Origin of the sequence: Streptomyces sp. NPDC091377, assembly GCF_044757045.1 — a bacterium.
In the GTDB taxonomy this organism is placed as follows: Bacteria; Actinomycetota; Actinomycetes; order Streptomycetales; family Streptomycetaceae; genus Streptomyces.
In genome coordinates, this window is record NZ_JBIVUE010000012.1 from 1 (window position 1) to 55,849 (window position 55,849).

The 55,849-nt window shown below is 72.7% G+C and carries 51 protein-coding genes and 2 pseudogenes (1 of these 53 cut by a window edge); 20 read left to right on the forward strand and 33 right to left on the reverse strand.

Annotated elements, in window-relative coordinates; all coding sequences use genetic code 11:
* Nucleotides 1-438 (forward strand): annotated as a pseudogene (locus ACIQNG_RS24560) (hypothetical protein); the annotation flags it as partial.
* Between the two features lie 19 nt (nt 439-457).
* Here the strand turns inward: ACIQNG_RS24560 and ACIQNG_RS24565 are convergent.
* On the reverse strand, nt 458-1,408 hold the full coding sequence (locus ACIQNG_RS24565; protein ID WP_401488213.1) for a bile acid:sodium symporter: 951 nt from the start codon (nt 1,406-1,408) through the stop codon (nt 458-460).
* Between the two features lie 214 nt (nt 1,409-1,622).
* Between ACIQNG_RS24565 and ACIQNG_RS24570 the strand changes: the two genes are divergently transcribed.
* The 3 genes from ACIQNG_RS24570 to ACIQNG_RS24580 all read left to right on the forward strand — a co-directional run bounded on the left by ACIQNG_RS24570 (nt 1,623) and on the right by ACIQNG_RS24580 (nt 4,942).
* The gene (locus ACIQNG_RS24570; RefSeq protein ID WP_401487801.1) at nt 1,623-2,720 is read left to right on the forward strand and encodes a YbhN family protein; all 1,098 of its coding nucleotides are present in this window, start codon (nt 1,623-1,625) and stop codon (nt 2,718-2,720) included.
* Nucleotides 2,721-2,939: 219 nt separating this feature from the next.
* Nucleotides 2,940-3,824 carry a universal stress protein gene (locus ACIQNG_RS24575; protein WP_401487803.1) on the forward strand — a complete coding sequence of 295 codons (885 nt, stop codon included), beginning with the start codon at nt 2,940-2,942 and terminating at the stop codon, nt 3,822-3,824.
* Nucleotides 3,825-3,871: 47 nt separating this feature from the next.
* Nucleotides 3,872-4,942, forward strand: a complete 1,071-nt coding sequence (locus tag ACIQNG_RS24580; RefSeq protein ID WP_401487805.1) for a zinc-dependent alcohol dehydrogenase family protein — start codon at nt 3,872-3,874, stop codon at nt 4,940-4,942.
* A gap of 19 nt (nt 4,943-4,961) precedes the next feature.
* Here ACIQNG_RS24580 and ACIQNG_RS24585 read toward each other — a convergent pair whose 3' ends face one another.
* The 5 genes from ACIQNG_RS24585 to ACIQNG_RS24605 all read right to left on the reverse strand — a co-directional run bounded on the left by ACIQNG_RS24585 (nt 4,962) and on the right by ACIQNG_RS24605 (nt 6,757).
* A complete protein-coding gene (locus tag ACIQNG_RS24585) occupies nt 4,962-5,168 on the reverse strand; it encodes a DUF397 domain-containing protein (protein WP_401487807.1) in 207 nt (68 codons plus the stop codon).
* Complete coding sequence (locus ACIQNG_RS24590; protein WP_401487809.1) at nt 5,165-5,371, reverse strand: DUF397 domain-containing protein; 207 nt, start codon at nt 5,369-5,371, stop codon at nt 5,165-5,167. Before ACIQNG_RS24590 ends, ACIQNG_RS24585 begins: the two co-directional genes overlap by 4 nt.
* A gap of 31 nt (nt 5,372-5,402) precedes the next feature.
* Entirely contained in the window at nt 5,403-5,639 is a 237-nt protein-coding gene (locus ACIQNG_RS24595; protein ID WP_401487811.1) for a DUF397 domain-containing protein, read from the reverse strand.
* Between the two features lie 75 nt (nt 5,640-5,714).
* Entirely contained in the window at nt 5,715-5,927 is a 213-nt protein-coding gene (locus ACIQNG_RS24600) for a DUF397 domain-containing protein (RefSeq protein ID WP_401487814.1), read from the reverse strand.
* The gene (locus tag ACIQNG_RS24605) at nt 5,927-6,757 is read right to left on the reverse strand and encodes a helix-turn-helix domain-containing protein (protein ID WP_401487816.1); all 831 of its coding nucleotides are present in this window, start codon (nt 6,755-6,757) and stop codon (nt 5,927-5,929) included. The genes ACIQNG_RS24600 and ACIQNG_RS24605 overlap by 1 nt, the downstream gene beginning before the upstream one ends.
* Before the next feature lie 105 nt (nt 6,758-6,862).
* Here ACIQNG_RS24605 and ACIQNG_RS24610 point away from each other — a divergent pair, with 105 nt between their 5' ends.
* From ACIQNG_RS24610 to ACIQNG_RS24620, 3 genes are all read left to right on the forward strand, one after another.
* A complete protein-coding gene (locus tag ACIQNG_RS24610) occupies nt 6,863-7,126 on the forward strand; it encodes a hypothetical protein (protein ID WP_401487819.1) in 264 nt (87 codons plus the stop codon).
* A 483-nt stretch (nt 7,127-7,609) separates the two neighbouring features.
* Nucleotides 7,610-7,939: a hypothetical protein gene (locus tag ACIQNG_RS24615; protein WP_401436421.1), complete on the forward strand. Its 330-nt coding sequence runs from the start codon at nt 7,610-7,612 to the stop codon at nt 7,937-7,939.
* 221 nt (nt 7,940-8,160) lie between these two features.
* Nucleotides 8,161-8,454 (forward strand): hypothetical protein, encoded by a 294-nt coding sequence (locus ACIQNG_RS24620; protein ID WP_401487822.1) that lies wholly within the window; start codon nt 8,161-8,163, stop codon nt 8,452-8,454.
* Between the two features lie 37 nt (nt 8,455-8,491).
* Here ACIQNG_RS24620 and ACIQNG_RS24625 read toward each other — a convergent pair whose 3' ends face one another.
* Complete coding sequence (locus ACIQNG_RS24625; protein WP_401487824.1) at nt 8,492-8,875, reverse strand: ArsR/SmtB family transcription factor; 384 nt, start codon at nt 8,873-8,875, stop codon at nt 8,492-8,494.
* A 110-nt stretch (nt 8,876-8,985) separates the two neighbouring features.
* On the opposite strand from ACIQNG_RS24625, the gene ACIQNG_RS24630 reads away from it, so the two are divergent.
* Nucleotides 8,986-11,139: an HAD-IC family P-type ATPase gene (locus ACIQNG_RS24630; protein WP_401487826.1), complete on the forward strand. Its 2,154-nt coding sequence runs from the start codon at nt 8,986-8,988 to the stop codon at nt 11,137-11,139.
* Nucleotides 11,140-11,160: 21 nt separating this feature from the next.
* On the opposite strand, the gene ACIQNG_RS24635 is transcribed toward ACIQNG_RS24630, so the two are convergent.
* Nucleotides 11,161-11,532, reverse strand: coding sequence for an ArsR/SmtB family transcription factor (locus ACIQNG_RS24635; RefSeq protein ID WP_401436413.1), 372 nt, complete (start codon nt 11,530-11,532; stop codon nt 11,161-11,163).
* 231 nt (nt 11,533-11,763) lie between these two features.
* On the opposite strand from ACIQNG_RS24635, the gene ACIQNG_RS24640 reads away from it, so the two are divergent.
* Nucleotides 11,764-13,059 (forward strand): MFS transporter, encoded by a 1,296-nt coding sequence (locus tag ACIQNG_RS24640; protein WP_401487827.1) that lies wholly within the window; start codon nt 11,764-11,766, stop codon nt 13,057-13,059.
* A gap of 60 nt (nt 13,060-13,119) precedes the next feature.
* Here ACIQNG_RS24640 and ACIQNG_RS24645 read toward each other — a convergent pair whose 3' ends face one another.
* The 7 genes from ACIQNG_RS24645 to ACIQNG_RS24675 all read right to left on the reverse strand — a co-directional run bounded on the left by ACIQNG_RS24645 (nt 13,120) and on the right by ACIQNG_RS24675 (nt 20,283).
* On the reverse strand, nt 13,120-14,430 hold the full coding sequence (locus tag ACIQNG_RS24645) for a cytochrome P450 (RefSeq protein WP_401487828.1): 1,311 nt from the start codon (nt 14,428-14,430) through the stop codon (nt 13,120-13,122).
* 66 nt (nt 14,431-14,496) lie between these two features.
* On the reverse strand, nt 14,497-15,858 hold the full coding sequence (locus ACIQNG_RS24650) for an NAD(P)/FAD-dependent oxidoreductase (RefSeq protein WP_401488215.1): 1,362 nt from the start codon (nt 15,856-15,858) through the stop codon (nt 14,497-14,499).
* Between the two features lie 136 nt (nt 15,859-15,994).
* Nucleotides 15,995-16,201 (reverse strand): ferredoxin, encoded by a 207-nt coding sequence (locus ACIQNG_RS24655; protein WP_401487830.1) that lies wholly within the window; start codon nt 16,199-16,201, stop codon nt 15,995-15,997.
* 31 nt (nt 16,202-16,232) lie between these two features.
* A complete protein-coding gene (locus ACIQNG_RS24660) occupies nt 16,233-16,814 on the reverse strand; it encodes a hypothetical protein (RefSeq protein WP_401487832.1) in 582 nt (193 codons plus the stop codon).
* Between the two features lie 110 nt (nt 16,815-16,924).
* A complete protein-coding gene (locus ACIQNG_RS24665; RefSeq protein WP_401487833.1) occupies nt 16,925-17,914 on the reverse strand; it encodes a YihY/virulence factor BrkB family protein in 990 nt (329 codons plus the stop codon).
* 381 nt (nt 17,915-18,295) lie between these two features.
* The gene (locus ACIQNG_RS24670; protein WP_401487835.1) at nt 18,296-19,987 is read right to left on the reverse strand and encodes a DEAD/DEAH box helicase; all 1,692 of its coding nucleotides are present in this window, start codon (nt 19,985-19,987) and stop codon (nt 18,296-18,298) included.
* A gap of 92 nt (nt 19,988-20,079) precedes the next feature.
* Nucleotides 20,080-20,283 carry a cold-shock protein gene (locus ACIQNG_RS24675; protein ID WP_030069301.1) on the reverse strand — a complete coding sequence of 68 codons (204 nt, stop codon included), beginning with the start codon at nt 20,281-20,283 and terminating at the stop codon, nt 20,080-20,082.
* A gap of 498 nt (nt 20,284-20,781) precedes the next feature.
* Between ACIQNG_RS24675 and ACIQNG_RS24680 the strand changes: the two genes are divergently transcribed.
* On the forward strand, nt 20,782-21,798 hold the full coding sequence (locus ACIQNG_RS24680) for a Ppx/GppA family phosphatase (protein WP_401487837.1): 1,017 nt from the start codon (nt 20,782-20,784) through the stop codon (nt 21,796-21,798).
* Between the two features lie 234 nt (nt 21,799-22,032).
* The gene (locus ACIQNG_RS24685) at nt 22,033-23,703 is read left to right on the forward strand and encodes an alpha/beta hydrolase (RefSeq protein WP_401487839.1); all 1,671 of its coding nucleotides are present in this window, start codon (nt 22,033-22,035) and stop codon (nt 23,701-23,703) included.
* Nucleotides 23,704-24,283: 580 nt separating this feature from the next.
* Here the strand turns inward: ACIQNG_RS24685 and ACIQNG_RS24690 are convergent.
* The 6 genes from ACIQNG_RS24690 to ACIQNG_RS24715 form a co-directional block, all read right to left on the reverse strand.
* Nucleotides 24,284-24,571: an SCO5918 family protein gene (locus tag ACIQNG_RS24690; protein ID WP_401436388.1), complete on the reverse strand. Its 288-nt coding sequence runs from the start codon at nt 24,569-24,571 to the stop codon at nt 24,284-24,286.
* Nucleotides 24,572-24,697: 126 nt separating this feature from the next.
* Entirely contained in the window at nt 24,698-25,096 is a 399-nt protein-coding gene (locus ACIQNG_RS24695) for a CBS domain-containing protein (RefSeq protein ID WP_401436386.1), read from the reverse strand.
* 568 nt (nt 25,097-25,664) lie between these two features.
* Complete coding sequence (locus ACIQNG_RS24700; RefSeq protein ID WP_401487842.1) at nt 25,665-27,203, reverse strand: DEAD/DEAH box helicase; 1,539 nt, start codon at nt 27,201-27,203, stop codon at nt 25,665-25,667.
* Nucleotides 27,204-27,478: 275 nt separating this feature from the next.
* On the reverse strand, nt 27,479-27,682 hold the full coding sequence (locus ACIQNG_RS24705; RefSeq protein ID WP_401436380.1) for a cold-shock protein: 204 nt from the start codon (nt 27,680-27,682) through the stop codon (nt 27,479-27,481).
* A gap of 242 nt (nt 27,683-27,924) precedes the next feature.
* Nucleotides 27,925-28,263 carry a MerR family transcriptional regulator gene (locus tag ACIQNG_RS24710; RefSeq protein WP_401436378.1) on the reverse strand — a complete coding sequence of 113 codons (339 nt, stop codon included), beginning with the start codon at nt 28,261-28,263 and terminating at the stop codon, nt 27,925-27,927.
* Nucleotides 28,264-28,453: 190 nt separating this feature from the next.
* Nucleotides 28,454-29,335: a LysR family transcriptional regulator gene (locus tag ACIQNG_RS24715; protein WP_401436376.1), complete on the reverse strand. Its 882-nt coding sequence runs from the start codon at nt 29,333-29,335 to the stop codon at nt 28,454-28,456.
* A gap of 277 nt (nt 29,336-29,612) precedes the next feature.
* Between ACIQNG_RS24715 and ACIQNG_RS24720 the strand changes: the two genes are divergently transcribed.
* Entirely contained in the window at nt 29,613-30,734 is a 1,122-nt protein-coding gene (locus tag ACIQNG_RS24720) for a M20 family metallopeptidase (RefSeq protein ID WP_401488217.1), read from the forward strand.
* 53 nt (nt 30,735-30,787) lie between these two features.
* Here ACIQNG_RS24720 and ACIQNG_RS24725 read toward each other — a convergent pair whose 3' ends face one another.
* The 4 genes from ACIQNG_RS24725 to ACIQNG_RS24740 all read right to left on the reverse strand — a co-directional run bounded on the left by ACIQNG_RS24725 (nt 30,788) and on the right by ACIQNG_RS24740 (nt 34,911).
* Nucleotides 30,788-31,009, reverse strand: coding sequence for a heavy-metal-associated domain-containing protein (locus ACIQNG_RS24725; RefSeq protein WP_401436373.1), 222 nt, complete (start codon nt 31,007-31,009; stop codon nt 30,788-30,790).
* A 142-nt stretch (nt 31,010-31,151) separates the two neighbouring features.
* Nucleotides 31,152-32,231, reverse strand: a complete 1,080-nt coding sequence (locus ACIQNG_RS24730) for a PP2C family protein-serine/threonine phosphatase (protein ID WP_401487845.1) — start codon at nt 32,229-32,231, stop codon at nt 31,152-31,154.
* A gap of 258 nt (nt 32,232-32,489) precedes the next feature.
* Nucleotides 32,490-33,188: a fasciclin domain-containing protein gene (locus ACIQNG_RS24735; RefSeq protein ID WP_401487847.1), complete on the reverse strand. Its 699-nt coding sequence runs from the start codon at nt 33,186-33,188 to the stop codon at nt 32,490-32,492.
* Between the two features lie 112 nt (nt 33,189-33,300).
* Nucleotides 33,301-34,911: a sulfite oxidase gene (locus ACIQNG_RS24740; RefSeq protein ID WP_401487849.1), complete on the reverse strand. Its 1,611-nt coding sequence runs from the start codon at nt 34,909-34,911 to the stop codon at nt 33,301-33,303.
* A 31-nt stretch (nt 34,912-34,942) separates the two neighbouring features.
* Here ACIQNG_RS24740 and ACIQNG_RS24745 point away from each other — a divergent pair, with 31 nt between their 5' ends.
* Entirely contained in the window at nt 34,943-35,143 is a 201-nt protein-coding gene (locus tag ACIQNG_RS24745; RefSeq protein ID WP_401487851.1) for a hypothetical protein, read from the forward strand.
* Here the strand turns inward: ACIQNG_RS24745 and ACIQNG_RS24750 are convergent.
* Nucleotides 35,140-35,916 carry an anti-sigma factor domain-containing protein gene (locus ACIQNG_RS24750; protein WP_401488219.1) on the reverse strand — a complete coding sequence of 259 codons (777 nt, stop codon included), beginning with the start codon at nt 35,914-35,916 and terminating at the stop codon, nt 35,140-35,142. The two genes, ACIQNG_RS24745 and ACIQNG_RS24750, sit on opposite strands and share 4 nt — an antisense overlap.
* 26 nt (nt 35,917-35,942) lie before the next feature.
* A complete protein-coding gene (locus ACIQNG_RS24755) occupies nt 35,943-36,527 on the reverse strand; it encodes a sigma-70 family RNA polymerase sigma factor (protein ID WP_401436487.1) in 585 nt (194 codons plus the stop codon).
* Nucleotides 36,528-36,725: 198 nt separating this feature from the next.
* Between ACIQNG_RS24755 and ACIQNG_RS24760 the strand changes: the two genes are divergently transcribed.
* Complete coding sequence (locus ACIQNG_RS24760; protein ID WP_401487854.1) at nt 36,726-38,201, forward strand: PT domain-containing protein; 1,476 nt, start codon at nt 36,726-36,728, stop codon at nt 38,199-38,201.
* A 106-nt stretch (nt 38,202-38,307) separates the two neighbouring features.
* On the opposite strand, the gene ACIQNG_RS24765 is transcribed toward ACIQNG_RS24760, so the two are convergent.
* A complete protein-coding gene (locus ACIQNG_RS24765; protein WP_401487855.1) occupies nt 38,308-39,513 on the reverse strand; it encodes a S8 family serine peptidase in 1,206 nt (401 codons plus the stop codon).
* A 119-nt stretch (nt 39,514-39,632) separates the two neighbouring features.
* Entirely contained in the window at nt 39,633-40,757 is a 1,125-nt protein-coding gene (locus ACIQNG_RS24770; protein ID WP_401487857.1) for a helix-turn-helix transcriptional regulator, read from the reverse strand.
* A gap of 93 nt (nt 40,758-40,850) precedes the next feature.
* Between ACIQNG_RS24770 and ACIQNG_RS24775 the strand changes: the two genes are divergently transcribed.
* The 4 genes and pseudogenes from ACIQNG_RS24775 to ACIQNG_RS24790 form a co-directional block, all read left to right on the forward strand.
* Nucleotides 40,851-41,273, forward strand: a complete 423-nt coding sequence (locus ACIQNG_RS24775; RefSeq protein ID WP_401487859.1) for a VOC family protein — start codon at nt 40,851-40,853, stop codon at nt 41,271-41,273.
* Between the two features lie 203 nt (nt 41,274-41,476).
* Nucleotides 41,477-42,376 carry a lytic polysaccharide monooxygenase gene (locus tag ACIQNG_RS24780; RefSeq protein WP_401487861.1) on the forward strand — a complete coding sequence of 300 codons (900 nt, stop codon included), beginning with the start codon at nt 41,477-41,479 and terminating at the stop codon, nt 42,374-42,376.
* Between the two features lie 146 nt (nt 42,377-42,522).
* Complete coding sequence (locus ACIQNG_RS24785) at nt 42,523-43,413, forward strand: phytanoyl-CoA dioxygenase family protein (protein WP_401487863.1); 891 nt, start codon at nt 42,523-42,525, stop codon at nt 43,411-43,413.
* Nucleotides 43,414-43,445: 32 nt separating this feature from the next.
* Nucleotides 43,446-43,907, forward strand: a pseudogene (locus tag ACIQNG_RS24790) (DUF6309 family protein); the annotation flags it as partial.
* Nucleotides 43,908-43,958: 51 nt separating this feature from the next.
* Here ACIQNG_RS24790 and ACIQNG_RS24795 read toward each other — a convergent pair.
* On the reverse strand, nt 43,959-44,708 hold the full coding sequence (locus tag ACIQNG_RS24795; RefSeq protein ID WP_401487865.1) for an SDR family oxidoreductase: 750 nt from the start codon (nt 44,706-44,708) through the stop codon (nt 43,959-43,961).
* A gap of 90 nt (nt 44,709-44,798) precedes the next feature.
* Between ACIQNG_RS24795 and ACIQNG_RS24800 the strand changes: the two genes are divergently transcribed.
* Nucleotides 44,799-46,133 (forward strand): aspartate aminotransferase family protein, encoded by a 1,335-nt coding sequence (locus ACIQNG_RS24800; RefSeq protein WP_401487867.1) that lies wholly within the window; start codon nt 44,799-44,801, stop codon nt 46,131-46,133.
* A 31-nt stretch (nt 46,134-46,164) separates the two neighbouring features.
* Here the strand turns inward: ACIQNG_RS24800 and ACIQNG_RS24805 are convergent, their stop codons facing one another.
* Together ACIQNG_RS24805 and ACIQNG_RS24810 are read right to left on the reverse strand one after the other, a co-directional pair.
* Complete coding sequence (locus ACIQNG_RS24805) at nt 46,165-53,616, reverse strand: LamG-like jellyroll fold domain-containing protein (RefSeq protein ID WP_401487869.1); 7,452 nt, start codon at nt 53,614-53,616, stop codon at nt 46,165-46,167.
* A 561-nt stretch (nt 53,617-54,177) separates the two neighbouring features.
* Nucleotides 54,178-54,657: a carboxymuconolactone decarboxylase family protein gene (locus ACIQNG_RS24810; RefSeq protein ID WP_401487871.1), complete on the reverse strand. Its 480-nt coding sequence runs from the start codon at nt 54,655-54,657 to the stop codon at nt 54,178-54,180.
* A 194-nt stretch (nt 54,658-54,851) separates the two neighbouring features.
* Here ACIQNG_RS24810 and ACIQNG_RS24815 point away from each other — a divergent pair, with 194 nt between their 5' ends.
* A complete protein-coding gene (locus ACIQNG_RS24815) occupies nt 54,852-55,784 on the forward strand; it encodes an RNA polymerase sigma-70 factor (RefSeq protein ID WP_401487873.1) in 933 nt (310 codons plus the stop codon).
* 58 nt (nt 55,785-55,842) lie between these two features.
* Here the strand turns inward: ACIQNG_RS24815 and ACIQNG_RS24820 are convergent, their stop codons facing one another.
* On the reverse strand, nt 55,843-55,849 hold the final stretch of the coding sequence (locus ACIQNG_RS24820; protein WP_401487876.1) for an aminoglycoside phosphotransferase family protein. The gene runs 884 nt beyond the window's last position; 7 of the gene's 891 nt are visible here — the last part of the coding sequence; its start codon lies off the right edge, out of view; it ends in the stop codon at nt 55,843-55,845.

The window sequence follows — 55,849 nt, forward strand, 5'->3', positions numbered from 1 at the left end:
GCCCTGTACCTCGCGGTCCCGCTGGGTCTGCTGTTCTACGCCCGTCACCGTATCGGCGCGAACACCTGGCGGCGGCTGCACCGGTTCGTCATCGTCGTGTATGTGCTGAGTGTGTGGCACACGCTGCTGTACGGGACGAACGTCTGGTACGGGGAGTGGCCGCGCACGGTGTTGTGGGTGCTTCAGCTGCCGGTGGCGGTGCTGTTGCTGGTGCGGTTGCTGAGTCCGGCCCGGCGTTCGGAGCGGCTCGCCTCACCGGGCGGGAGTGGGCGGGGGAGGAGCGCGTGGCCTGCGTGGGGGTTGCGGGCCGTGGGGCGGGTGGCTGCCGCGGCGGTGGTCGTGGGGCTGATCGTCGTCGTCGCCTCCGGGAACGACGGCGGACGCGAACGCCCCACCGAGCCGGCCACGACCGGCCCGCACGACCACGCCACCGAGTGAGGACGGCCGGCGCCCCCGGTCAGACGCCCCGGGCAGCGGGCACGAGACGCGGGACGAGACGGACGTAGACGACCATGCCCAGGACCTCCACGAGGGTCTGCGTCACCACGACCGCGGCGGCCACGGCGAGAGGGTCGGGCAGGGCGAGGGCCAGGGGCAGGACCACGAGGGAGTTGCGGGTCGCGCCGGTGAAGACGACGGCCCGGGCCGCCGGGACGCCGAGGCGGAACAGGCGGGCGACGCCCTTCCCGGCGAACGCCATGACCACCAGGAAAGCGACGTAGAAGGGGACGACGGCGGCGACGTCGGCGATGCTGTCGCCCACCTCGGGCACCTGGGAGGCGACCACCGTCAGGAGAGTGGCGGCCATCAGCGGCACCATCGTGGTCGTCGCCGCGGCGGAGACCCGCCCGCCCGCCCCGCCGCGCGCCGCCCACGCCTGGAGCGCCCACGCCAGGGCGAGCGGGACGACGATCAGGAAGAGAAAAGCCTCCAGGAAGGGCCCGGCCTCCACGACGTCCGCCAGCCCGGACCCCAGGAACACATACAGGAAGGCCGGGAGCAGCAGCATCTGCGCCACGAGGAGCAGGGGCGTCGCCGCGAGCAGCCGGTGACGGGAGCCTCCGGCGAGACCGCAGAAGACGATGACGTAGTCGACGCACGGGCACAGCAGCACCAGCAGCACCCCGACGCGTACCGCCTGGTCGGCGGGGAGGAAGACGAACATCGCGGCCACGACCAGGGGCACGACGACGAAGTTCACCACCAGCGCGGCGCCCAGGAAGCGCCCGTCGCGCAGGGAGCGGACCAGTTCGGCGGCCGGGACCTGGAGGAAGGTCACGAAGAGCAGCGCGCCGAGAACCGGGTTGATCGCGTGCTCCAGGCCGGGCCCGGCCCCGGGGGCCAGAACGCCCAGCAGCCCGCCGACCGCCATCGCCGCCAGATAGATCGCGACCTGGTGCCGCTCCATCCGCTCCATCCGCTCGACCGGGCCCCGAGGCCCCTGTTCCCGCACGTCGACCTGCTTTCCGTCCCCCATACCGCCCGGCCCTCGCGGGCTCCATCCTCACAGGGGCGTTCCGTCCAGGACAGCGTGGGTGTCAGGGGTGATGATGAAGGAAGGCGCATGTGAACCATGCGTTTCCTACGGCTGGAGGCGTTCGACATGACGGAACGCACGAACGGTGAAGACTCTTAAAAACTTCAAGAGTCTCAAGGGTTTCAAAGATCTGAAAGGCCCCAAGGGCCTCCGGGAGGAGGCCGACACCGGGCACGGTGGGCGGCCGGGCCGGATCTGGTGGCTGCTGGCCGGGCTCGTCGTGGTGGTCGCGGGCTTCGTCGCGTTCTCCCGGCGCCAGGAGATCGCCGCCGCGTTCGAGCTGATCAGCCGCGTACGGCTGCCCCAGCTGACCGTGGCCGTGGGGTTCGAGGCGCTGTCCGTGCTGTGCTTCGCGGCCGTGCCCCGGGTGCTGCTGCGGTACGGCGGGGTCCGCTGGAGCATGGGCCGTACGACGAGCGCGACGGTCGCCGCCAACGCGGTGGCGGGGACGCTGCCGGGCGGCGCCGCCTTCTCGGCGGCGTGGCTGTGGCGGTACATGTCCCGCCGGGACGCGGGCCGGGCCCTGGCCCTCGCCGTCCTCACCGCCGCCGGACTGGTGTCCGCCACGACCCTGTTCGTGCTGCTCACCGCGGGGGTGCTCACGGTGGGGCCGACGGGTCCCGGCGCGTTCGTCCAGCCGGTGATCGGGGTGCTGCTGGCCGTGGTCGCGGGCGGGCTGCTGGTCCTCGCCCTGTCCCGGTTCGCACGGATCCGCCGGCTGCTGGGCGGGCTCTGGGCCCGTACGGGACGCAGGTCCGGGCGGATCCGACGCCTTGAGGAGGATCTGCGCCGGGTCGTCGGGCAGGCCCGCAGTGTGCGCCCCGGTGTGCTGCCGTGGCTGTGGCCGTTTCTCTTCTCCCTGTTCAACTGGCTGTTCGACGTGGCGTGTCTGGCCGCCTCGATGTGGGCGCTGGGCATCGCCGTGCCCTGGCGGGCGCTGCTCTTCTGCTACGCGCTCATCCAGCTCGCCGGGGCGCTGCGGCTGACGCCGGGCAACATCGGTATCGCCGAGGCCACCCTGTCCGCGCTGCTCGTCGTCTACGGGCTGCCCGCCGAGCAGGCGATCGCCGCGACCCTCCTCTACCGCGTGATCAGCTTCTGGGCGCTCCAGCCCATCGGCTGGACCTGCTGGATCGCCCTCAGCATCGGGGACGCCCGCGCGGAGCGCCGGGACGCGGCCTGAGCCGTCGCCGCCTGAGCCGTCGGGGCCTGAGCCGTCGGGGGTCGAGTGGCAGCGGCAGGTTCCCCGGCAGATGTGCCCGACCTGCCCGAGGCAGATGTGCCCGACCTGCCCGCCCCGGCGAGGCCGATCGGCCCATGCCGTCGGGCCGGGGCGGGGCCACCATGGACGGAACGGGAGAAACGGTACGGAAGAAGCGCGGCACGGTCAGAGGGAGATGTCATGGGTGGACTCGTGGTGGTGGGCGTGGACGGTTCCGCGTCGAGCCTCGAAGCGGTCGAGGCCGCCGCGCGGGCGGCACGGCTGCGCGGGGCGGCGCTGCGGGTGGTGCACGCTTTCGTCTGGCCCGCGATGCATGTGTCCCTCGGGCCCTCGCCGATGGGGCCGCCCGACGGCGGGCTGCGCAACATGGCCGAGCGGCTGGTGACCGAGGCGGTGGAGCGGGCGCGGGCCGTGGCGCCGGACGTCGAGGTCGTCCCGGCCGTGATCACCGGGGAGCCGCTGACCGTGCTGGAGGCGCAGTCGCGCTCCGCCGAGCTGGTGGTGGTCGGCTCCCGGGGCATGGGCGGATTCATCGGGCTCCTGGTGGGGTCGACGGCGGTGCATCTGGCGGCGCACGGCCGCTGTCCCGTGCTGGTGGTGCGTGAGCGGGCCCGTGACGAGGGGCCGGTCGTGCTGGGCGTCGACGGCTCGGCCGCCGCGGAGGAGGCCGTGGACTTCGCCTTCGCCGAGGCCGCCCGGCGTGACGCCCCGCTGGTGGCGCTGCACGCCTGGACCACCTGGAACGCGCCGGTGCCCGCCCCGCAGGACCCGTCGGTGCCGTACGCGAGCCCGTCGGGCGCGCTGGGGGCGAAGGAGGAGCGCCTGCTGGCCGAGGCCCTCGCCGGGCGCGCGGAACGTTATCCGGGGGTGAAGGTCGAGCACCGGGCGGTGCGCGGCGGCACCCGGGAGTCGCTGATCGAGGCGAGCCGGTCCGCGCAACTCCTGGTGGTCGGCGCGCGGGGGCGCGGCGGTTTCACCGGAATGCTTCTGGGCTCGGTGAGCCAGGCCATGCTGCATCACGCCCGCTGCCCGGTGGCGGTGGTACGCACGGCGGACGACACGTAGATCTGCCGAGTTCTCCCGGGATCTGCCGACGGAGGAAGGGAAACGTCATGAAGGGATACGTGTTCCACGGAGTGGGAGAGGCGGCCTGGGAGGACGTACCGGACCCGGCCGTCGAGGAGCCCACCGACGCGATCGTGCGGATCGACGCGGTGACGATCTGCGGCACCGATCTGCACATCCTCAAGGGCGATGTGCCCGAGGTGCGTCCCGGTACCGTGCTGGGGCACGAGGCGGTCGGCGAGATCGTCGAGACCGGTGGCGACGTACGGACCGTACGGCCGGGGGACCGGGTGCTGGTCTCCTGCATCACCGCGTGCGGGCGGTGCGCGTACTGCCGTCAGGCGGCGTACGGGCAGTGCCTCGGCGGCGGGGGCTGGATCCTCGGCCATCTCATCGACGGCACGCAGGCCGAGTACGTCCGGGTGCCCCACGCGGACCTGTCCGTGCACCCGTTGCCGGGCGGCATGGACAGCGCGGACGCCGTGCTGCTGGCGGACATCTTCCCGACCGCCTACGAGGTGGGGGTGCTCAACGGCCGGGTCGCGCCCGGGGACACGGTCGCCGTGGTCGGGGCCGGCCCGGTCGGGCTCGCGGCGATCGCCACCGCCCGGCTGTTCTCGCCGGAGCGGATCATCGCCGTGGATCTGGCGCCCGCCCGGCTGGAGACGGCCCGGCGGCTCGGCGCGGATGCGGTGGCCGACGCCGGCGAGGACCCGGAGCAACTGATCGCCGACCTCACCGGCGGCCTCGGCGCGGACGTGGCGATCGAGGCGGTGGGCGTGCCGGATACCTTCGAGCTGTGCACGCGGGCGGTCCGCCCCGGCGGCCGTGTCGCCAACGTGGGTGTGCACGGCACCCCGGCCACGCTCCACCTGGAGACCCTCTGGATCAGGAACGTCACCCTCACCACCGGCCTGGTCGACTCCTACTCCACCCCGACCCTGCTGCGCATGGCCACCGCCGGCCGCCTCCCGACGTCCGCGCTGGTCACCCACACGTTCCCGCTCGACGCCATGCCGGAGGCGTACGACGTCTTCGCCCAAGCCGCCGACACCGGCGCGCTGAAGGTCGTCCTCGGCGCGGAACGACACGACACCGTGGCGATCCCGACGGCCTGATCCCTGACGGGGTTCGGTCTTACGGCTCGACACTCCGGGCGAGTGCGACGAGCCCGGCGAACGCCTGGACGGAGGCCGTGAGTACGGGTCCGTGGGGGTCCTTGCTGTCCCGGATGGGGACCGTGCCGGTGGTGGTCGCGTTTGCGGGGGCCCATTCGAGGCAGTTCCCGCCGTTGTCACTGTGTGAGGACTTGAGCCAGTGCAGGGGTTCGGATGCGGTCGTCACGGGGTGCCCTTTCCTGCTCGGGCGAGGGTGACGAGTCCGGTGAACGCCTGGACGGAGACCGTGAGTACGGGTCCGTGGGGGTCCTTGCTGTCCCGGATGGGGACTATGCCGGTGGTGGTCGCGTTTGCGGGGGCCCATTCGACGCAGGTTCCGCCGTTGCCGCTGTACGAAGACTTGATCCAGTGGAGAGGTTCGGTCGTCACGGGGCGTCCTTTCGTACCGCTGATGGCCCCGTCACTCCAGGGGATTGGAGTCGGCGGGGCTCGGGGTGGATGGTTCGACGGTCCGGGCGAGTGCGACGAGTCCGGCGAACGCCTGGATGGAGACCGTGAGTACGGGTCCGTCGGCGCGCTTGCTGTCCCGGACGGGGACTATGCCGGTGGTGGTCGCGTTTGCGGGGGCCCATTCGACGCAGGTTCCGCCGCTGCCGCTGTACGAAGACTTGATCCAGTGGAGAGGTTCGGTCGTCACGGGGCGTCCTTTCGTACCGCAGCCGGCCCCGCCGCTCCAGAGGATCGGAGTCGACGGGGCACGGGGTGGATGGTTCTACGGCTCGACAGACCGAGCGAGAGCGACCAGTCCGGCGAACGCCTGGATGGAGACCGTGAGTACGGGTCCGTCGGCGCGCTTGCTGTCCCGGACGGGGACTATGCCGGTGGTGGTTACGTTGGCGGGGGCCCATTCGACGCAAGACCCGCCGTTGTCGGTGCTGTACGAGGACTTGACCCACCTCAGCGGGGAGGAGTCGGTCTTGGTCATCACAGACTGCCCTTTCGTAGGTGTCGGATCATGGCGACGGATTCCGCCTGAGAGGCCGCCCCGATCTGTAGCTGATGGTAGGCCCTCACCAGTGGCAGTACGGAAGACAGTTCACGGTCTAGATGCCCCTGTGTCTGCGACTCCACATATGACATCAGGGACCGATCAGGCAGCGTCAGAAGGTGAACGAGTCGGTTGAACGGTCTCCGCTCCCCCATGGAGTACCGAGCGATCTGAAGGCCGGTGTTAGGCAGCCCAGCGAACTCGATCAGTCGCGCCAACTGCGCATCCATCACCCCAGCTCCGCCGATGGGTCGCTGGATGCAACTCTCGTCCAGCACCGCAAAGATGAGTGGCGGAGGCTTACGGGCGAGCATTGATTGCCGCTCCATCAAGTAATCAACTCGTTCAGCCGCCTGTTCGGGCGTGATGTCTCCTCGCTCGGCGGCACCGTCGGCCAACGCGCGCGCGTACTCGCGCGTCTGGAGTGGTCCGGGGATCAGTCCCGACTCGAACAGCCGGATCTCTGCCGCTCGACCCTCATGCGCCAGGTACTCAGGGAGCCCCTCAAGAAGTGCTGTCTGACGCACAGCCAGACTCTGACGCTCGAACTGATCTCCCGTGTCCAATGCCCTGTCAGCGCTTGCCGCAAACCGTTGAGTTGGCGGGCGACGACCAGTTTCTACGGCGGAGATGTGCGACCCGGTGCACCCGATGCGTTCCGCCAGCTCGTCTTGAGTCCAGCCGCGAGCATCGCGCATCCTGCGTAAACGCTCCCCGAATGCTGCGGTGGGCGACGAATCCGGTTTGAGTTCCTTGCGGTTCACCATCCGCATCACTACCAATCAATCGATCTGCGCAAGTTGAATGGTTCTCTGACTGTAGGCCACTCTGACTCCCCTTGGTAGCGGAAGCGTTACGGAGAGGAGTCACCCGTGTCCGGCAAGAACGTAGCGGCCGAGCGGCAGACACCCCAACTCAGCGTCGGTGACCTCGTGTTCGACACCGCCCGGAGAGTCCTCGGCGTACTCATGGACACCGGTGAGGACATGGGGGAGGGTCTCTGCTTCCTCCGGCCTCCCCGGGGCGGTATCGAATGGACCGTGTCGCCCGCCGACATCCGGCCGGCCACCGTCGCGGACCAACTCCGCCCGGCCCTGGCCGAGATGAACGAGCGCAGCAGCGGCGGGGCGCCGTGACCGGGCCGCACGCCTACCGGGCCGACATCACCGCCGAAGGACCCGTCTACGGGCGGAACCGGAACGCGCACGTGACCCTGGGCCGGTTCAGGTCCCCGTTCATCAAACCCGCCCTGCGCTGGACCGCGCGGCCCGCGCCCTCCGTATCGCCGATCGGCTGGACCCCGCCCCCGGCGTGCCCTGGTGCCCCCCGACGGCACTGCGCCCCGCGCCGGTCACCGCCGAGGGCGACGTACCGGACCGCCTGCGTCAGTGGGCCCGCTCGGACACCGGCCACGCGGACGCGTACCGGCAACTGCGCCGCGGAGCACCCTGGGCCCTGATCGTCGCCGATCACAGCGGGATCTACGCGTTCACCGTCTGGCCGGTCAGCGCCCGCGCGGCCCCGCCGCACCCGCTCCCGGCCGGACACGGACGGCACCGAAAACGCGCCGACCCCCCTCTCGGAGCCGTCGGCTGCACTCCCTGGCCGAGGCGGGCGACATGCAGGCGGTGAACCGCCCCGGGGATCACCGGGCGCACGAGAGGAGCGCCAACCGGGAACGGGTCGTACGGGCCCGGGACGAGGTGATCTCCGCCTACCGCGACGACCTGAGGTCGGTCCGCGCGCTCGCCGAGGCGTACGGCGTCGGCCCCGACTGGCTCCAGGGCTGCCTCATCGAGTGGCGGGTCCCGCTCCGCGACCGCGCGGGGACCGCTCGCGCCACGCAGGAGCGCACGCGCGCCGAGAGGCGGCGTCAGACCGACGAGCAGCGCGGGAACCCGAGGTCAGGGCTGGACGGGAAGGGCCCATCCACTTCTCGCGGATCCTGATTGCGCGGTGCGCGGCTGTCGGCCGCTTCTCCTCGCCTTTTCGAGGTCCTTCCCGCCCTTACCAGCACAGCACGGCCAGGTTCGGCCCGCCAGTGCCGACCGGCCCGGACCTCGCCCCCGAAGCGCTCATAGGCCCCGAGCCCCTTTTCCGTGCCACGGGACCACACTGGAACAGGAACACACTGGAACGGGGAGCGGCGACGAGGAAGGAGGCCGGGATCATGGCATGGGCATCCTGGACCACCCCCGGGATCTTCAGCGGCCGGGGTGGCGTGCACACCGACGAGACGGGGATCCTCACCGGCGATCTGACCGTCCACACCACCTGGGACGGCACCGAGGTCGACATCACCGTCCAGTACACCGGCACCTCCGACTGGTACACCGTCACCGGCAGCCCGGTCCCCTGCCGCTCCGAACGGCACAGCCGCGCCCTGCACCAGGCGGTGGTCGCGGCTGTCCGCGCGGGCGGCGGAGTCACCCTGAGCCGGGTCGCCGTCAGCGAAATGGCGTGAACCGGGACGGCGGTCGGCGGCGGCCGGCGCTCCCGCCTCAGTCGTCCCCGGCGCCCCGCGCCGTCAGCACCGCGGGAGCGTCCCGGACACCGAGCCGTAGATGCTCCACGTGGTAAAGGGCCTGGTCGAGCAGTTCGGCAACGTGGTTGTCGTAGAGGGCGTAGACGATCGAGCGGCCCCGGCGCTCACCGGTGACCAGGCCGAGATTGCGCAGCAGCCGGAGTTGGTGGGAGCAGGCGGAGGGCTCCATGCCGACGGCGTCGGCGAGTTCGCCGACCGGGCAGGGGCCTTCCTGGAGCCGGGCCAGGATGTGCAGCCGGGACGGGGTGGCGAGGGCCTGGAGGGTGGCGGCGACCTCGGCGGCGCCGACCGTGTCGAGGCGCTCGCGGGTCGTGCGGGTGGCGTCGGTTCCATGGCCCATGGGACCATCGTAACGATGATGTCTGAATAGCTCTTCAGATGTTCCGGTATGGTCGGGGTGTCCCCCCGGGCTGTCGTCCCCGGTCCACCCCCGTGAAGGGTTGCCTCGCCATGCCCTCAGCGCCCCCACCCGCCCTCCTTGAACTGTCGGAGGACCCGGACGTCCCCGTCGGCGGTCGCCCGGTCTCCCCGCCCCGCCGCCGCACCCGGCTGCTCGCGCTGCCCGAGGCCCGCTGGGCGCTCGCGGCCCTGGTGCTGTTCCTGCTCGCCCTGCCGCCCTATCTGCTGGACCTGCCCGGCTGGCTGTGGGGCCCGCTGTTCGCGGCCACCTACGTCACCGGCGGCTGGGAACCGGGCTGGGAGGGGCTCAAGGCGCTCAGGGCGAAGACTCTCGACGTGGACCTGCTGATGGTGGTGGCCGCGCTCGGCGCCGCCTCGATCGGGCAGGTGCTCGACGGGGCGCTGCTGATCGTGATCTTCGCGACCTCGGGCGCGCTGGAGGCGATCGCCACCGCCCGCACCGCGGACTCCGTACGGGGGCTGCTCGATCTGGCACCGGAGACGGCGACCCGGCTGCGGGCGGACGGCGGTGAGGAGAGCGTTCCGGCCGAGCGGCTGGTGGTCGGCGACACGGTCCTCGTCCGGCCGGGGGAGCGGATCGGGGCGGACGGCCGGGTACTGGACGGTACGAGCGACGTCGACCAGGCCACCATCACCGGCGAACCGCTGCCGGTGGCCAAGCGGGCGGGCGACGAGGTGTTCGCGGGCACCCTCAACGGCACCGGGGCGCTGCGGGTGCGGGTGGAGCGGGATCCGTCGGAGTCGGTGATCGCCCGGATCGTGGCGATGGTGGAGGAGGCGTCCGCCACGAAGGCGCCCACCCAGCTCTTCATCGAGAAGGTCGAGCAGCGCTACAGCCTCGGGATGGTCGCCGCCACGGTCCTCGTCTTCGCGGTGCCTCTGCTGCTCGGCTCCGATCTCGACTCCGCGCTGCTGCGTGCCATGACGTTCATGATCGTCGCGTCGCCGTGCGCGGTGGTCCTCGCCACGATGCCGCCGCTGCTCTCCGCGATGGCCAACGCCGGCCGCCACGGGGTCCTCGTCAAGTCCGCGGTCGTCATGGAACGCCTCGGCCATGTCGACACCGTCGCCCTGGACAAGACCGGCACCCTGACCGAGGGCACACCACGGCTCACCGACATCCACCCACTCCCCGGCGAGGATCTCGCCTTGATGAACTTGATCGACCCGGCCGACCTGGCCGCTCAGGCCGACCTGGCCGACCATGCCGCTCCGGACCGCGAACCGGCCCGTCCCGAGGCAGTCGTCCCCGCCCCCTCCGGCCGGGTCTCCGCCGACGCGGGCGCCTCCGACCCCCGGCGGGTCCGCCGGGCCGGCGAGGACGCCCTCCTGCGGACGGCCGCGGCGGTCGAGCGCGGGAGCGAGCATCCGCTGGGCCGCGCGGTGCTGGACGCGGCACGGGAGCGTGGCCTCGGGGTGCCGGTCGCGCGGGACTTCACCTCCACGCCGGGTGTCGGCGTCACGGCGACCGTGCGTGGTCGCGCCGTGGCGGTCGGCAGCCCCGGCCGGCTGGTCGCCGACCCGGCCCATCCCGCCGTACGCCTCGCGGCGGAGCTGGAGGAGGGCGGACGTACCGCCGTCGTCGTGACGCTCGACGGGCGGCCCGTCGGGGTGCTGGGCCTGGCCGACCGGCTGCGACCCGGGGCCGGCGACGCGATCCGCGCCCTGCGCCGGCTGACCGGACGGGCGCCGGTCCTGCTCACCGGGGACAACGCGCGGGCCGCGACCCGGCTCGCGGGGGAGGTCGGCATCACCGACGTCCGGGCCGGGCTGCTGCCCCAGGACAAGGCCGGGGCCGTCAAGGAACTCCAGTCCGCGGGGGCGAAGGTCCTCGTCGTCGGCGACGGCGTGAACGACGCCCCCGCCCTGGCCACCGCGCACACCGGTATCGCCATGGGCCGCGCCGGCTCCGACCTCGCCCTGGAGACCGCCGACGCCGTCGTCGTACGCGACGAACTCGCCACCATCCCGACCGTCGTCAACCTCTCCCGGCGGGCCCGCCGGCTGGTGATCCAGAACCTGGTCATCGCCGGTACGTTCATCGCGGTCCTCGTCGCCTGGGACCTGTTCGGCACCCTGCCCCTGCCCCTGGGCGTCGCCGGACACGAGGGCTCCACCGTGCTGGTCGGCCTCAACGGCCTGCGGCTCCTCGCCGACGGCGCCTGGCAGAGGGCCCGTCGCTGAGAACGGCGCCGGGGCGGCCGTTCAGTCGTGCGGTGCCTCCCCGCTGACCCGGTGGTCCGCGTGGCTCAGCGCCTCCACGATCAGGCGCCGGAGGTGCCCGTCGCGCAGGCGGTAGTAGATGTGCCGGCCCTCCCGACGGGTGTCCACGAGCCCGGCCAGGCGCAGCTTGCCCAGGTGCTGGCTGACGGCCGTACGGGAGGCGTCGGTGCGCTCGATGAGGGTGCCGACGTCCGCCTCGCCCTGCGCGAGCAGCCACAGCAGATGCAGCCGGGTGGCGTCGGAGAGCATCGCGAACACCCCCGTCGCCTCGACCAGCCGAGCGCTGTCCGGGGCGTTCGGATGCTCATGGACCGGAGGCGGGGCGGAGCGGCTCTCGGACGTGGGACCAGACATGGCACCAGCCTAGAGCCGCCGGGAACCGACCAGGAGCAGACGGCGGGAGCCGACAGGGACGGACGGCGGGAGGCGACAGGGAGGGGGACGGCGGGAGGCGACAGGGACGGACGGGCGGAGGCCACGGCTCTTGGGGTGTGCGGTGGATCACATTCTCATCATGTGCGCACCTGCGCACATGATGGTTATACTGGCGACGCCCGATCGGATCCGCGCCCGGGGAGGGACCCCATGTTCGCCATCCTCCGCAACCGCACCTACCGCCACCTCTTCGCCGCCCAGGTCATCGCCCTGGTCGGTACGGGACTGGCCACGGTCGCCCTCGGACTGCTGGCGTACGACATCGCCGGCGGCGCCGCCGGATCGGTGCTCGGCACCGCGCTGGCGATCAAGATGGTGGCCTACGTCGGGATCGCCCCGCTCGTCGGCGCGTTCGCCGACCGACTGCCACGCCGGGCGCTGATGGTCACCGCCGACCTGGTCAGGGGCGGTGTGGCGCTGTTCCTGCCGTTCGTGGACCAGGTGTGGCAGGTGTACGTCCTGGTGTTCCTGCTCCAGTCCGCCTCGGCCGTCTTCACCCCGACCTTCCAGGGCGTCATCCCCGAGGTGCTCCCCGAGGAGCGCGACTACACGAAGGCCCTGTCCCTGTCGCGTCTCGCCTACGACCTGGAGACCCTGTTCTCCCCCGTGCTGGCGGCGGCCCTGCTGTCGGTCATCACCTACAACTGGCTGTTCAGCGGCACCGTGGTGGGCTTCGTCGCCTCCGCGTTCCTCGTCCTCTCGGTGACCCTGCCGAGGACGGCCACGGCATCGGGCCCGCGCGGGAGCGGCGCCGCCGCCAAGGCGACCGCGGGCATCCGCCTCTTCTTCACCGTCCCGCGCCTGCGGGCCCTGCTCGCCCTGAACGTGACCGTCGCCGCCGCCAGCGCGATGGTGGTGGTCAACTCCGTCGTCTACGTCGCCGAGTTCCTGGCCCTGTCCACCAGTTCGCTCCCCCTCGCGCTGGGCGCGTACGGCGCGGGCTCGATGGTCGTCGCCCTGGTCCTCCCCCGCGTCCTGGACCGGACGTCGGACCGCACGGTGATGCTGAGCGGCGCCGTGCTCCTCGCGGTGGTCTTCGTCGGGCTCGGTACGGTCACCGCCGCCCCGTCCGGCGACTGGCGCTGGCCCGCGCTGCTGGCCGTGTGGGGCGCGTTCGGCGCCGCCGGGTCGATGGTCCTCACCCCGATGGGCCGGCTGATCCGCCGCTCGGCCCCCGCCGACCAGCGCACGGCGGCCTTCGCGGCCCAGTTCTCCCTCTCCCACCTGGGCTGGCTGCTCACCTACCCGCTGGCCGGCTGGCTCGGCGCCGAAGCGGGCCTCCAGTCCGCCGTGATCACCCTCGGCGCGATCGCCCTCGGCACCGCGCTGCTGGCCGTACGGCTGTGGCGGGAGCCGGCGCCGACGGCACCGCCGACCCCGTCGCCGGTGGTGATCAGGCACCTGCCCGCCACCCACCGGAGCGGTCAGCCCGCGCACCGCTCCTGAACCGGACCGCCGCGGCCCCCACCGGCCGAGAGGCCCTGGAAGCGCTCCTGCTGGTCGGCCCTAGAGGTCGACGAGCAGATGCCGCGGCCCACGCAGCACCGGGCTGCGGCGGTAGGGGGGCGGGTCGGTCACCAGGGTGAGGGTGGGGGTGTCCAGGGCGCGCAGGAGTTCGGTCAGCGCGATCTGGGTCTCCAGCCGGGCGAGGGGAGCGCCGTAGCAGTTGTGGGGACCGCCGCCGAAGCCGAGATGACGGTTGTCGGGGCGGTCCGGGACGAAGCGGTCGGGGTCGGGGAAGCGCCGGGGGTCACGGTTGGCGGAGGCCACCGCCAGGATCAGGGGGGCGCCGCGGGGGACGGTGACCCCGGCCACCTCGATGTCGGCCAGCGGAGTGCGCTGGGGCAGCAACTGCACGGGAGGCTCGTAGCGGAGCAGTTCCTCCACGGCGGACGGCATCAGCCCCGGCTCCTCGCGCAGCCGGGTCAGGGCGTCGGGGCGGCGGAGCAGGGTGAGCATGCCGTTGGTGATGAGGTTGACGGTGGTCTCGTGCCCGGCGATGAGCAGCAGCACGGCGGTGGCCCTCAGCTCGGGCGGGGTGAGCCGGCCGTCCGGTCCCTCGTCGTTGACGAAGGCGGAGAGCATGTCGTCACCCGGGTGCCCCCGGCGGGACTCCGCGAGGGCGCCCAGGTAGTCGCCCATCTCCCGAGCGGCCGCAAGACGCCTGGCTTCGGCCTTCTCAGCGTTCTCGGTCTTCTCGGCTTTCTCGGTGTCGTCGGTGTTGTCGGCGTCGGGACTCCCCGCGCCGCCCCCGCTCCTGGTGCGGTCGAGCGCGGTGATGATGGTGTCGGTCCAGGCGTGGATCCGGGGGACGTCCTCGTGGGGCACCCCGAGCAGGGTGGAGATCACGGTGACGGGCAGCGGGTAGGCGAAGTCGTCCACGAGGTCGACGCGGTCCCGACCGGCGAAGGCGGCGGTCAGTTCGCGGGCGATACGGGTGATGTCGCCGTGCAGGGCGTCGACCCGGCCCGGTGAGTGCGGCGGGCCGAAGGGGCGCATGGCCAGCGCGCGGAGCCGGTCGTGCTCGGGGTCGTCGCGGGCGATGAACGAGAACCGCCGCCCGGACTCGTCCCCGGGCGGCGGGGCGTAGTCGTCGCGGCTGCGGGGGTCGGAGCTGATCCGGGGGTCGTGCAGCAGGGCGGCGACCTCGTCGTAGGTGCCGACGAGATAGCTGCCGTCCTCCTGGCGGACGACTCCCGCCTCGCGGAGTTCGGCGTAGAGGGGGTAGGGGTCGGCGCGGTTGGCGTCGTCGGAGATCCGCCGCAACAAGGTGTGCGGGCCGGCGGAGGCGGGGGAGGGGGCGGAGGCGGGGGACATGGCGGCGGGGTTCCTCCGTCGGTTGCTGGCTGCGTCCACGGGCTGGGCCTTGTTCCATGCGAGGCCCTAGGTCGGATCGAGGTCGGCGGCGGGGCCGCCGGGGCCTGTGGTGCCGTACCGGTCCAGGACGTGTCCGGTGACGGCGACGGTCGGACCGTGGGAGAGCCTCCGCGGGTCGGGCATGTCGGAGGGGACGGCCACGGTGGCGAACGGGGCGTCGGCGGCGCCCGGACCGGGCGGGAAGGGGGCGCGGTTCTCGATCAGGTCCTGGTAGTACTCCAGGGCCTTGGCCCGGTTGACGGCGACGGCCGCGGTGATCCGTCCCCGGTAGCCGTAGACGGCGACGAGCCGACGGGCCGCGAGTGATCCCTGGGCGAGGACGACCTGGTCGGAGAAGGTCGGCACCCCCACCGACTTGATGTTGACGCCGAACTGGCTGGACCAGAAGGCCGGCAGGGTGAGGTGGGGCAGCCGGCGCGGACCACGGGTGACCATGTTGTGTGCCGCCGTCTCCGCCTGCGCGACGGCGTTGCCCCAGTGCTCAAGCGACAGCAACTGGAACGCGTAGAGCGGATGCGGGAAACGGGCCACGTCCCCGGCGACGAAGATGTCGTCGGTGACGACACCGTGCCGGTCGAAGGCCCGGCAGCCCGCGTCGCAGGCCAGCCCCCGGGGCCCGGCGGCCAGTCCGGAACCCTGGAGCCATTCCGTGTTGCGTACGGCGCCGAGGGCGACGACGGCGACATCGGCCGCGATCCGGTCCCCGTCGGAGAGTTCGGCACCGGTCAGCCGGCCCCCGTCGCCGAGCAGCCGGGTCACGGTGGTGCCGCAGCGCAGATCGACGCCGTGGGCACGCTGGAGCGCCGCGGCGAACGAGCCGCACACCCCGCCGAGCGCTCCGATCAGGGGAGCGGGTCCGCGTTCGACGACGGTCACCGGGAGGCCCCGTTCCCGGCAGGCGGAGGCGATCTCGGAGCCGGTGAACCCGGCGCCGATGACCAGCACCCGCCCGGGCCCGGCGGCCAGCAGCCGGGTGAGCACGGCGGCGTCGTCGGCGGTGCGCAGCGCCAGGACGCCGTCCAGGGCGGCCTCGTCGGGGTGCGGCCAGTCCCGGGCGCGGGTGCCGGTGGCGATGAGGAGCCGGTCGTAGGGGAGTTGCCCGCCGTCGCTGAGCCGCAGCCGCGCCCGGTCCGGGTCGAGTGCCTCGGCGCGGACGCCCAGCAGCCAGCGGGCGTCCACGGCCCGGCGCGCGGGCAGCCCGGTGTCCCCGGGGTCGATCCGGCCGAGCAGCACGCCTTTGGAGAGCGGGGGCCGGTCGTAGGGGGGCCGGTTCTCCTCGCCGACCAGCGTCAACTCCCCGTCGAACCCCTCCGCCCGAAGAGCCTCGGCAGCCCGCACCCCGGCCAGCGACGCCCCTACGACAACGATCCGCCGCGGCGCCCTGCCGGCGCCCGACCATGTGCCGCCCGACCGCTTGACGCCCGGCTTCTCGGAGCCCGGCCTCTCGACGCCTGACCCGGCGACGCCCGGCCCTGCGGCGCCCCGGCCCCCGGCGCCCGCCCCCTCAGTGCCCGGCACCCGTGGGCCCGCCTGCTGTGATGGCCTGTACCGGGCAGGCGGCGACGGCGCGGCGGACTCGGTCTTGCTGGTCGGCGGGGACTTCGGGGAGGTACATCAGCGCTTCCTCGCCGTGCAGTTCGAACACCCGCGGGGCCAGGAAGACGCACTGCGCGTACCCCTGGCAGCGGTTGAGATCGACCACGATCCGCACAGTGCCGCCTCCTCCCTCCGGGCGGGGCCCGTCAGTACCGGACGGCCGTGCCGACCGACGTCCGTACGGTGCCGGAGAGGGTGCGGGTGCTGACGGCGTCGGCGGTGGCGGTCTTGCCGGCGGCGACATCGGAGACGGTCACGACGACCACGTCCAGCAGGTTCTTCGAGGCGTCCTGGAAGTCGACCTGCACGGCGAAGGATTTCGTGGCGTCCGCGGTGTTGTGCGCGGTCACGGTGACGGTGCTGTGGCCCTTGCCGTCGTTCCCGGTGGTGCCCAGCTTCACCTCGTCCTTCGCGTCGACGCCGTCCTTGATCGAGTCGATCTCGCGGGTCGCCTCCGCGCTGGCCGAGGCGAGGGCGGAGGCGGCGGCGGAGGTGGCCTGGGCCCCCACGGACGAAGCCGCGGACGCCGCCTGCGAGGCGGCCGACTCGGCGGCGGACGCGGCCTGCGAACCGACGGACTGGGCGGCGGACACGGCCTTGCTCGCGGCGCTCGACGGGCTGTTCCCGCCGCTGTTGTCCGAGCATCCGGACCCGACCGCCACGACCGCGACCACCAGCGCGATCAGGGCGGCGGCCCGCACACCGCGCGTTCTCTTCTCTCCGGACACGCTGTGGCCTCCCGCTCGTCCCGTTCGCCGGTCACCCCCGAGTGAAATCCCGCCGCCCGGCCCCACGGCCCCGGACCCGCGCTCACCGCCCGGAAACCACGCCAACGGCCCTACGGGACCGAGGACCCGGCCGACGACGCCGACGACGCCGACGTCCCCGGGGAACTGGCGGACCCCGTGCACGGTTGCGCCGATCCGTTTCTGCTCAGCTCGGCCGTGAACTGCGCTCCGGCCAGCAGCGCCAGATTGGACAGCCACAGCCAGATGAGGAAGACGACGACGCCCGCGAGGGAGCCGTAGAGCCGGGTGTACGTACCGAGGGTGGAGGCGTACAGCGCGAAGGCCGTCGAGACGGTCAGCCACAGGACGGCGGCCAGCGCGCCACCGGGCAGACTGTGGGCGCGGCGGCGCGCGGCGGCGGGCCCGGTGTGGAAGACCACGACGACCAGCAGCGCCACCAGACCCAGCAGCAACGGCCACCGCAGCACCCGCCAGCCCAGCGCCGCCGTGGCGCCCAGACCGAGCGCCCGGCCCGCGGCCTCGGCGAGCGGCCCGGTCAGCAGCAGGGCGAGGGAGCCCGCCAGCAGCAGGGCGACCAGCGCGAGGGCGGTGAGCACGATGCGGTGCGCCTTGCGCCAGGTGGAACGCCGGTCCTCCACCCGGTGCATGCGGTGCAGGGCGCGGCGGAAGACGGCGAGGTAGCTGGAGGCCGACCACAGCGCGCTCGCGGTACCGGCCACGATCAGCGGCCAGGTGTTCGCGTCCGCGCCCAGCGCCCGGGACAGGGCGGAGCGCAGGTCCCCGGCGGACTCGGCGGGCGCGTAGGCGATGACGTGCGTGACGAACGCGTCGGCCGTGCCGGGACTCACCAGGTCGAACGCCAGGACCGTGACCAGCATCCCGGGCAGTACGGCGAGGATCGCGTAGTAGGTCAGGGCCGCCGCGTAGTCCGAGATGTCGTCGTTCCACAGCGACACGGGCGTGCGCCGCAGCGCGGGCCACCAGTCGGCGGGCACCCGGGGGCGGGTGAGGAACGACCGGGTACGCGCGGCGGGCGTCCCGGGACCGCCACCGCCGCCGGTGTACGGGTCAGCCGACATGGCGGGCTGTACGGCGGTCGCTGCGCGCGGGGCGGGCGGGGCGGGGACGGGGCCCCGGCGGTGCCCGTGGCGGTCTGCGCGGTGTGACCTGCGTGACCTGCGTGGTCATGGTGACGCTCCTCGTCTTCCGGCTCCGGCTCCTGTTCCTGCTCCGGCTCCGGCTCTGGCTCCGGCTCCTGCTCCGGTTACTGTTTCCGTTCCGCCGTCGTATGGACGCGGATGCCCGGAAAACGCCCCGGAACGCCGAGAGGTCGTAGGACGGGCAGGAGCAGCTGATGCTGGTGCAGACGGCGTGGGCCGCCCTGGACCACACGGACCCGGGCCCCGGGAGACGGCACCCGGGAGCCGGGAGACGTTCGGTTCCCGGCCACGGAGGTGGTCCTACGTGGCGGAGGTGCGTCGGCCGCCTCGTCGGGCCGTGCCCCGGCTGCCGGTTCCGGCGGCGCCGCCGGTCCCTCCGCCGTTACCGGCACCGGAGCCGCCGGGGGCCCCGGTCGCGGTCCGTCGACCTGACCCGCGTACGCCCTGACCCGCGCCCGCGCCCTTCGCCGTGGCAGCGCCCGAGCCGGTGGCGCCGGCGGGTCGGCCGGAGCCTCGACCGCCGGTTCCCCGCGCGGCACCGCCCGCGGCGCCGGCGGTGGAGCCGGTCGCGGAACGGGTCGACGCCCCGCCCGCCGTCTGGCCGCCCTCGCCGCCGCGGCGCCGGCGGCCACCGGAGCGCCTGCTGGGCCGGGCGCCGGGCTCGGCACCGGTCCTCGGGGACCGGCGGGGCTCCGGGGCGGGCTGGGGGACCTCGATGGTGACGGCCACACCGGACGGCTCACGCGCGCCGGTGATGGCGGCGAGCTGCGGGTCGGCCGAGGTGACCCGGGCCGTACGGGGGCGGATGCCCGCGTCCGACATGAGCCGGGCGACATCCCGCTTCTGCTCGGGCAGGACCAGCGTGACCACACTGCCGGAGCCACCGGCACGGGCCGTACGGCCGCCCCGGTGCAGATAGTCCTTGTGATCGGCCGGGGGGTCGACGTTGACGACGAGATCGAGGTCGTCCACGTGGATGCCCCGGGCCATGACGTTCGTCGCCACGAGGGCGGTGACCCGGCCGCTGCGGAAGTGCTCCAGCGTGCGGGTCCGCTGCGGCTGGGAACGGCCGCCGTGCAGTGCCGCCGCGCGGACGCCGACGCCCAGCAGGCGCTTCGCGAGCCGGTCGGCGGACCTCTTGGTGTCGAGGAAGAGGATCACTCCGCCGTCACGGGCCGCGATCCGGGCGATGACCGCCTTCTTGTCGGTCTCGTCCTGGAGGTGCAGGACGTGGTGCTCCATCGTGGTCACCGCTCCGGCGGAGGGGTCCACGGAATGCACCACGGGATCGCTCAGGAACTGCTGCACCAGGCGGTCGATGTTGCGGTCCAGGGTCGCGGAGAAGAGCATGCGCTGCCCGTCGGGCCGTACCTGGCGGATCAGCCTGGTGATCTGCGGCAGGAAGCCCATGTCGGTCATCTGGTCGGCCTCGTCCAGCACCGTGATGCGGACGTCGTCGAGGACGCAGTCCCCGCGCTCCACGAGATCGTTGAGCCGGCCCGGGCTGGCCACGACGACCTCGGCGCCACGCCGCAGCGTCGCCGCCTGCTTGGTGATCGACAGCCCGCCGACCACGGTGGCCATCCGCAGGTTCACCGCCGTCGCGTACGGGGTGAGGGCGTCCGTCACCTGCTGGGCGAGTTCCCGGGTGGGCACCAGCACGAGGGCGAGCGGTGCCTTGGGCGCGGCGCGCAGTCCGGCCGTACGGGCCAGGAGCGCCAGCCCGAAGGCGAGGGTCTTGCCGGAGCCGGTGCGGCCCCGTCCCAGCAGATCGCGGCCGGCGAGCGAGTTGGGCAGGGTCGCTGCCTGGATGGGGAAGGGGGTGGCTATGCCCTGCGCGGTCAGGGTGCTCAGCAGCGCCGCGGGCATGTCCAGATCGGCGAATTCCGCTACGGCGGGAAGAGCGGGGGTCTTACTTTCCGGCAGCCGGAAATCCGTCGCCGACGGCGCCGACGACATCTGTCGATTCGGCTTCTGGGGTCTGCGGGGCATGCAGGGACCTGTCCTTCCTGGGAACAGCACAAACCGGGGTCCGCACCATGGCGGTGCGGACCCCGGTGAGCGGAATACGCGTCCGGGCGCGATCAGGCGGGGACGATGTTCTCCGCCTGCGGGCCCTTCTGGCCCTGCGTGACGTCGAAGGAGACCCGCTGGCCCTCCTGCAGCTCACGGAAGCCCTGGGTCGCGATGTTCGAGTAGTGGGCGAAGACGTCGGGGCCGCCGCCGTCCTGCTCGATGAAACCGAAACCCTTTTCGGCGTTGAACCACTTCACGGTTCCCTGTGCCATGTTCTTTCTCCTTCTGTGGGCGCGCAGAGGCCCCATCCGGAGACTCCGGAAACAAACAAAGCGCCTGAAGGAGAAACATTCCCGTCAGGCGCTCATAAGTTCATGGGTACCACAACTGCAACCCCACAAGACTACCACGCTCTCGCGGTCACCTCGCAAACCCCGCCGGCGGCGCCCCCCGTACGGCTGACTGTATGGCCGAGAAGAGCCCCTTCGGGGGCGGCGGGACGGGGTCGGGAAGGGGTCGGGACGGGGTCGGAAAGGGGTGAGGTCCGGGTTGTCGCGGGGGTCGTGGCGGAGGGTGACGGGATCATCCCTGGAGGAGGGGATGGATCTCAGCCAGTTTCGCTGCGCCGAGTACCTTCCGGCTGACCGGTTGGTCAGGGGCGCCTCCCTGGAGGAGTTGTGTGCGCGAGGCCCGGGCCGGGCGGTGCTTCGATCCGGCCGTGCCCGGGCCGGGCGGTGCTTCGAACAGCCCGGCCCGGGTACTCCAGGCGGATGAGACTGAGCGTGATCGACGCGGGCTCCCACACCGTGCGACTCGTGGTGGCGGACGCCGGGGACGGTGTGCCGCTGCCGGTGCACACCGCCAAGTGGAAGCTGCGCCTGTCCGAACAGACCGGGGCCGACGGCCGGATCGGCGAGGCCGCCACCCGGCAACTGGTGAAGGCGATCCGCAAGGCGGCCCGGACGGCCGAGCGTTGGGGCGCGCCCGAACCCCTGGCGTTCGCCACCGCCGTCGTCCGCCACGCCCCCGACCGGACCCACGTCCTGCGGGCGGTGCGGGCGGAGTCCGGGGTGCGGCTGTGCGTGCTGTCGGGGGAGACGGAGGCGGAGCTGACGTTTCTGGCCGTCCGCCGCTGGATGGGCTGGAAGGCCGGACCGATCGCCCTCTTCGACATCGGGGGCGGTTCCCTGGAGGTGGCGTTCGGCCGGGGCCGGACACCGGACTTCGCCGTGTCCCTGCCGCTCGGCGCGGTCCGGCTCACCCGCCGCTTCTTCGGCCACGACGACCCGCCCTCGCCCGACGAGATCCTCGCCCTGCGGCGCGAGGTGCGCCACCAGCTCCGGGACGCCGGCGCCCGGATCCGCTGGGAGAACCCCCGTACCGCGGTCGCCTCCTCCCGTACGTTCCAGCAGTTGGCGCGGTTGTGCGGGGCCGCGCCCGGACGGCACGGGCCCTTCGCCGCGCGGGAGGTGCGGGGCAAGGATCTGCGCCGGGCGATCGACCGGCTGGCGGCCCTGCCCGCCGCGCGCCGCTCCGAACTGCCCGGCATCTCCGCCCCGCGCGCCCACCAGAGCCTGGCCGGGGCGGTCATCGGCCACACCGCGATGAAAGTCAGCGGCCTGGACACCCTGGCCGTCTCCCCCTGGGCCCTGCGCGAGGGCATCCTGCTGCGGCATCTGGAGGACGGCCCCGGCTGGTGGCCGGACGCCGTCGCCCGGCCCGACACCCGCGACGCCCCCGAGCCCCCTACGGCCCCCAGACCCTCCGCCGTCGTCCCGCTCCGGTGAGCAGCCGACGACACCGTCCCGCGCGCCCATCGCCTTTCCTCGCGCCCCCCGAGCACCCTTTGTGACCCGCACGCCCCGCACGCCCCGCACGACCCGTACAACTCGGGTACGAGGCACGGTCGTTGCGTCATTCCCGAGGGGGAGGTGAGGTGAGTCCCGGCGAGGGTTCCGCAGCGGTGGGCTGTTCCCGCATGATCTTTCCTGTCCGAACATGCGACCGGAAGGATCGATATCGTGCGCAGACGACGTCTCGCGCCGCTGTTGGCCGTGAGTGTCACGGCAACACTGGCTCCCGCACTCGCCACTTCGACGGCCGCCGCCGCCCCGGCCGCCGGGGCGAGCGCCTCCGCCAGTGCCACCGCCGCCTCATCGGCCGGCGCCAAGGTCGCGCTGGAGCGGTATGTGCAGCAGAAGCCCCGGTGGAAGCGGTGCGGAGCCGATGCTCCGGCCCCACTCAAGTGCGCCACGATCAAGGTCCCGCTGGACTACCGCAATCCCCGGGGCGAACAGATCGACCTCGCGATATCCCGGATCAAGAGCACCGCGCCCGACCGGCGGCGCGGTGTTCTGCTGTCCAACCCCGGTGGCCCCGGAGGGCCGGGGATCTACATGCCGCTGAGCATGCAGGAGTCGCTGCCCACCGCCGCACGGCAGAAGTACGACCTCATCGGCTTCGACCCGCGCGGCGTGGGCCGGAGCACCCCGGTCACCTGCGGTCTGACCTCGAAGGAGGAGAACTGGCTGCGGCCGTACAAGGAGGAGACGTTCGACGCGGACGTCGCCTGGGCCGAGCGGGTCGCGGACAAGTGCCTGGCGAAGTCGGGCGACCTCCTGCCGCACATCACCACCCGCAACACCGCGCGGGACATGGATCTGCTCCGGGCGGTCCTCGGGGAGCGGAAGCTCTCCTACGTGGGCTACTCGTACGGCACCTACCTCGGCGCCGTCTACACCCAGCTCTTCCCGGGCCGGGCCGACCGGTTCGTGCTGGACAGCGCGGTCGATCCGGCGCGTGCCTGGCGGGGCATGATCCAGTGGTGGGCGGAGGGCGCCGAGCCCGCCTTCGACCGGTGGACCGAGTGGGCCGCCGAGCGTTCGGCGACGTACCGCCTCGGCGACACCCCCAAGAAGGTCGACCGGACCTTCTGGGACCTGGTCCAGCGGGCCGACGAGAAGCCCATCGAGATGGACGGGCAGCCGGTCACCGGTGATGACCTCCGCAGCGGGATGCGCGGGGCGGTCTTCAGCCCGGAGTACGCCTCCGAGGTGCTGGTGGAGGTGAAGAAGGCCGCGCAGGGGCAGCCCGTCTCCGCCGAGAAGGCCGAGGTGTTCACCGAGCCGCAGCGGGGCGGAATGGCCGGTGCAGCCGCCGGTGCCGCGCCCGCCGAGACCCCGGCCGACAACATGACGGCCAGCTTCTGGGCCGTGGTGTGCGGGGACAACTCGGCCGTGTGGTCCGAGGATCCGGAGAGCTACCGGCGCGACGCCATCGAGGACAAGGGCCGCTACCCGCTCTTCGGCGACTTCGCGTCCAGCATCAAGCCCTGCGCGTTCTGGGACAAGTCCGCGGAACCGGTCACCCAGGTGGAGAACGGCGTACGCTCGCTGGTCGTCCAGAACGAGTGGGACTCGCAGACCCCGCTGCCCAGCGCTCAGGCCCTGCACACCGCCCTGAAGGGCTCGAAGATGGTCACCGTCCGCGGCGGCGAGGGCCACGGTGTCTACCCGAGCGGCAACACCTGCACCGACGGTGCGGTCAACCGCTACCTGCTCAAGGGCAAGCTCCCCGCGAAGGACATGACCTGCAAGGCGACGCCCCGGTCGAACGCCGAGGCCCGCGAGAACCAGCAGCGGGACGCCCTTCCCGGCTCCCCGTCTCCGCAGCGCGCCCCGGACCGCTTCTGACGCCGGTGCGATGAGCCCGGTGCGGTGAGCCCGGATCTGTGAGCCCGGTTCTGTGAGCCGGGTCGAGGACGGGGCGGGACTCCCTCGCGGAGACCCGCCCCGTCCGTCGTCGCGGCGACGGCCGTCAGGCGCGGGTCGGTCCGGGCGGCGTGGGGGACACGGCCGCTGAAGGAGCGCACCGACGTCACGAGCCGAAGGGAACGGCGTCCTCGGCGGCGGTGTGCCAGCTGGTGACGACCGGCGCGTCGACGATCATCGGGTCGACCGGCAGGGAGACCGTGGTGGGGTCGCCCTCCCCGGCGCTGACGATGATGAAGTCGAGCTGGGGTGATCGGCGGCCGGCGGCCGGGGCCGAATCGGTCTCGGCCGGCTGCCCGGTGCTTGTTCGATCACTATGAGGGGGTCGTGAGCTGCGAGGATACGGGCGCCTTCGATCCCGGACAACGCTGTCGCAGGGCGGTGACATGATCACGGATCGTTCGCGGGAGTCCACGTCACCCGCTGTCCGGGGGCGGCCCCGGGACCTGTCCGCCGGTCCCGTCGAGCCGTCCCCGGCGGATTCGCACCCGGGGCCGGTCCGTCACCAGCCGAGCGGGCCGCCCTCGGGCTGCTCGTGCCGGACCGGTGCGACGGGACGGGCGTCGTGGCAGGTGAAGCCGAGCCGGATCAGCGCCCGGCGCATCTCGCCCGTGGTGATGTCCCGGCGGTTCAGGCCGGTGACCACTTCGCCGACCTGGATCACGGGGTAGACCCGCCGGACGATGGTCACGGACAGGCCGGTGACGGTCTCGGGGGTGACGCCACTCATCGACTGCTCGACCTCACTCTTGGTCAGGTCGAAGGGGAATCGGGCGATGACACAACGCATGGATGCCTCCACAGGATGGGGAAGAACGCCGGAGAGGATGACCGCGGGACGGCGGCCGGTCAGGGGCGAGGGGCGGTCGGGGTAGGTCGGGGGCGGGGACGGGGACGGACGCTCGGGGCCGTGCGGTCAGGGGGTGAGGGCGAGGACGCCCAGGGCGTAGCCGTGTTCGTCGATCACGGGTGACACGGTCAGGGTCCGGACCCGCATGGCGGCTTCCGCCGCACCCAGCGCGGCCACGGACGAGGTGAACGGTCCACGGTCGAGCGCGAGGTCGCGCAGCTGTGTCCGGTCGCTGTACCACGAGCCGCCGTGGTGCTCGGCGAGTTGGGCCCGGGTGACCAGTCCCGCGCACCGTCCGTCCTCGTCCCTGAGGAGCAGGTGCGCGACCCGCGCACCGATGAGCACGGACAGGGCCACATCGACCGCCGTGTGGTCGTCGACCTGCGGCCCGGGGGCGCGCATGGCGTCGCCGGCGGTCGGTCCGGTGTCGTCGGCCGACCGTGTGGGGGACGAGAACGGTGTCAAGCGCTGCTCCTCTTCATGGGACGGATCCGCGGGACCCCGGCCCGGGGGTCCCCCCGGGGGGTTGCGGGTCTGCTGGCTTGCGGGTCCGCGGTGGTGCGGGGGCCGGGGGTGGCTCCCCGGTGGTTGCGGGTCCGGGGGTCTACGGGCTTACAGGTCCGCAGGTCCGCGGGTTTACGGCGATGAGGCTCCCCGAGGCTTGCAGCTCCCCGGGTTCCAAGCCCCGTAGGTTCGCGGCCCCCGGGCTTGCAGCCCCGGAGTTGAGAGCCCCTCCCCCGGGCTTGCAGCCCCGTAGGTTCGCGGGCCCCCGGGGCCGGACGGTGAGGCGGTCGGACGGGTGACGCGGTCGGACAGGTGAGGCGAGTGAACCGGGTCGGACGGGTGAGGCGGGTGAAGCGGGTGAGGCCGGTCGGGCGGTGGTCGCGGCCGGGCGGCGACGGCCGTGGTGGCCGGGGTCGGTCCCGGCCGTGGAGGGCGCCCGCCGTGGAGGGCGCCTGCCGTGGTGGGCGCCCACCGTGGAGGGCGCCTGCCATGGGCCGTGCCCCACCGCGTGACGTTCGCCCGGCGTGGTCTACGGGCTGGTCTCCGGGGCGGGGCGACGGGAGCGGGCGGCGGTCCGGCCGCCTTCCCCGCCGCCGGGGCGGCCACGGAAGGAGCCCCGGCGTCCGCGCGAACGGCCGCCGCCGGATCCCTTGCCCTTGCCCTCGTTCCGTTCGCCGGCCGGTGCGGCCAGGGTGACGGGGGTGCCGGAGGGGGTCCGGGCGCCGGTGATGCGCTGGAGTTCCGCCTCGCCCGGACGGACCCGGACGCCGCGGGGGGCGATGCCGGCGTCGGCCATCAGCCGGTCCACGGCCCGCCGCTGGTGGGGCAGGACCAGGGTGACGACGGTGCCGGACTCACCGGCCCGCGCGGTACGGCCGCCGCGATGCAGATAGTCCTTGTGGTCGCCGGGCGGATCGACGTTCACGACGAGGTCGAGTCCGGCGACGTGGATTCCGCGGGCGGCGACGTTGGTGGCCACCAGGACGGTGACGTGGCCGTCCTTGAACTGTGCGAGCGTCCGGTTGCGCTGCGACTGGGACTTGCCGCCGTGCAGCGCCGAGGCGCGCACCCCGACCGAGAGCAGTTGCTTGGCCAGCCGGTCCACCGCGTGCTTGGTGTCCAGGAACATGAGGACGCGGCCGTCACGGGCGGCGATCTCGATGGCCGCGGTGTCCTTGTCGGTGTCGCGGACATGGAGCAGATGGTGCTCCATGGTGGTGACCGCCCCCGCGGACGGGTCGACCGAGTGCACGACCGGGTCGTGGAGGTAGCGGCGTACCAGGAGGTCGATGTTGCGGTCCAGGGTGGCCGAGAACAGCAACCGCTGGCCGCGCGCCGGGACTTGGTCGAGCAGCGCGGTGACCTGCGGCATGAAGCCCATGTCGGCCATCTGGTCGGCCTCGTCCAGGACGGTCACGGCGACCTCGTCCAGTCGGCAGTCCCGCCGCTCGATGAGGTCCTTGAGGCGGCCGGGCGTGGCGACGACGACCTCGGCGCCGCCGCGCAGGGCGCTCGCCTGACGGCCGATCGACATACCGCCCACCACCGTGGCGATCCGCAGCCGCAGGGCGCGGGCGTAGGGGGTGAGGGCGTCGGTGACCTGCTGGGCGAGTTCCCGGGTGGGGACGAGGACGAGGGCGAGCGGGCTGCGGGGCTGGGCGCGCTGCCCGTCGAGGCGGGCCAGCAGCGGCAGGCCGAAGGCGAGCGTCTTGCCCGAGCCGGTACGGCCCCGGCCCAGGACGTCCCGGCCGGCCATCGCGTCGGGCAGGGTGGCCGCCTGGATCGGGAAGGGCACGGTGACGCCCTCGGCGACGAGCGCGGCCAGCAGCCGTGCGGGCATGTCCAGTTCACCGAAGGTCTCGACCGCCGGAAGCGGGGCGGTGAGGGTGACCGGCAGGGTGAACTCCTGTCGGCGCGCGGAGGGCGCGGAGCCGGAGCCCTGGCCGTTCCTGCGTCCGGTGCTCGGGCGGGGAGCCGCCTGGCGGCCGGTGAAGCCCGCCGAACGTGCGGAGCGTCTGTCCGTGTGACGGCCACCGGAAGTGTTACCGGGGCGACGGATACGGTTCATGGAGGAACCTTCCTCGATACGGCGTGTCGAGGAATTCCGTCCAGCGGCGAAGGCCGCGCGAGGATTCGCAAGATGAGCCGAAGAAAAAAGAAGAGCCGGGCCTCGTGGCGTCTTTGCCGGGACGGCCGGCGGTCCGGAAAATCCGGAAAGCTGAAAATCTGGAGATCAGGAAAGCAATGAGTCGGGGCCCGCACCCCAAGAGCGCGGGCCCCAGACACACGTCACCTGATGCGTGAGCCCATGGGCTCACGACGGTCGAGCGTCGACGTCAGGCGTCAGGCCGGAACGATGTTCTCGGCCTGCGGACCCTTCGGGCCCTGCGTGACGTCAAAAGACACCTTCTGGCCTTCCTGAAGCTCGCGGAAGCCCTGGGCGGCGATGTTCGAGTAGTGGGCGAACACGTCGGTGCCGCCGCCGTCCTGCTCGATGAAGCCGAAGCCCTTTTCCGCGTTGAACCACTTCACGGTGCCAGATGCCATATTGAATCTCCCTCGGGGGCAGTACCGGACGCCGTCTCTTACGGGTCCGGGTCGCCGCGATGATCACCCCTCCGGAAGGATCCGGAAAGATCCGGAAAAGCTCTGTGAAGAACAATGACCCGGTAATCAAAACTGCAACGCCTATCACGCTAACACAGGCCGGGTGCAGGGGGCCATGCACATTAAGGAACAGCCCCGGTAATTCCTGACCCATCGGATTCCGTATATCTGTAACGGCGGTACTAGGTATCCGCGCCGCGCTCGTCGAGTTTCCGGTGAATTTCGCGGTTCGCCCGGAGGGCGTCGTCGAGTTGCCGTTCCAGCGAGATGATGCGGCACGCGGCGTCGATGGGAGTGCCCTGGTCGACCAGCTCACGGGCCCGCGCGGCGACCCGCAACTGGCGCCTGGAGTAACGGCGGTGACCACCGTCCGAGCGCAGCGGCGTGATCAGCCCGGCCTCGCCGACGGCCCGGAGGAACGCGGGTGTGGTGCCGAGCACGTCAGCGGCCCGGCCCATCGTGTAGGCGGGGTAGTCGTCATCGTCGAGGCTGCCGTTGCCGGGGCCGTTCTCAGCGGGCATGACACCTTCGTTTCGGGGACGCTGCGGGAAGACCGGGGGGTGTGGCGCCCGTGTTCCGGCCGTTCGGCTCCACCTGCCTCGTGCCTCAACCTTAACTCCGGCGGGTACGGACATGTGTCCCCGCCGTGACAGGTTTCCGCCCGCGCCCCGCACCCCGGCGTCCGGCTCAGGGCCCGGCCCCGTCACCCGTTCACCCGGCCGTGGCGCGCAGCAGTTCCTCCAGTTGCCGCGCGGCGGGGAGCGGGGCGGCGGGCCGCGCCACATGCACGGTCCGCCGCAGGGCCGGTCCGCCGAGGCGGCGCAGCACGATGTCACCGGGGACCGCCCACGCCGCCAGCGAGGGCACCAGCGCCACCCCGAGCCCGGCGGCCACATAGCCGAACTTCCCGGCCCACTCGGCGACCCGGATGATCTTCCGGGGGGCGCCGCCGACCCGGGCCCAGGCGTCGGCGAGCAAGGTGGGCCGGTCGCCGTAGGCGCGCTGCACCCACGCCTCGTCGCTCAGGTCGAGCAGGTCGACCGGTCCGCCGGAGGCGAGCCGGTGCCCGCGCGGAAGGGCGACGAACAGGTCGTCCTCGCACAGCACGGCCGTCGTCACCCCGTCCGCCGACGGCAGCCCGTACGGGTAGTCGCTGACGACCGCGAGGTCGAGCGCCCCGTCCGCGACCCGCTCCACCAGTTCCGCGCTCGGGCCCTCGACCACGACGGGCTCGACCTGCGGTCGGGCCTCGCCGAGGGCCCGCAGGGCGGCGGGCAGCAGGGAGATGTTGGCCGTGGCGAACGCGCCCACGTGCAGCAGCCCGCCCGCTCCGGCGTGCAGGACGGCCAGTTCCCGCTCGGCCCGCGCCAGCCGGCCGAGCACCTCCAGGGCGTGCCGGTGCAGCACCCGTCCGGCCGGAGTGAGCCGTACGCCCCGCGGCAGCCGCTCGAACAGCGGGCCGCCCGCGCGCTGTTCCAGGGTGGCGATCCGCCGGGACACCGCGGACTGGGTGTAGTTGAGCCGCACCGCCGCCCTCGTGAACGACCCGGTGTCGGCCACGGCCACCAGCAGCCGCAACGCGTCGGTCTCCATGAGCGCCACCCCTCGTACCGGATCCCCTTGCCGCCCGCCCGCGGTCGGAGAACACATTCCCTCGGTGCATGAGTCCTATGCGATCCCCTCGCTGGTGTCATGTCCGGGCCGGTCCTACGGTCGTTCTCGCGGCGCCCCCGCCCCGGGCACGGGAGGCGGGCGACCGTACCGACACCACCCATGAACTCCCGGGAGGACGTATGTTCCGCACACCGGTACCAGCGGCGCGGGGACGTGAGCAGAGGTGAGCCGGGGTTCCGTCCTCGCCCTGCCGGCGATGCTGGCCGATCTGGAGGAACTGGTCGGCTGCGAGTCCTTCTCCGCCGATCACACCGCCCTGGCCCGCAGCGCCGAGGTGGTCGCGGCGCTCGGCGCACGGCTGACCGGCGCCGGGCCCGAGGTGATCGTCATCGACGGAGTCAGCCATCTGCGCTGGGCCTTCGGCACCCCGCGGGTGCTGCTGCTCGGCCACCACGACACGGTGTGGCCCCTCGGCTCGCTGCGCTCCCGCCCCTGGTCGGTGGAGGCGGGGGTGGCCCGCGGCCCCGGCGTGCTGGACATGAAGGCCGGTCTGGTGCAGCTCTTCCACGCCCTGGCGTCCCTGCCCTCCCTCGACGGGGTGTGCGTCCTGGTCAACGGTGACGAGGAGGTCGGCTCCCCGACCTCACGGCAGTTGATCGAGGAGACCGCGCGGCGCTGCGCCGCCACCCTCGTACTGGAACCGGCCGCGGACGGACAGGGCGCGCTCAAGACGGCCCGCAAGGGTGCCTCGCGCTACGAGGTGGAGATCCACGGCCGGGCCGCGCACGCCGGTCTCGAACCGCACCGGGGGGTCAACGCGTCCGTCGAGGCCGCCCACCAGGTCCTGGCGCTCGCCGCGCTCGGCGCCTCGGCGCGGACCGACGCCGCCGACCCCCTGCTGGGTGCCACCACGGTCACTCCGACGCTGCTGTCGGGAGGCAGTTCCCGCAACACCGTCCCGGCCCGGGCGCGGGTGTCGGTGGACGTCCGCGTACCGAGCGGCGCCGCGCAGGACCGGGTGGACACCCTCATCCGGCAGTTGACGCCGAGCACGCCCGGCGCCCGGCTGGAGATCGTGGGCGGCGCGAGCCGTCCCCCGATGGAGCCCGCCGCCTCCGCCGACCTCTTCGCCCTGGCCCGCGACATCGCCGCGGAACTGGGCCAGGGGCCGCTGCGCGGGCTCGCCGTGGGCGGGGTCTCGGACGCCAACCAGACCGCGGCGGCGGGCTGTCCGACCCTGGACGGCCTCGGCGCGGTGGGCGAGGGCGCGCACGCCGAGACCGAGTACGTCCGGGTCGACCAGCTGATCCCGCGCGCCCGGCTCGTCGCGGAACTCATCGCCCGGACGATCGCCGGACCGCCCCGGCCGCGGGACTGAAATGCCCCGGGGCCCGGGGGCCCGGGGGCCCGGAGGCTCGGAGGCCCGGAGGCTCAGGTCGTGACCGTGTCGGCGACTCCGAATCCGGCCTCGGTGATCGCGTCCCGCAGGAGCCGGTCGTCAAGGCCCGTCCCGTGCACGGTCACCGACTTGGCGTCGACGTCCACGACCACCTCACTCACCCCCGGCACCTCGGACACCCGCTGGGTGATGCCCGCCGCGCAGTGCGCGCAGCTCATCCCGGTGACGCCGTACCGCTTCTGCTCCTGTGTCATGGCGCTGCTCCTCATGGCCTCATGGCCTCATTGCCTCATGGCCGGATGTATTGAATGTGCAGAATTGCCGAGGATGTCCCGGCCCTCTAGGAGTCGGCGGAACGGAACCCGGAGTTCCACACTCGATCGGGTGACATCCAGGTCAGTGCACCGGGCGAGGTCCGGGTTTATGGGCGGCGAGGAGGGCCATGTCGTCGTCGGTGAGGTCGCCCGAGAAGTGCCGTACGTCGTCGGCGAGGGTGTTGAGGAGCCGGGTGGGGGTCGGGAAGGTCCGGCCCCTGAGGCGGTCCACGGGGTCGTAGAAGGTGCCGGCGGCGTCACGGGCCTCCGAGAGGCCGTCCGTGTAGAGGAGCAGGGTGGCGTCCGCGGGGAAGGGCCAGCTGTCGGGTTCGTGCGGCGCGGGGTCCAGGTCCGAGAGCCCGAGGGGAAGCTGGAAGGCCCGGGGGGTGAGGGCGGTGACCCTTCCGCCCCCGTCGAGGAGCAGGGGCGGCGGATGGCCGCGGTTGAGGGTCCGTACGGTCTGCCGGCCCGGCGGGATCTCGACCAGGACGCAGGTCACGAACGCCTCCCCGGCGTCGGCGGCGGTGCGGCCCGCGCTCTCCCGCGCGAGGGCGTGTTCCAGCCGCCTCGCCACGTCGGCGAGGGTCTCCTGCTGGTCCGCGGCCTCGCGGAAGGCGCCCAGCACCACGGCGACGGTCTCGATCGCCGTGATGCCCTTCCCCCGGACGTCGCCCATCAGCATCCGTACGCCGTAGGGGGTGTCCTGGGCGCCGTAGAGGTCGCCCCCGATCAGCGCGTCCCGCTGGGCGGCCTCGTACCGGGCGGCCACCCGCAGCCCGGCGATGCGGTCGGCGGGCGTGGGCACCACGGCACGCTGGGCGGCCTCCGCCACCTCGCGGGCCGAGGCGAGCTGTTCGCGCCCGCGGTCCACCACCGTGTTCAGGAGTACGGCGATGGCGGTGGCGAAGGCGATCGTGGCCAGCTCGGTGGCCAGATGCTGTGTCGCCACCGACTCCCACACGCTCCCGGCGACCAGGTGCAGCAGGACGGCGGCGGCCAGTGCGAGACAGCCGAAACCCACGGTCTGCCACCGGGTGAAGAGCGGCGCCGCCATCAGCGGGGCGGCGACGAAGAGCGGGGTGCCGGTCAGCTGGGTGGGGGTGAAGAGCTGGAAGACGGCGCCGAGGGCGATGAGGAGCAGGGGCAGCAGCCGGGAGAGCACCGCCAGCGCGGGCTGCCCGGACCGACCGGACCGACCGAATGGACCGAATCGGCGGGGCCGGTGTAGCCGGTGGGATCGGTGGGACCGGTCCGGGGATGTGGCGGGGGGTGGTGGGTCGGCCCCCGGCCCCTGCGGTGTGCTCTCTGACCCATGGGACATAAGGTGCATTATCTGGCCATCCGGTCAGATAGTCCCCACCTGTGCCCGCTCGACACGCCCCCGCCCGAACCACCCGGCGTGCCGCGCCCTGAGGCCCGGTCAGGCGGTGGGCATCAGAACGGTGTCGACGATGTAGACGTTGGCGTTGGCGGTCCTGACGTCGCCGCAGACGACCTTGGCGGACTCGCCGACGGTGTAGGACTCGCCGGAGCCGGAGGTGGTGAGCTTCGACGTCTCCAGGGTGTCGAAGGAGCCGTTCTCCAGGTCGGCCGGAGCGAGCTTCTGCCCGACGACGTGGTACGTGAGGATCTTCGTGAGCTGGGCCTTGTCGTTGAGCACCTTGTCGAGGGTGGCCTTGGGAAGCTTCGCGAAGGCGTCGTCGGTCGGCGCGAACACCGTGATGTCCTGCGCGCTGTTGAGGGTGTCGACCAGCCCGGCCTTCTTCACCGCCGTCACCAGGGTCGACAGGGCGGGGTTGTTGGACGCGGCGGTGGCCACCGGGTCCTTCGCCATGCCGTCGAACGAACCGGCGCCGTTCGCGGGCACCGACGCGCAGCCGGGCCCGAACGGCTGGTCCATCGCGGCGCTGTCGCCGGAACCGGCCGAGGTGTCCTCGGCGGCCGGGGCCGACGCCTCCGGGGCGGAGTCGGACTCGGTGGAGTCACCACCGCTGTCGGAACAGGCGGCCAGGGCCAGGGGCAGTACGGCCACGGCGGCGAGGGCGGCGGCGGTGCGACGGACGCGACGGATACGGCTGACGCGGTTGATGTGGGTGATGTGGTTGATGTGGGTGTTCATGGTGTCTCTCCTGTGGGAACGAGCGGCCCGTGCTGGTTCACAGCTGCCGGTGCCGCGGGTACATGGGGCGGGAAGAACGGGGGCGCGAGGCGGCGAGGGGGGACCTCGGGGTTCACTCGACGGTGACGACCACGGAGTGCCGGCCGCTGGCGCCGTCGGGGACGGTCCTCGTACGTCGCTCCGTCTGCACCGCCCCGGTCCGGTCCGTGGCGCGGACGGTGAGGGTGTGGCCCCCCTTGGCGGCCTGCCAGGCGTACGACCACTGGCGCCAGGTGTCACGGGTGTGCTCGGCGGCGAGGCGGGCCTCCCGCCAGGGGCCGTCGTCGACCCGGATCTCGACCCGGTCGATCCCGCGATGCTGGGCCCAGGCGACCCCGGCGACCATGACCGTGCCGGCCCGGGGCCGCGCGAACGGCTTCGGGGTGTCGATCCGGGACTGGGTCTTGACCGGCGCCCGCCGGGCCCAGTCCCGCTGGACCCAGTAGGGGTCGTAGGCGTCGAAGGTGGTGAGTTCGATGTCCCTGATCCATTTGCAGGCGGAGACGTAGCCGTAGAGGCCGGGCACCACCATGCGGACGGGGAAGCCGTGGTCGAAGGGCAGTGGTTCACCGTTCATGCCGAGGGCGAGGAGGGCGTCCCGGCCGTCCATCAGCTCCTCGACCGGGCTGCCGAGGGTCATGCCGTCCACGGAACGGGCCACCAGTTGGTCGGCGGGCCCGCCCTCCGAGGGCGGCCTCACCCCGCACTCCGCCAGCAGGTCGGCCAGGCGTACGCCGATCCAGCGCGCGGTGCCGACGTACGGTCCGCCGACCTCGTTCGACACACAGGTCAGCGTGATGTCCCGCTCGACCAGTTCACGCCGCAGCAGGGCGTCGTAGGAGAGGGTGAGCGGGCGGGTGACGCCCTGGCCGTGGATCCGCAGCCGCCAGGTGGTGGCGTCAATCCGCGGTACGACCAGCGCGGTGTCGACCCGGTAGAAGGAGCGGTTCGGGGTGCGGAAGGGGCTGACTCCGGGGATCCGCAGCTGGGTTCCCCCGGGGACGGCCGAGGCGGGGGAACCGGGAGCCGGCAGGACCACCCGGGCACGGGAGGCGATCGCGTCGTCGGCGCTGGAGCGGTTGAGGACCCGGCCGAGGGCCCCCGCCCCGGCCGACGCCACCGCGGCGGCCCCCGCCGCGAGCACGAAGCCACGACGGTCCCAGCCCTCGGCCGGACCCTCGGCGCCCCCCGGGCCACCGGCGCGCCGGGCCGGCCGCGTGAGCCGCCCCACCAGCACGTACAGCACGGCCGCCCCGGCGACCGCGCCCACCACCGACGGCACGGCGTCGACCGGACCGCTCGCGTCCGGCCGGCTGATGGCGGCCGACGCCCCGACGCAGCCGAAGACGAGGACCCCCGCCGCGCCCGTACGCCGGAACCGCGGCGCGAGCGCTCCCAGGGCCAGCGCGAAGAGCGCCAGCACCAGGAGGATCCCCGCTTGCAGGACCAGTTTGTCGGCGGTGCCGAAGTTCCGGATCGCCCAGTCCTTGACCGCGGCCGGCGTACGGTCGATCGCCGCGCCGCCGACCGCCACCACCGGCCCGGCCTGCGGGCGCACCGCCGCGGACACCGCCTCGGCGACGGCGAGCGCGGCGCAACCCGCCAGCACCCCGCTGAGCGCGCCCAGCCACACACGCGCCCGGCGGTGCCGCCGGTCCCGGGGGTCGTTCTCGTCGTCGCTCACGTGGGGAATCCGGCCCCGGACGGCCCGCGGATTGGTCCTCGCCGGATCGGATGAAACAACCGGCCGGGACCCATCCGCGCCGGTCATCGGCTACGGATACCTTGTCCACGTCTACCTGGTCCACGTCTACCTGGTCCACGTCTACCTGGTCCACGTCTACCTGGTCCACGTCTACCTGGTCCACGTCGACTACGCGGTGAGGAGCCGCATGAACCCGTCGATGGCCGCCTAAGCGAACGTCAGCAACGCCAGGGGGGTGGACGTGGGTCGGGGCGAGCCGCCCTCGGGCTCGACCGTGATGCCCATGCCCGAGGAGCGGCCGACAGCGCCCCGCATCAGTACCGTCTGATCCGCGCGGCCCGGGTCGAGCAGACCGGCGGGACGCATGGTGCCGCCGCCGTCGTCGAACCACAACTGGTACGTCTTCCCGCCGGGCGGACGCGGCAGACCGGACACGACGAACACCGCCCGGTCCCTGGCCCGGGACACGACCACACCGCCCGTCGCCCCGTCGGCCAGCACGGCGCCGGCCTCCGTCTTCGCGTCCGGCGCGGACAGTACCGCCGCCACCTCCGCCGAGAGATCGGCCGCCCCCCGTTCCGCCTGTTCCGCGGAGTGCGCCCGGCTCAGGGCGTCCTCGGCCCGGTCGTACTGCCACCACGCCGTGCCGCCCAGGGCCGTGACGGCGAGACAGGCCGCCAGCGTCCAGCGCGACAGGAGACGGGCCCGCGCGATCCCCTTCCCGGGGCGGGCGGGCGGCCCCGGTGTGCGGGGCGCTTCCTGGCGTACGGAGGTGATCCGGCGCAGTACCTGCCCGCGCATGTCCTGGTGGGGTGTGACGGAGACGGCGAGGCCCAGGCGGACCGCGGTGGCACCCAGCTCGGCGCTCTCCCGCGCGCACGGCTCGCACCCGGCCAAGTGCCGCTCGAACGCCTCGCGTTCCTCCTCCGACAGCGCGTCCAGGGCGTAGGCACCGGTGAGGTGGTGCGGATCGCCGGTGATCATCGCGTCGCCCGCGGGCCGTCCGGTGGTCATGCGGTCACCCCCAGGCAGTCCCGCATCCGGATCAGGCCGTCCCGCAGCCGGGTCTTGGCCGTGCCCAGCGGCAGTTTCAGGGCCTCGGCCACCTGGCGGTAGGTCAGCCCCCGGTAGTAGGCGAGGGTCACCGCCTGCCGCTGGATCTCGGTCAGGGTGCGCAGACAGCGCCGTACCTGCTCCCGTTCCAGCCGCGCCTCGACCTGCTCGGTCACCTCGTCGTACTCCGGTGTCCGCTCCAGCAGCGCCGCCTTGTGGTCCCGTACCGCCGCCGCCTCCACGGACCGCACCCGGTCCACCGCCCGGCGGTGGGCCAGGGTCAGGATCCAGTTCACGGCCGTACCGCGTTCGGGCCGGTAGCGCGGGGCGGTGCGCCACACCTCGACGAGCACCTCCTGGGCGACCTCCTCGGACTGGGCCCGGTCGCGCAGCACCGCCCGCGCCACCCCCAGCACCCGGCCCGCCACGGCGTCGTACACCGAGGCGAACGCCTCCTCCTCGCCGAGCGCCACCCGTCCCATCAGGGCCTCCAGATCCGGCTCGGTCGACGGTTTCCTGCCGATGTACACGGCCTCTTCCACTCGGTCCTCCGTACGGTCCTCCATGGTCAGGAGAGCTCCAGTCGTAATCCGGACCTGTGGGGGGCGGGGATTGGTCCCCTCCCCCATCCAACCCCGGCCGCCCGGCGGACCGGGTCACCCGTACGGCGTGGATCCGTTCGTGCGGGCGGCGGAGCCGGGTGAGGGTGGTGAGGGGAGCGGGCCGGTCAGGAGGTTCGGATGACGGACGGCGACGGACCCACGGAGGGCCCCACGGGCGGACCTACGGGCGGCCCCACGGGCGGCCCTACGGGCGGACCTACGGGCGGCCCCACGGCCGGACCCACGGGCGGCCCCGAGAAGCGGCAGCCGCCGGGCGACGGCGACGGCAATGGGGGCGGCGACGGCGGTGGCGACGGCGGTGGCGGTCGCTCCGACATGGCCGGGCTCCAGGCACGGGTGCAGGCGCTGGAGAGCGACCGCGCCGCCCGCCCGCACCGGCATCGCGGCCGGTCCTTCTTCGCCGCGCTGTTCCTCGTCCTCGGCTGTCTCCTCGCACCGCTCTCCGTCGTCGCGACCTGGGCGGCGGCCGAGGTCGGCGACACCGACCGCTACGTGGCCACGGTCGCCCCGCTCGCCTCGGACCCCGACGTGCAGAACGCCGTCGCCGACCGGGTCACCGACGCGCTGATGACCCGGATCGACCTGCCGGTCCTGCTGTCGCAGGCGGCGCCCCAGGACCGGCCCCGCCTCCAGCGGGCGCTGGGCGGCCGGCTGGGCGACGCGCTGGAGAGCGCCGTACGCAGCTTCGTCCACGACCAGGCCCAGCGGGTCGTGGAGTCGAACGCCTTCAAAACGGTCTGGACCGACGCCAACCGCAGGGTCCACGCCTCCCTCGACAAGGCCCTCACCGGCAGCGGCGGCGGCGCGGTGCAGTTGACGAACGACTCGGTCACCCTCGACCTCGGCCCGGTCGTGGACCAGGTCAAACAGCGTCTGGTCGCCGCCGGACTGACCGTCGCCGAGCGCATCCCGCAGGTGCACACCGACATCACCCTCGTCCGCTCCGACCGGATCGGCGCGATCAAGACGTACGTACGACTGCTCCAGATCGCCGGGATCTGGCTGCCGGTCCTCGCCGTCGTCCTCCTCGCGGCGGGCGTCCTGCTGTCGGTCCGGCGCCGCCGCTCCCTGATCGCGGCCTGCCTCGGCGCCGCCGCCGCCACCGGGCTCCTCGGCATCGGCCTGCGCGTGTTCCGCTCGTTCTACCTCGACGCCCTGCCCGCCGACGTCTCCCCGGGCGCGGCCGGCGCCGTGTACGACGCCCTGACCCACTTCCTGGTGACCGCCGCCCTCATGGTCGTCGCCCTCGGGGCCGTCATCGCCCTGGGCGTCTGGCTGACCGGGCGGGGCCGGTACGCGGGGCTCGTCCGGCACGGGTGGGTCTCCGGCATCGGGGCGGTGCGGTCCACGGCCGACGGGGCCGGACTGCGCACCGGCCCCGTCGGCCCCTTCGTACGCCGCCGCCGGACCTGGATCACCTGGATCCTGGTGGTGGGGGCGCTGCTGGTCCTCCTGTTCTGGTCGTACCCGACCGGGTGGACCGTGGTCGGTGTCGCGCTGTGCCTGCTGTTCGCGCTGGCGGTGGTGGAGTTCCTGGCAGGGGGCGGCAAGGACCCGGCGGGCGGTGCTACAGCAGCGTCGCGCCGAGGATGAGCACGAAGGCGAGGGCGGTGACGCCCTGGCCCAGGGGGAGGCGGCGGTCCGGGCGCGGTAGGCGGTGAGTCGTGGCCGGCCGGTGGCGGCGGACCGTGCGGAGTGGCTACAGGCCGTCGGTGTACAGGAGTCGGTTGGGGGTGCCGTCGGGCACGCCGGTCAGGACGTCCCGGGTCGCGGCGGCGGTGAGGAAGGCGCTGATCCGGTCGGGGTCGGCGTCGTCGTACCGGCTCGCGTACAGGGCGGCGGCGCCGGTGACGTGGGGTGCCGCCATGGAGGTGCCGCTGAGGGTGGCACTGCCGCCGCCCAGCTTCGCGGAGCGGACGGACCGGCCCGGGGCGTGGAGGGTGACGCAGGGCCCCCGGTTGGAGAAGTCGCTCTGCCGGTCCTGCGGGTCGGAGGCGGCGACGGTCACCACCCCGGCGGCGGAGGCGGGGGACGCGGTGCAGGCGTCGGCGGCGTCGTTCCCGGCCGCGGCCACCGGCAGGACGCCCTGGTCGGAGAGGGCGGTGGTGGCGTCGTTGAGGGCCTGGGAGCGTTCCTCGCCGACGGACGCGTTGAGGACGGCGGGGCGCTGGGCGTTGCGGGCGACCCAGTCGAGGCCGGCGATCGCCTGGGCGGTGTCGCCGTTGCCGGTGCAGTCCAGAACGCGTACGGCGACGAGAGCGGCCCGCGGTGCGACGCCGTAGGTGCGGCCCGCGACCGTGCCGGCGACATGGGTGCCGTGGCCGTGGCAGTCGAGGCCGTTCCTGCCGTCGCCGACGGCGTCGAAGCCGGGGACGGCACGGCCGCCGAACTGCTCATGACCGAAGTCGATGCCGGTGTCGAGCACGTACGCGGTGACGCCGGCGCCGTTCCCCCGGGTGGTGAACTCCCCGTCCAGAGGCAGTCGCCGCTGGTCGATGCGGTCCAGCCCCCAGGTGGCGGCGGGCGCCGCCGGTCCGGCCCGTCCGGGCGTCGCACCGGAGCGCGCCGAGACCGGCTCCGGCGCCTTGAGCACGGCGTTCTCCTCGACGGCCTCGACGGCGGGGTCGGTCCGCACGGCGTGCAGCAGGAGCGGGCCGAGGCGGGCGGCGAAGCCGTTCAGGGCACGGGCGTAGGTGAACAGGGGGGTGATACCGAGGGCCCGCAGGAGTTCGCCCGGGGCGTGGCCGGGCTTGAGGGTGACGATGTACTGCCCGGGAACGGCTCGGACGGACCGTTCCAGCCGCACCTGCGCCGGGGGCGGTTCGGCGGCGTGCGCGACGGGAGCGGCGACGAGGGCGACGGCCAGCAGCAGTGCCGTCGAGGTCTGACGCGGGGACAGGGGCACGGACGCTCCGTTCGGTCGGATCGCCGGACCGGCGGCCCGGGGTGCGATCGACCCGGATCATCGCCGGTGCCCGCGCCGCGGCCCCGGTGCCCGGTCCGGGGCGGGGCGGCGGACCACCCTTACGGGGCGCCGGACGGAGGTGGGTCGGGTGCCGCGGTGCGTGCGGCGTGGGCGTAGCGGGCGGCGAGGTCCCCGAAGGCGGCGGCCAGTCGGGGCGGTCCGACGACCTCGATGTCGGCGTCGAAGCGTCCTACGGCGGCGGCGAGTCCGGTCCATGACCAGGAGCCGAGGACGAGCCGGCAGCGCTGGGGGCCCAGTTCCTCGACGATCCCGTCCCGGACGAAGGGCGCGACGTCGGCGGCCGGGAGGTGGAGGATGACTTCGCCCTGGCAGGGCCAGTCGGTGGAGGTGCCGTCGGTGCCGCGGAACCGGCCGGTGACGAAGGTGGCGACATCGCCGCCGGGGAGTTCGCGCGGGGCGAAGCGGGGGCCGGTGGGGGTGCGGGGCCGGACGCGGTCGACGCGGAAGGTGCGCCAGTCCTCGCGCTGGAGGTCCCAGGCCACGAGGTACCAGTGCTGACGCCAGACGACCAGGTGCTGGGGGTGCACCCGGCGGGGGCCGTCGGGTGAGGTGCTGGAGCCTGATGTGTTCGAGCCTGGGGTGTTCGAGCCTGACGGGCTTGAGCCTGACGGGCTTGAGTCTGGGGTGCTTGAGTCTGACGGGCTTGAGCCTGGGGTGCTTGAGTCTGACGGGCTTGAGCCTGGGGTGTAGTCGAAGCGCAGTTCCTCGCGGGCCCGGATGACTCGGCTCAGCTCCATCAGGACCGGGGCCCCGACCTGGACGGTGTCCTGGGCCGCGGGCTGTGCGACGGCGGTGACGTGCAGCAGGTCGATGCGGTGGCGCAGCCGGGGCGGCATGACCTGGCGGAGGGTGGCCAGGGCGCGGGAGGCGTCCTCGGCGACGGCGGTGCCCGCGGCGGCGGTCCGCAGCGCGACGGCCAGGGCGACGGCCTGGCCGTCGTCGAAGAGCAGGGGCGGCAACTCGGTGCCGGCCTCCAGCCGGTAACCGCCGGCCGGTCCCTTGACGGCGGTGATCGGGTAGCCGAGTTCCCGCAGCCGGTCGATGTCGCGGCGCACGGTGCGCGAGGTGATGTCGAGCCGTTCGGCGAGGTCGTCGCCCGACCAGTCGCGGTGCGTCTGAAGCAGTGAGAGCAGGGCGAGCAGCCGCGAGGACGTCTTCTGCATGGCACGGCTCCTCAGCTCAGTACAGGACACAACCTGTCCTCTAATGCTGCCATCGTGGCACAGCAGGTTCAGCAACGAGGCAAGGAGCACGTCATGTCCGTCACGACCACCACGCACCTCAACTTCCGGGGCGCCGCGCGCGAGGCGCTGGACTTCTACCGTTCCGTCTTCGGCGGAAACACGGTCGCGGTCACCTACCAGGACGCGGGCGCCGTGCGGGACGAGAGCGAGGCGGACTGGGTGATGTGGGGCGAGGTGACCGGCGACAACGGCTTCCACGTCATGGCCTACGACGTGCCCTCGCACCTGCCCTGGGGCCAGGGCGAGAACCCGTTCTTCGTCTCCGTGCGCGGCGACGACACGGAGGAGATCGGCGCCCTGTGGGCCGCTCTCGCCGAGGGTGCGACCGTCGTACGACCGCTGGAGCCGGCGCCGTGGGCGCCGCTGTACGGCATGCTCACCGACCGTTTCGGCATCACCTGGGTCCTGGACGTCACCGCTCCGTACAACGGCTGAACCGCGGCGGCGTGCGCGGCGGCGTTCGGGCGGCCGGGGGCGCGGGTGGGGGCGGCCTCTCCGAGGCGGATCACCCCCACCCCCTTGCGATTGGTATGTACCAATGCCATCCTCTGGTGCAGACCAATGCTCCAACGCCCCTGGTGAGGGCCGGTGTTGTCCGGATTTTCCCGACGGCCCTACACGTACGAGAGTGAGCCCCTATGTCTTCCGCACGCCGCCGCATCGCCGCAGCTTCCGTGGTCGTGTCCGCCGCGACGTTCGCGTCCCTGGCCCCGACGCCCGCGAGCGCGCACGGCTCCGTGTTCGGTCCGGTCAGCCGGGTGAGCGCCTGTTTCGCCGAAGGCCCGGAGACGCCGAAGTCCAAGGTCTGCAAGGATCTCGTCGCCGATTCGGGCACCCAGCCGCTCTACGACTGGAACGAGGTGAACATCGCCAACGCCAACGGCAAGCACCAGCAGATCATCCCCGACGGCAAACTCTGCTCCGCCAACCGCACCAAGTACCGCGCCCTGGACTGGGCCCGCACCGACTGGCCCGCCACCACCGTGGCCGCCGGCTCCTACAACTTCAACGTGCGGGTCACCGCGGCCCACCTGGGCACGATGACGATGTACATCACCAAGCCGGGCTTCGACCCGACCAAGCCCCTGAAGTGGTCGGACCTGGACCAGACCCCGGTGGGCACCTACGCCACACCGCGCGCCAGTGACAACGGCTACTACCGCTTCACCGGCGCCCTGCCCGAGCGCACCGGCCGCCACATCATCTACAAGGTGTGGCAGCGCCACGACAGCCCCGAGGCGTTCTACGGCTGCTCGGACGTGGTCTTCGGCACGGCGGCGAACGCGGCGAACGCGGCGAACACGGCGGCCAAGGCGCCGGCGAAGGCTCCGACCGAGGCGAAGATCGACGCGGGCGCGTCCCGTTCGACCGTCAGCCACTCGGGCCACGGCGGCGACGAGCAGGCCCCCGCCCTGGTCTCCGCCGAGTCGCAGACCGCCGACTCCCCGCTGACGGGTGCCGTGGCCTGGTCCGCGGGCGCCGCCATGTTCGCCGCGGGTGCCCTCCTCTTCGGCCGCAACCGCCGCAGGACCGACTGAGCCGACCGCTGAACCGGCGCCGCGTCGGTGCGCCTTCCGGCCATTAACCCCGGTCATGAGCATGACTTGTGCTGGCGTGGGACAGAAAACGCCGAGCGTCACGTCATCCGTGGGGCAACAGCCGAGTGGGCCGGGGGTTTTGGTACGTGAGAGAGACTCGTGCCAGCAAGGTTCATTTAGGGAACTTCGCCGACGACGGCTTCCTGGTGCTGCCCGGCTTCCTGCCGGGCGCCCTGGTCGACCGTCTCGTGCCGGAGGTGGACGACTGGGTGGAGACGGGGCGGCGCCGACGGTCCATCGACGCCTGTGTGCGGACCGGCGCGCCGCCGCCCCGGACGGTCGAACTGGAGCTGGAGGCCCATGGTGAGCTGGCGGTGCATCCGCCGCTGATGGACCTGCTGAGCAGCCCCGAGCTGCTGGGCGGGTCCTTCGTCTTCCACCATCTGCACAGCGACCGGCGACCGGCCGGCGGACCCGGCAAGAGCTGGCATCACGACTACGAGCAACGGCCCCAGCGCGACCGGCGCTCGCCCATGGTCCACGCCCTGCACTACATAGGGGGACTCCAGCCGGAACTGGGCGGCCTGGCGGTGCTGCCGGGCTCGCACCGGGAGGTCGCCGAGAAGGACGCCCGCAGCCACCTGGGCACGAGCGTGCTGCCGGGTGAGGTCGTCATCGACAACCTGCCGCCGGGGTCGACCGTCGTGCTCCACTCGGCGCTGTTCCACACCCGCCGGGCCGCCGTCCTGCCCCCTGACAGAGCCGCTCGCCGCTATCTGATCGACGGTTCCTACTGCCGTACGGGGACCCTGTGGCCGCCGGTCAAGCCGTACTGGCGGCAGGTGCTCGCGGTGGCACGGGCACGCGGTCTGGACGCGGGACGGCCGGAGCTGTTCTCCGAACGGCACTTCAGCGAGTACCGCGCGGGCGCATCCGGCACGAGTGAGCACCGTACGGGAGAGCACCGTACGGGAGAGCACCGTACGGGAGAGCACCGTACGAGCGCGCGCCGGCAGGCCGAGAGGCGCGGGGCATGAGGATCCTGGGCGCGGTCCCCTTCGACCAGGTCATGCGGCACTTCGCGCGGAAGCACCCCTTCGACACCTCCGACCCGTCCAACACCAACGACGAGGCGGAGGAACACCTCCGCGACGCGCAGCGCGTCGCGGACGGCCGTTGGCACCGGGTCCTGCTGGAGGGACCTGAGGTGCGGGACGTGATGCTCCCCTGGCATCTGGGGGAGCACGGCGAGAGGGAGCTGATCCCCAGGACCGGGCTCAGCGTGACCGCCGCGGCGGACCGGCTCACCGCACTCGGCACCGACTACGCCCGCACCAACCCCCTGTGCGCGCTCAAACTCGCCAGGCAGCGCACGGCGGCCCCGCTGCCCCTGTTCCTGAGCACCACGCCCGCCCCAGGGCCCGACTACGAGGCGCTGACGGTCCGGTCGGGGCTGATCCACCTGGACGGGCTGCACCGCATGCTGGCCTGGGCCCTGGCCGGCCGGCTGCTGCCCGGCACCTGGTTCGAGGCGTACACGGCGGGCCTGCCGCCGGACCCGGCCCACCCGCCACGCTCCGCGTCAGCCCCGGCCCACGTACGGCATGGCACTCGGCATGACCAGCACGGACTGGATGTTCACCCCGGAGGGCAGGGCGGCCATGGTCCGCACCAGATCGACGACGTGCCGCACGTCCATGGTGGGTTCGACCCGCCGTGAGCCGTCGGCCTGGAGGACCGCGGGCTGCGGACGGTCCACCGGCGTCACATTGCCGATGTCGATCTGACCGCACGAAATCCCGTGGCGGCGACCGTCCAGGGACAGCGAGCGCGTCATCCCGGCCACCGCGTGCTTGGCCGCGGTGAAGGCGAGCGAGTCCGGCCGGGGCGCCTGGGCGGAGGGCGCGCCGTTGTTGATGATCCGTCCCCCGCGCGGGGCCTGCCGCTTCATCACCCGGAAGGCGGCACGGGAGCAGAGAAAGGTCCCGGTGGCGATGGAGTCCATCACACGGTGCCAGTCCTCGACCGCCACGTCCTCGGTCGGGGTGTACGGCACGACGTCGGCGGCGTTGTTGAACAGGACGTCCAGCCGGCCGAAGCGCTCCTCGACCGCCCCGAACAGGGCGTCCACGGCGGCGGGGTCGGTGATGTCCGCCGGGAACGGGACCGCCCGGTCACGCCGGCCGGCGGGCGCCGCCGCGGCCGTCTCCTCCAGCGGTTCCCGGCGCCGCCCGACCAGCACCACCGTCCAGCCGTCCGCCAGCAGGCCCAGCGCGCACGCCCGCCCGATGCCGCTCCCCGCCCCGGTGACGACCACGGTTCTCCCGTCCACGCCCCACCCGTCCTCTCCCTCGGCCCCTCCCCACGTACGAAAGGCTCTCCGAGCGTGCCCCACCGCCCCTCACCCAAACAGGAGCCGCACATGAGTGGCCACATCCAGGCGCTGGGCGGAACGGAGGGCAGCAGGGCCTGGTTCGAACGGGCCCGGGCGTCGCTGGCCGGCGGCATCAGCTCCTCCTCCCGGCTCACCTCCACCGGCCCGCACCCCTACCCCCTGTACATCGAGAGCGGGGCGGGCACGCGCATCCGGGACGTCGACGGCAACGACTATCTCGACTACCTCCTCTCCTACGGCAGCGCGGTGCTGGGACACGCCCCGCCGGACCTCACCGACGCGCTCACGCGGGTCCTGCACTCCGGGACGATGTTCGGCACCTGCAACACCCCGGAGGTCGAACTCGCCGAACGGATCCGGGACATGGTGCCCTGCGCGGAACTCGTCCGGTTCGCGAACTCGGGCAGCGAGGCGGTGCAGGGCGCGGTGCGCGCGGCGCGCGGACACACCGGGCTCTCCACGATCCTCAAGTTCGAGGGTCACTACCACGGCTGGACCGACACCCTCGCCGTCTCCAACCGCCCGAGCGCCGCCGAGGCCGGCCCCTACGCCGCACCGCACGCCGTGCCCCACTCGCCCGGGATCCCCTCCGGGGTCGTGGACGATGTCGTCGTCTGCCCCTGGAACGACCCCGCGGCACTCCGCGCGGTCCTCGACGCCCACCGCGGGAGACTCGCCGCGGTCATCTGCGAACCGATCGTCGCCAACAACGCGTGCACCATGCCCGCACCGGGCTATCTGGACCTGCTGCGGGACGAGTGCACGGCACGCGGGATCGTGCTGATCTTCGACGAGGTCTGCACCGGGTTCCGCACCGGCCCCGGCGGCGCCCAGACGCTGTTCGGCGTCGTACCGGACATCGCCGTCTTCTCCAAGGCCCTGGGCGGCGGTCTGCCCATCGCGGCCTTCGCGGGCCTGCGCCAGGTGATGGAACCCCTGGCGCAGGGCCGGGTCAAACACGGCGGCACCTACAACGCGTCCCCGCTGTGCGCGACCGCGGCCCTGGTCACCCTCGGTCGGCTGAACCGGCCGGAGACCGTCGAGCACATCGACGCCACCGGCCGCCGCATCATGGAGTCGATCCGCCGTGCCGCGCACGACCGGCGGGTGCCGTGCGCGGTCCAGGGCGTCGGGGCCATGTTCCAGATCGTCTTCACCCCCGACGGCGTGCCGACCCGTCAGTACCGCGACCTCCTCCACGCCGACCAGGCCCGCTACCACGCCTTCCGGCACGCACTCCTCGAACGCGGAGTGCACACCAACGCGTACGGCATGGCCTGCTGGTTCGTCGCCGCCACGGTCACGGAGGAGGAGCTGACCGCCACCTGTGAGGCGGTGGAAGCCGCCTTCACGGTCCTGTGACGGGGTGGGCGTGCGGGGACCCTAGTCCTCCCTAGTCGGTGACGTCGTAGTAGTCGGCGAGGAACACGGTGATGGTGGCGGCGTGGGGCAGGAGTTGGGGGAGGTGGAGGGTGAGGGCGGTACGGACGGCGCCGGCCAGGTGGGCCCTGGTGGTGGCGGCCGAGCTGACGTAGGGGTCGAGGCGGCGGATGAGTTCGTAGTTGCTGGAGATGTCGAGGTTCTTCATCGCCCTCTCGATCGGCGGCGCGCTCGGCGGCGGGACCGGCGGCAGGATGCGGGAGATGTAGGTGACACGGTGCAGGACCCGCCAGCAGGGCGGCTGGTGGTCGCTCTGGCGGGCCTGGCGCAGGGCCACGGCACCGGCGTCGGCGCTGTTCGCGAGCCAGACGGGGTCGGCGACCTTGTTGTAGAAGTCGTCGAAGTGGGTGCTGTCCTGACCGAGGTAGAAGGTCATGAAGCGGTACGCGTCGACCTTGCCAGGGGCGAGGACGGGCTTGCCCTCGGCGTACACCGGCTTGCCGGCCGCGTCGTACTTCTGGAGGTCGTTGGTGGGGTTGCAGACCACGTTCAGACGGTGGGAGCGGGTCGCCTCCTTGGAGCGGTGGCGGGTGACGGTGAGGCCGCCGCCGACGGAGGCGTCGAACTGGAGGCCGGCGCCGATGCCCGCGATCTCGAAGTCGACCTCCAGGGAGGTGGTGACCGAGCCGGTGAGGCTGTAGGAGCCGCCGGTGGTCTGGGTGACGACGTCGGTGGTGCCGGTGGTCTCGGCGAAGAAGCCGCCGTCGGCCGTCCAGACGTAGGTGTTGGCGATGTTGCGGTTGGCGAAGGAGCCGGCGGACTGGGTGGGCGGGATCTTGCCGGGCGCGTTCGGTGTGGAGCCGAGGGCGGAGTCCAGCAGCCGTGCGGCGCGCTCCTGCGTGGGGTCGGCGTCGTGGGTCTCGGTGGAGACGGTGCCGTAGTAGGTCTCCAGCTCCTGCCGCTCCCGCAGGATGCGGCGCTTGAGGGCGTACGCCTCGCGGGGCTTGAAGTAGCTGTACTCGCCGTACTGGCCGGCGGTGGGGTAGGCGGGGTCGAGAACCTTGCCCTGGTCGTTGAAGCCGACCGCGCCGTCGAGGGTGCCCTGCTTGGTGTACTGCGGGTTGATGGGGAAGCTGATGATGTTCCAGTCCTTGGGGATGTCCGGGTTCGCCGTGATCCGGTAGGCGACCAGGGTGCCGGAGTGGGCCAGCCGCAGGGCGTACACGTCGGCGGTCTCGGACTGCACCAGGGCGTACCCCTGGTTGGTGGGGACGTAGCGCTGCCCGAGGACGCTGTTGAGGGGCCGGGTCCGGTCCTCCCAGTGGCCGGTGAGGGTGGCGGTCGTCTCGTGCTCGGTGCTGGTGCCCTGGGACACGGAGGTCTCGTCCGTCCAGGCGTTGGAGAACTCGACGCTGCCGCCGATCCGGGCCCGCAGGGCGATGGAGGCCAGCGGTTGGGCGGTGCCGATGCCCAGCGGGGCGGTGATCATCAGGATGTCCTCGTCCACCTCGATCCCCGCGGACATGCTGAAGGAGGTGTTGACGCTGCGCTCGCGGTCGGAGGAGAGGGTGGAGACCACCTCGTCGGCCTGCTGGAAGGTGACGCTGGAGCAGCCAGCGGGTTCCGTGGTGGTGGTCGTGCTGGTCAGGTTCTCGGACGGGACCGGCGGCGCCCCCTCGATGTAGCCGATGAGCTGCGGGTCGAACTGGACCTGACTGACCCACTCGCTGACCAGGTCGCCGACCTTGTACCCGGTGATGAGGCTCCAGGTGCCGTCCTTGAGATGGCTGTAGCAGCGCTTGAGGACGCCGAACGCCTCACCGGAGGCCGCGTACTGGAGATCGGCGTACTCGGCGGCGGCGGGCGGTGCGGAGATCGTCCGCTGGAAGGGCGAGGCGCCCCCGCCCAGGGCCGAGCGGACGGCCGAGGTGTCGGTGGAGACCGGCGCGGAGGACAGGGTGACCGTGGGCCGGTTGGTACCGCTGCCCAGGTCCAGATGGTTGCCGCGCAGGGAGTGGTCGGCGACCGTGGCGGCGCTGGTGGTGGTGGAGGAGCTGTCGAAGGGCCAGTACGCGAGCAGGTCCTTCTTCTCGCCCTTGAGGCGGGTGAAGAGGTTGTCGAGGATCTGCTCCTGGGTACGGGCGCTCTGCCAGATCCGTACCTCCTCCAGGGTGCCGCGGAAGAAGTCGGCGAAGGTGGTGCCACCGGTGTTGATCGCGCCGAGGGTGAGCTGGTTCCCGCTCCAGCCCTGGAGGGAGGTGGTGGAGACGGCGGTGGAGGGCAGGGGCTGTCCGTCGCGGTACAGGCGGAAGGTGCTGGCCTGCGGGTCGGGGTCGGTGGTCCAGCGGGCGCCGCGCAGCCGCAGGGTGTGGCCGCCGGCCGGGTCGGCGGTGGTGCTGCCCGCGTTCTCCTCGAACGACCAGCGTGCCACCAGGCCCTCGTCGCGGGGCTGGAGCGGGGTGCCGAGCTGGGCGGTGTCGCGGGCCTTGCTCCAGATCCGGACCTCGCCGATGGCGCCGGTCAGCGGGTGGACCGACGAGGCGCTGCGGGCGCGGCCGATCTCCAGCGTCCCGTCACTGCCGCGAGGGCCGGGGCCGGTGTAGCGGCCGGTGCCGATCTCCGTGCCGTCGGCGACGAAGACGATGTCGTCCCAGGACTTGGTGTCGACCCGGTCGATCACCTCGACGGTCTTGGTCTGCTCCCTGCCGTCCGCGTCCTTGAAGGTGAAGTCCTTGGTGCCCTTGACCTGTTCGGTGGACTTGCCGCCCCGCCGGACGACGGCCAGCCGGTGGAAGCCCGCGGTGATCGCGGTGGCGGAGGTGTAGCGCCTGACGCTGGGGCCGGGCTCCTCGAACGCGAACTCCAGCCGCCCGTCGGGCAGTACGGAGAACTGGTACGGCACCGTCCCCGAACTGTCGCCGAGCGCGCCCTTGGCGACCAGGCCCTGACGGGAGCCGAGGGTGTCGATCCTGGCGAAGACCTCGACGGTCAGGTCCTCGGTGAGGTCCAGCTGATCGGCGTCGGGGGCCTCCGCCCAGGAGGAGCCGTCGAGGCGGATCCCCCAGGACTGCTCGAACACGGCGGCCAGATGGGACCATTCGCCGATGGGGCAGGTCCGGTCGCTGATCCGGACCCGGTCGCCGACCTTGGCGACGACCTGGTAGCCGAGCGGGGAGTCGCTGTTGTCCGCGTTCCCCCAGAGGCCGCCGTTGCGGCCCGAGGGGGAGCGGTCCGTGAACAGCAGGGCGCCGTCGCTGTAGGAGGAGCTGCCCTTGCGGTAGCTCCAGGCTCCGGTCAGGCCGGCCTCGTCGCCGATGACGGGCCGGTCCTTGCGGGCGGTGATCTCCGCGTCCGAGCGGGCGGTGTTCCAGGTGCGCAGCTCGGCGAGGTGCCCGTTGAAGAGCGGAGAGCCGCCGCTGTCGGCGCGGCCGACGATGAGGAAGGTCGCGCTCGCGGGCAGGGTGGTGGCGGTGCGGCGGGCGACCTCCGCGCCGTCGCGGTGGATGGTCTGCACCTTGGTGGTGCGGTTGAAGGTGACCGCCCAGTGGTGCCAGTCGGTGTCGGTGTAGGTGGCCGTGGTGGTGAGGGTCTCCACGGAGCTTCCGGTCCCGAAGCCGAAACTGAAGGCTCCCGTCGTGGTGAAGCCCATGGTGAGTCCGTTGGTGCCGCAGGAGACGATGGTGTCGGTCTGGTTCGCGCGGTTCGCGGAGCGCTTGAGCCAGCACTCGATGGTGAAGTCCGTGTTCGTCGGATTGGCGTTGGTGATCGACATGGCAGTGGAGCCGTTCAGCACCATGGCGCGGGCGGCGGGCAGCACCATCAGGGCCGCTTTGGTCTCACCGGACTCCAGCTGGACGAGCCGCTGACGGCCCGGGGCGGTGGTGATGACATCGGGCTTGGCCCAGATCTCCAGGCTGAGGTCACCCGCGGGGGCGGCGAGCTGGGGGAGTCGGGCGTCGGGCAGGGACAGCCGCTGGACGGTGCCGTCGAAGGACAGGGCCCGGCCGGGTGAGTCGCCGCGCCAGCGGGTGCCGTGGCCGGGGGTGGCCTCGCCTGCCGTGCCGTTGGGGACCAGGGTGTCGGCGCTCTGGGCGCCCACGGCGATCCACCGGGAGCCGCGGGCCAGGGAGACGCCCGGCCGGGACGCGGTGGCCAGGCCGGGGTCGTGGTGCACCAGGGAGACCACGGCGTTCGTCAGGCCGGTCGGCAGATCGGTGGCGACGGTGACGGCCGTCGCGCCGCTCTGGACGGCGGAGGTGACCCGGTAGCGGCCCGCGCCGATCTGGAGGTAGCTCGCGTCGGACAGTTCGAGGGGAGTGCCGGTGGCCAGGGTCAGGTTCCGGCCCGTCGCCGTGGCCACGGTGCCGATCCTGACGGGTTCGTCCGGCAGCCCGTTGATGACGGCGGCCAGCTCCCGGGCCCGGCGCGGAATGTCGCGGAAGGTCTCGCTCTCGCCGCCGCGGGTGATGGTCAGGGTGCACAGGGAGGTCGCCGCACCGGCGGTGACGGCGAGCGTGGTGTCCTTGCTGATGTCGACGCCGGGGTCGCGGGCGGTGAAGAGCACCGGCCCCTCCGTGCCGGTCAGCCGCAGGGTCGACCGTACGGTGGCGGTGTCCAGGTAGGCGGCGTAGAACTGGCTGTCGGCGCTGCCGCGGTAGTAGAGGGCGACCCGGCCCGCGGCGCTGTCCAGGAGGAACGGCGTGCTGTCCGCCTTGGCGAACGTCAGCAGGGCCCCGGAGACGCTGAGTCCGCTCGCGTCGACGCCGATCAGCGGGACCTTCAGGGTGACATCGGCCGCGCCCTGCGCCCCGTCGGTGAGCCGGGCCAGCTCGTCCCGGGCGCTGTCCAGCTCAAGCCCCTTGGCGGCCCGCTGCCGCTCCTTGTCCGCGATGGACGAGTGCAGCGCGTCTTCCTGCGCATGCTTCTCCAGGTTCAGCAGATCGGGCACGGGTTCGCGTGAGCCGCCGGTGTACACATCGGGCGCCGCGCTCTGGTCCACGAGGGTCGCGCCGCCCAGGTACTTCCCGCTGGCCACATGTTGGAACCTCTGGTTCCGGTTCTCCATCTGGTACGGGTTGCTGATCGCCCACTGGGCCGACGCGGGCAGTGGCTGGGCGAAGCTGCGCTGCTTGAGCACGAGCCGGGTGCCGGCGGCCGTGCCGCCGTTCTCCGCCTCCAGGACCCGGAAGCTGCCCGTGCTGACATCGACGATCGCCACGGTGCACGTCCGGCCCGGCAGGGGCAGCAGATACCACCAGGACATGCGGTTGAGCAGGGCGATCGGGGCCCCGTCCGTGGTGGTGCCGTCGGTGCCCAGACCGTAGAACGTGCCGTTGGACCGCAGGGAGAGGTCCACCTTGTGCCGCAGGGTCTCGACCACCCACTGCTCGGCCGGGAGCTGGCGGTCGGGCCCGAGCGCCGCCAACTGGTTCCGCAGGGTGACGATGCCCTGTCCCAGCTGGTCGGTCTCGGTCTGGAGGGTGCTGATGCGCTGGTTGAGGGTGTCGACGGTGCTGGAGGAGGAGGTGCTCTGCTGGGGGAGGCCGGTGAGGGTGACCACATCGGGGATCTGGGCCAGCCGGCCGTCCACCCCGATGCCGAAGTCGACGGTGGCGACGGCGGGTTCGGCCGTGGTGTTCCCGGTGGGCCGGGTCGCGCAGGCCAGCAGCACCCGGGCCTGCCGCTTGGCCGGCTGGACCGCCCCGCTGTGGCCCGCCGCCAGCCGCTCCTGCTGGTAGTAGACGGACGCCGTCAGACCGGAGACGACATCGCGCCCGTCCAGGGTGAAGCTGTCCCGGCGCACCCCGGGGTGGTCCCCGACGGGCGCCTCCGACGCGACCCAGGCCGGGCTGCCGTAGAAGGTGCCGTGGGCGGCGGTGTCGGTCTGGTCGTACACCTTCGTACCGCTCGCCTCGTCGAACCGGTAGTAGGCCACCAGCCCCGGCTCGTTGCCGATCAGCCGGTGCGTCCGCTCCTCCTCCAGCTCGGTCTGGGAGCGGGCCCGGTTCCAGATCCGCACCTCGTCGACGACCCCCGAGTAACCGCCGCCGGAGGTGGAGGACGAGTTGATCGACAGGCTCGTGGTAGCGGCCGACGCCCTGGCCAGGGTGCCCTGCTTCACGAGCGCCCCGTCGACGTACAGGAACACGGTGGTGCCGTCGTAGGAGGCCGCGATATGGGCGTACGCCCCTTTCTTGAGGACGTTGTACGCCCAGACACTGCCGTTGGGGTGCTGGAGTTCCAGGTGACGGTCGTCGGTGGGGGTGCTGTTGGGGCCGACCTGATCGGTGTAGACCCTGAACCGGAAACCCTTCTGGAACGAGTAGTCCGACTGCCCGACCACCACGCCGCTGCCCCTCCCCGGCTTGACCCACGCCTCCACCGTGTACGGGCCCGTCCCGAGGCCCAGGGCGGGGGTGCCGCAGTCGATCCAGTGGTTGGGGGAGGACTCGGGGAAGGCGACCGCGCTCTCGGCGTGCAGCGCCTCCGGCACCACCGGGACCAGGGGCCGGCCGGTGAAGGGGCAGGTCCCCGGGGTCCGTTCGTAGACGGACGCCTGGTACTGCGGATCCGGGCTGGTCCAGTAGCGGGTGCCCTGGGTGTTGAACAGCCCCTCGGCGCCCTGCTCCACATTGAACGAGTCGATCCGCTTGGTGGCGGAGTTGTGGGCGAAGAACTGCCACCGCTGCCGGCCCTGCACCGCCGTCGGGGTGAGTACGGCGCTGAACCGGCCCCCGGTCAGGTTCCGGACGAACGCCAGCTCCTGCGTGGGCTCGAAGAACGGCTTCCCGTCCATGTCCGCCGCGCCCAGGCTGTCCTTGGTCGACTCCGGACTCGTCTTGTGCCGACTGCGGCGGAACCGGACCTCGCTGACCGGCTTCAGCACCCCGCCCACGAAGAGGAAGCGGTCGCACAGCAGGGTCGAGGCGGCCACCGGCACCTTCGCCCCGGCGGAGTCCCGCACGTAGTCGGTACGGGAGGAACTGCCGGAGCTGCCGCCCTGGGTCAGGACATGGACGGCGTCGGCGTGCCCGCCGTCCACCGCCTGCCGCAGCACCACCACGTAGGTGCCGTCCGACAGCACCTGGAACGGCACGGCGGGCGCGGTCAGCCGCGCGGTGGAGGAGAGGAAGGGGTCGGTCTCCTCCGGGGCGAGCAGCTCGTCCGGTCCGGCTTCGGTCCGCCCGCCCCGCTTGACGACGGGTATCGCGGTCGCCCCCGCCACGGCGTAACCGACCTTGACGATCTCACCCGGGAACGGCAGCTCGACCGGGCTCTCGGACCAGTAGGCGGCGTCCAGTTCGCCCTTCGCGTTCTCGTGGACCGAGAGGTCCAGCACGGTGTAGACGATCCTGCGCTGACCGTCCAGGGCGAAGGCGAAGGCCGTCCCCTGGTGGCGGACCATCGTGGTGTGGGTGTACTGGCGGTCGCTGTAGACCTTCTGCAGACTCAGCTCAGCCGTCATGGAGCATCCGTCCTTCCGTCCTCGACAGACCCGCCGACATGAACGCGAACGCGGACGCGGACGCGGACGGCGGGTGGGGGGTGGGGGGTGCGTAGGGCAGTGCGCGATGCGCGGGGGCAGCGCGCAGCGGCAATGGGCAGGGGTGGAGGGCACGACGAACACACGGCTTCTCGACCGCAGGTGAAGACCCGGTGAAGAAGCGCGCCATAGTCGACCACACACCCACGTCACCCGAATATCGAACAAACAGACCACCGCGGCCTGATCGCTCCCGGAATGGCTCATACGCGGCCATCCGCCCCGCCGCCCACCCCGAGCCCGCCCCCACAGCCCGAGCATCCCCACCGCACCCCGCCTCCCCCTGCCCAACCCCCTCTCACCACCCCCCGGATGCCGGACCAGGCAGAACCCCCGCACTCCGACCCACCCCTACGCCCGAGCGACGCCGCGCGCCTCACCCCGCGTGGTGCCTGGCGGCCCGCAGGAGAGCAACAGGCGAAATGACCTGAATGGACCTGACCAGGGGGTGGAGGGAGGAGGGGGCCGCGTTTCGCCTCCCGCTCAGGTCGACGTACCGGCGAACATGCCCGGCTCGTACGAGCCTCCCGGGTTGTGCACGATCACGTTCATCCGGGTGGCCGCGTTGATGAGGGCGACCAGGCAGACCAGCGCGCCGACCTGATCGTCGTCGTAGTGCTTGCGCACCTCGGCCCAGGTCGCGTCGGACACGCCGTGGTCGCCGAGCCGGGTGCCCTCCTCGGCGAGGGCCAGTGCCGCCCGCTCGGCGTCGGTGAACACCGTGGTGTGCCGCCAGGCGGCGACCAGGTGGAGCCGGAGGGCGGTTTCACCGGCGGCTGCGGCCTCTTTGGTGTGGACGTCGACGCAGAAACCGCAGCCGTTGATCTGGCCGACCCGGAGTTCCACCAGTTCCCGCAGGGCCTTCGGAAGCGTCGACCCTTCCAGGACCAACGAGGTGTTGTAGAACCGCTTGGCGACCTTCGCGGCGGTCGGGCTGTCGAACAGGTTGAAACGAGGTTCCATGACGTCGTCCTCACTCGTGACTCGTGGTGGGTGCCGGCATCCGCACCGGACGGACACAAGATGCCGACGCCCCGCCCCCTGTGACGGCGCGGCGATGTGGCCTCCGTCACCGTTCGCGGGCGTCACAGAACGGTGGGGGCCGGCGTCTGGTGGTCGGCGCAGTCGAGAGCGAACGAGCGGGACAGGAGCCGGCGATGAACGACCGAACCACGGGCGACGGGACGAGGAACACCTCCGGGCCGACCGCTCGCCACGACCGCATGGACCGCGTCACCCAGCCGTTCGTCGCCCACCGCAACCTGCTGTTCACCGTCGCCTACGAGATGCTCGGCTCGGCCGCCGACGCCGAGGACGTCCTCCAGGAGACCTGGCTGCGGTGGGTGGGCGTCGATCCCGACACCGTGCGGGACCAGCGCGCGTACCTCGTCCGGATCACCACCCGGCAGGCCCTGAGCCAGCTGCGCGCCCTCGGCCGCCGCAAGGAGTCCTACGTCGGCCCCTGGCTGCCCGAGCCGCTGCTGACCACGCCCGACGTGGCCGAGGACGTCGAGTTGGCCGACAGCGTGTCGATGGCGATGCTGCTGGTGCTGGAGACGCTCACCCCGACGGAGCGGGCGGTGTTCGTGCTGCGCGAGGTGTTCGCCCTCGGGTACGACGAGATCGCCGAGGCGGTGGACAAGAGCCAGGCCGCGGTCCGCCAGATCGCCCACCGGGCACGGGCCCACGTCGCCGCGCGCCGGCCACGCGGGGCCGTCTCCGCCGCTGAGACCCGCCGCACCGTGGAGGCGTTCCAGCAGGCGGTCGAGACGGGTGACCTGCAACGCCTGCTGGAACTCCTCGCGCCGGACGTCGTCCTGCTGACCGACGGCGGCGGAGTCGTGCGGGCCGCACCGGCGCCCGTCGTGGGGGCCGACCAGGTGGCCCAGGTGCTGGGGAGGATCGCCGACGCGATGTCTCTGCAGCCGACGCAGATCAACGGCGACCCGGCGCTGATCGTCCGGTTGGGCGGCGAGATCGACACCGTCTTGGCCCTGCGTGTCGACGACAGCCTTGTCACCGGGCTCTACGCGGTGCGCAACCCCGAGAAGCTGTCGCGTCTGGAACGGGCGACCACCTTGCGCCGCTGACCTCTTTCGCTTCCGGGGCACAGAGAGATGACCGTCAGGCCGGATCAGGGAGCCCGCGTCAGACC

Excerpts from the sequence above, each read along its gene's own strand:
- ACIQNG_RS24565 (WP_401488213.1), bottom strand. The coding sequence starts at position 1,408 with ATGGAGCGGCACCAGGTCGCGATCTATCTGGCGGCGATGGCGGTCGGC.
- ACIQNG_RS24575 (WP_401487803.1), top strand. The coding sequence starts at position 2,940 with ATGGGTGGACTCGTGGTGGTGGGCGTGGACGGTTCCGCGTCGAGCCTC.
- ACIQNG_RS24580 (WP_401487805.1), top strand. The coding sequence starts at position 3,872 with ATGAAGGGATACGTGTTCCACGGAGTGGGAGAGGCGGCCTGGGAGGAC.
- ACIQNG_RS24600 (WP_401487814.1), bottom strand. The coding sequence starts at position 5,927 with ATGACCAAGACCGACTCCTCCCCGCTGAGGTGGGTCAAGTCCTCGTAC.
- ACIQNG_RS24605 (WP_401487816.1), bottom strand. The coding sequence starts at position 6,757 with ATGGTGAACCGCAAGGAACTCAAACCGGATTCGTCGCCCACCGCAGCA.
- ACIQNG_RS24615 (WP_401436421.1), top strand. The coding sequence starts at position 7,610 with ATGCAGGCGGTGAACCGCCCCGGGGATCACCGGGCGCACGAGAGGAGC.
- ACIQNG_RS24620 (WP_401487822.1), top strand. The coding sequence starts at position 8,161 with ATGGCATGGGCATCCTGGACCACCCCCGGGATCTTCAGCGGCCGGGGT.
- ACIQNG_RS24625 (WP_401487824.1), bottom strand. The coding sequence starts at position 8,875 with ATGGGCCATGGAACCGACGCCACCCGCACGACCCGCGAGCGCCTCGAC.
- ACIQNG_RS24630 (WP_401487826.1), top strand. The coding sequence starts at position 8,986 with ATGCCCTCAGCGCCCCCACCCGCCCTCCTTGAACTGTCGGAGGACCCG.
- ACIQNG_RS24635 (WP_401436413.1), bottom strand. The coding sequence starts at position 11,532 with ATGTCTGGTCCCACGTCCGAGAGCCGCTCCGCCCCGCCTCCGGTCCAT.
- ACIQNG_RS24640 (WP_401487827.1), top strand. The coding sequence starts at position 11,764 with ATGTTCGCCATCCTCCGCAACCGCACCTACCGCCACCTCTTCGCCGCC.
- ACIQNG_RS24645 (WP_401487828.1), bottom strand. The coding sequence starts at position 14,430 with ATGTCCCCCGCCTCCGCCCCCTCCCCCGCCTCCGCCGGCCCGCACACC.
- ACIQNG_RS24665 (WP_401487833.1), bottom strand. The coding sequence starts at position 17,914 with ATGTCGGCTGACCCGTACACCGGCGGCGGTGGCGGTCCCGGGACGCCC.
- ACIQNG_RS24670 (WP_401487835.1), bottom strand. The coding sequence starts at position 19,987 with ATGCCCCGCAGACCCCAGAAGCCGAATCGACAGATGTCGTCGGCGCCG.
- ACIQNG_RS24675 (WP_030069301.1), bottom strand. The coding sequence starts at position 20,283 with ATGGCACAGGGAACCGTGAAGTGGTTCAACGCCGAAAAGGGTTTCGGT.
- ACIQNG_RS24680 (WP_401487837.1), top strand. The coding sequence starts at position 20,782 with ATGAGACTGAGCGTGATCGACGCGGGCTCCCACACCGTGCGACTCGTG.
- ACIQNG_RS24690 (WP_401436388.1), bottom strand. The coding sequence starts at position 24,571 with ATGCGTTGTGTCATCGCCCGATTCCCCTTCGACCTGACCAAGAGTGAG.
- ACIQNG_RS24700 (WP_401487842.1), bottom strand. The coding sequence starts at position 27,203 with ATGAACCGTATCCGTCGCCCCGGTAACACTTCCGGTGGCCGTCACACG.
- ACIQNG_RS24705 (WP_401436380.1), bottom strand. The coding sequence starts at position 27,682 with ATGGCATCTGGCACCGTGAAGTGGTTCAACGCGGAAAAGGGCTTCGGC.
- ACIQNG_RS24710 (WP_401436378.1), bottom strand. The coding sequence starts at position 28,263 with ATGCCCGCTGAGAACGGCCCCGGCAACGGCAGCCTCGACGATGACGAC.
- ACIQNG_RS24715 (WP_401436376.1), bottom strand. The coding sequence starts at position 29,335 with ATGGAGACCGACGCGTTGCGGCTGCTGGTGGCCGTGGCCGACACCGGG.
- ACIQNG_RS24720 (WP_401488217.1), top strand. The coding sequence starts at position 29,613 with ATGCTGGCCGATCTGGAGGAACTGGTCGGCTGCGAGTCCTTCTCCGCC.
- ACIQNG_RS24725 (WP_401436373.1), bottom strand. The coding sequence starts at position 31,009 with ATGACACAGGAGCAGAAGCGGTACGGCGTCACCGGGATGAGCTGCGCG.
- ACIQNG_RS24735 (WP_401487847.1), bottom strand. The coding sequence starts at position 33,188 with ATGAACACCCACATCAACCACATCACCCACATCAACCGCGTCAGCCGT.
- ACIQNG_RS24750 (WP_401488219.1), bottom strand. The coding sequence starts at position 35,916 with ATGATCACCGGCGATCCGCACCACCTCACCGGTGCCTACGCCCTGGAC.
- ACIQNG_RS24760 (WP_401487854.1), top strand. The coding sequence starts at position 36,726 with ATGACGGACGGCGACGGACCCACGGAGGGCCCCACGGGCGGACCTACG.
- ACIQNG_RS24770 (WP_401487857.1), bottom strand. The coding sequence starts at position 40,757 with ATGCAGAAGACGTCCTCGCGGCTGCTCGCCCTGCTCTCACTGCTTCAG.
- ACIQNG_RS24775 (WP_401487859.1), top strand. The coding sequence starts at position 40,851 with ATGTCCGTCACGACCACCACGCACCTCAACTTCCGGGGCGCCGCGCGC.
- ACIQNG_RS24780 (WP_401487861.1), top strand. The coding sequence starts at position 41,477 with ATGTCTTCCGCACGCCGCCGCATCGCCGCAGCTTCCGTGGTCGTGTCC.
- ACIQNG_RS24800 (WP_401487867.1), top strand. The coding sequence starts at position 44,799 with ATGAGTGGCCACATCCAGGCGCTGGGCGGAACGGAGGGCAGCAGGGCC.
- ACIQNG_RS24805 (WP_401487869.1), bottom strand. The coding sequence starts at position 53,616 with ATGACGGCTGAGCTGAGTCTGCAGAAGGTCTACAGCGACCGCCAGTAC.
- ACIQNG_RS24810 (WP_401487871.1), bottom strand. The coding sequence starts at position 54,657 with ATGGAACCTCGTTTCAACCTGTTCGACAGCCCGACCGCCGCGAAGGTC.
- ACIQNG_RS24815 (WP_401487873.1), top strand. The coding sequence starts at position 54,852 with ATGAACGACCGAACCACGGGCGACGGGACGAGGAACACCTCCGGGCCG.